At 45.2% G+C, this 57,671-nt stretch carries 49 protein-coding genes, 5 tRNA genes and 1 other RNA gene (1 of these 55 cut by a window edge); 37 read left to right on the top strand and 18 right to left on the bottom strand.

The features are described from left to right. Positions 1 to 5 precede the first annotated feature (5 nt). From ATG66_RS15145 to ATG66_RS15130, 3 genes are all read left to right on the top strand, one after another. Complete coding sequence (locus tag ATG66_RS15145) at positions 6 to 536, top strand: elongation factor P hydroxylase (protein WP_098416111.1); 531 nt, start codon at positions 6 to 8, stop codon at positions 534 to 536. A gap of 14 nt (positions 537 to 550) precedes the next feature. Continuing rightward, entirely contained in the window at positions 551 to 814 is a 264-nt protein-coding gene (locus ATG66_RS15140) for a YfcL family protein (protein ID WP_098416110.1), read from the top strand. A 143-nt stretch (positions 815 to 957) separates the two neighbouring features. Then, the gene (locus tag ATG66_RS15130; RefSeq protein WP_098416109.1) at positions 958 to 1,482 is read left to right on the top strand and encodes an NADPH-dependent FMN reductase; all 525 of its coding nucleotides are present in this window, start codon (positions 958 to 960) and stop codon (positions 1,480 to 1,482) included. A gap of 69 nt (positions 1,483 to 1,551) precedes the next feature. Here the strand turns inward: ATG66_RS15130 and mnmC are convergent, their stop codons facing one another. Further along, the gene (mnmC, locus tag ATG66_RS15125) at positions 1,552 to 3,570 is read right to left on the bottom strand and encodes a bifunctional tRNA (5-methylaminomethyl-2-thiouridine)(34)-methyltransferase MnmD/FAD-dependent 5-carboxymethylaminomethyl-2-thiouridine(34) oxidoreductase MnmC (RefSeq protein WP_098416108.1); all 2,019 of its coding nucleotides are present in this window, start codon (positions 3,568 to 3,570) and stop codon (positions 1,552 to 1,554) included. Between the two features lie 127 nt (positions 3,571 to 3,697). Between mnmC and fabB the strand changes: the two genes are divergently transcribed. From fabB to purF, 10 genes are all read left to right on the top strand, one after another. Then, entirely contained in the window at positions 3,698 to 4,909 is a 1,212-nt protein-coding gene (fabB, locus tag ATG66_RS15120; RefSeq protein WP_098416107.1) for a beta-ketoacyl-ACP synthase I, read from the top strand. Between the two features lie 308 nt (positions 4,910 to 5,217). Next, positions 5,218 to 6,351, top strand: coding sequence for a 4-phosphoerythronate dehydrogenase (locus ATG66_RS15110; RefSeq protein WP_098416429.1), 1,134 nt, complete (start codon positions 5,218 to 5,220; stop codon positions 6,349 to 6,351). Further along, complete coding sequence (locus ATG66_RS15105) at positions 6,348 to 7,361, top strand: aspartate-semialdehyde dehydrogenase (protein WP_098416106.1); 1,014 nt, start codon at positions 6,348 to 6,350, stop codon at positions 7,359 to 7,361. Before ATG66_RS15110 ends, ATG66_RS15105 begins: the two co-directional genes overlap by 4 nt. 199 nt (positions 7,362 to 7,560) lie before the next feature. Then, positions 7,561 to 11,328 (top strand): FimV/HubP family polar landmark protein, encoded by a 3,768-nt coding sequence (locus ATG66_RS15100; RefSeq protein ID WP_098416105.1) that lies wholly within the window; start codon positions 7,561 to 7,563, stop codon positions 11,326 to 11,328. An 89-nt stretch (positions 11,329 to 11,417) separates the two neighbouring features. Further along, the gene (truA, locus tag ATG66_RS15095) at positions 11,418 to 12,212 is read left to right on the top strand and encodes a tRNA pseudouridine(38-40) synthase TruA (protein WP_098416104.1); all 795 of its coding nucleotides are present in this window, start codon (positions 11,418 to 11,420) and stop codon (positions 12,210 to 12,212) included. A gap of 183 nt (positions 12,213 to 12,395) precedes the next feature. Beyond that, positions 12,396 to 13,322, top strand: a complete 927-nt coding sequence (gene accD, locus ATG66_RS15090) for an acetyl-CoA carboxylase, carboxyltransferase subunit beta (RefSeq protein ID WP_098416103.1) — start codon at positions 12,396 to 12,398, stop codon at positions 13,320 to 13,322. Positions 13,323 to 13,366: 44 nt separating this feature from the next. After that, positions 13,367 to 14,629, top strand: a complete 1,263-nt coding sequence (gene folC, locus ATG66_RS15085) for a bifunctional tetrahydrofolate synthase/dihydrofolate synthase (RefSeq protein WP_098416102.1) — start codon at positions 13,367 to 13,369, stop codon at positions 14,627 to 14,629. Positions 14,630 to 14,643: 14 nt separating this feature from the next. Beyond that, complete coding sequence (locus tag ATG66_RS15080; RefSeq protein ID WP_098416101.1) at positions 14,644 to 15,237, top strand: SPOR domain-containing protein; 594 nt, start codon at positions 14,644 to 14,646, stop codon at positions 15,235 to 15,237. Between the two features lie 61 nt (positions 15,238 to 15,298). After that, positions 15,299 to 15,790 (top strand): CvpA family protein, encoded by a 492-nt coding sequence (locus ATG66_RS15075; RefSeq protein WP_098416100.1) that lies wholly within the window; start codon positions 15,299 to 15,301, stop codon positions 15,788 to 15,790. A gap of 36 nt (positions 15,791 to 15,826) precedes the next feature. Further along, positions 15,827 to 17,341 carry an amidophosphoribosyltransferase gene (gene purF, locus ATG66_RS15070; RefSeq protein ID WP_098416099.1) on the top strand — a complete coding sequence of 505 codons (1,515 nt, stop codon included), beginning with the start codon at positions 15,827 to 15,829 and terminating at the stop codon, positions 17,339 to 17,341. A gap of 91 nt (positions 17,342 to 17,432) precedes the next feature. Here the strand turns inward: purF and ATG66_RS21115 are convergent, their stop codons facing one another. Beyond that, positions 17,433 to 17,615, bottom strand: a complete 183-nt coding sequence (locus ATG66_RS21115) for a hypothetical protein (protein ID WP_098416428.1) — start codon at positions 17,613 to 17,615, stop codon at positions 17,433 to 17,435. Between the two features lie 879 nt (positions 17,616 to 18,494). Here ATG66_RS21115 and tig point away from each other — a divergent pair. The 7 genes from tig (at position 18,495) to ATG66_RS15030 (ending at position 27,490) form a co-directional block, all read left to right on the top strand. Next, entirely contained in the window at positions 18,495 to 19,802 is a 1,308-nt protein-coding gene (tig, locus tag ATG66_RS15060) for a trigger factor (RefSeq protein ID WP_098416098.1), read from the top strand. A gap of 105 nt (positions 19,803 to 19,907) precedes the next feature. Next, the gene (gene clpP / locus ATG66_RS15055) at positions 19,908 to 20,534 is read left to right on the top strand and encodes an ATP-dependent Clp endopeptidase proteolytic subunit ClpP (RefSeq protein WP_098416097.1); all 627 of its coding nucleotides are present in this window, start codon (positions 19,908 to 19,910) and stop codon (positions 20,532 to 20,534) included. A gap of 70 nt (positions 20,535 to 20,604) precedes the next feature. Then, positions 20,605 to 21,885 carry an ATP-dependent protease ATP-binding subunit ClpX gene (gene clpX, locus ATG66_RS15050; RefSeq protein WP_098416096.1) on the top strand — a complete coding sequence of 427 codons (1,281 nt, stop codon included), beginning with the start codon at positions 20,605 to 20,607 and terminating at the stop codon, positions 21,883 to 21,885. A gap of 128 nt (positions 21,886 to 22,013) precedes the next feature. Next, entirely contained in the window at positions 22,014 to 24,365 is a 2,352-nt protein-coding gene (gene lon / locus ATG66_RS15045; RefSeq protein WP_098416095.1) for an endopeptidase La, read from the top strand. Positions 24,366 to 24,555: 190 nt separating this feature from the next. Continuing rightward, positions 24,556 to 24,828, top strand: a complete 273-nt coding sequence (locus ATG66_RS15040; RefSeq protein ID WP_098416427.1) for an HU family DNA-binding protein — start codon at positions 24,556 to 24,558, stop codon at positions 24,826 to 24,828. A 201-nt stretch (positions 24,829 to 25,029) separates the two neighbouring features. Beyond that, positions 25,030 to 26,889, top strand: a complete 1,860-nt coding sequence (ppiD, locus tag ATG66_RS15035) for a peptidylprolyl isomerase (RefSeq protein ID WP_098416094.1) — start codon at positions 25,030 to 25,032, stop codon at positions 26,887 to 26,889. Between the two features lie 316 nt (positions 26,890 to 27,205). Further along, the gene (locus ATG66_RS15030) at positions 27,206 to 27,490 is read left to right on the top strand and encodes a ComEA family DNA-binding protein (RefSeq protein WP_179885714.1); all 285 of its coding nucleotides are present in this window, start codon (positions 27,206 to 27,208) and stop codon (positions 27,488 to 27,490) included. A gap of 102 nt (positions 27,491 to 27,592) precedes the next feature. Here the strand turns inward: ATG66_RS15030 and rrtA are convergent, their stop codons facing one another. Next, entirely contained in the window at positions 27,593 to 28,144 is a 552-nt protein-coding gene (rrtA, locus tag ATG66_RS15025) for a rhombosortase (RefSeq protein WP_098416092.1), read from the bottom strand. Between the two features lie 3 nt (positions 28,145 to 28,147). Here rrtA and ATG66_RS15020 point away from each other — a divergent pair, with 3 nt between their 5' ends. Beyond that, entirely contained in the window at positions 28,148 to 28,762 is a 615-nt protein-coding gene (locus tag ATG66_RS15020; protein ID WP_098416091.1) for a tRNA-uridine aminocarboxypropyltransferase, read from the top strand. 11 nt (positions 28,763 to 28,773) lie between these two features. Here ATG66_RS15020 and ATG66_RS15015 read toward each other — a convergent pair whose 3' ends face one another. The 3 genes from ATG66_RS15015 to ATG66_RS15005 form a co-directional block, all read right to left on the bottom strand. Continuing rightward, entirely contained in the window at positions 28,774 to 30,096 is a 1,323-nt protein-coding gene (locus ATG66_RS15015; protein WP_098416090.1) for an anti-phage deoxyguanosine triphosphatase, read from the bottom strand. A 15-nt stretch (positions 30,097 to 30,111) separates the two neighbouring features. Next, on the bottom strand, positions 30,112 to 30,696 hold the full coding sequence (gene yfbR / locus ATG66_RS15010) for a 5'-deoxynucleotidase (RefSeq protein WP_098416089.1): 585 nt from the start codon (positions 30,694 to 30,696) through the stop codon (positions 30,112 to 30,114). A 76-nt stretch (positions 30,697 to 30,772) separates the two neighbouring features. Continuing rightward, the gene (locus ATG66_RS15005; RefSeq protein ID WP_098416088.1) at positions 30,773 to 31,987 is read right to left on the bottom strand and encodes a pyridoxal phosphate-dependent aminotransferase; all 1,215 of its coding nucleotides are present in this window, start codon (positions 31,985 to 31,987) and stop codon (positions 30,773 to 30,775) included. Positions 31,988 to 32,204: 217 nt separating this feature from the next. Between ATG66_RS15005 and ATG66_RS15000 the strand changes: the two genes are divergently transcribed. The 7 genes from ATG66_RS15000 (at position 32,205) to ATG66_RS20870 (ending at position 39,702) form a co-directional block, all read left to right on the top strand. After that, a complete protein-coding gene (locus ATG66_RS15000) occupies positions 32,205 to 33,512 on the top strand; it encodes an isochorismate synthase (RefSeq protein ID WP_098416087.1) in 1,308 nt (435 codons plus the stop codon). After that, positions 33,509 to 35,227: a 2-succinyl-5-enolpyruvyl-6-hydroxy-3-cyclohexene-1-carboxylic-acid synthase gene (menD, locus tag ATG66_RS14995; RefSeq protein ID WP_098416086.1), complete on the top strand. Its 1,719-nt coding sequence runs from the start codon at positions 33,509 to 33,511 to the stop codon at positions 35,225 to 35,227. The genes ATG66_RS15000 and menD overlap by 4 nt, the downstream gene beginning before the upstream one ends. After that, the gene (gene menH / locus ATG66_RS14990) at positions 35,214 to 36,041 is read left to right on the top strand and encodes a 2-succinyl-6-hydroxy-2,4-cyclohexadiene-1-carboxylate synthase (protein ID WP_098416085.1); all 828 of its coding nucleotides are present in this window, start codon (positions 35,214 to 35,216) and stop codon (positions 36,039 to 36,041) included. The genes menD and menH overlap by 14 nt, the downstream gene beginning before the upstream one ends. Continuing rightward, positions 36,034 to 36,900 carry a 1,4-dihydroxy-2-naphthoyl-CoA synthase gene (gene menB, locus ATG66_RS14985; RefSeq protein WP_098416084.1) on the top strand — a complete coding sequence of 289 codons (867 nt, stop codon included), beginning with the start codon at positions 36,034 to 36,036 and terminating at the stop codon, positions 36,898 to 36,900. The genes menH and menB overlap by 8 nt, the downstream gene beginning before the upstream one ends. 127 nt (positions 36,901 to 37,027) lie before the next feature. Then, positions 37,028 to 38,017, top strand: coding sequence for an o-succinylbenzoate synthase (menC, locus tag ATG66_RS14980; protein ID WP_098416083.1), 990 nt, complete (start codon positions 37,028 to 37,030; stop codon positions 38,015 to 38,017). After that, positions 38,002 to 39,423: an o-succinylbenzoate--CoA ligase gene (menE, locus tag ATG66_RS14975; protein WP_098416082.1), complete on the top strand. Its 1,422-nt coding sequence runs from the start codon at positions 38,002 to 38,004 to the stop codon at positions 39,421 to 39,423. The genes menC and menE overlap by 16 nt, the downstream gene beginning before the upstream one ends. 117 nt (positions 39,424 to 39,540) lie before the next feature. Continuing rightward, complete coding sequence (locus ATG66_RS20870) at positions 39,541 to 39,702, top strand: hypothetical protein (protein ID WP_179885692.1); 162 nt, start codon at positions 39,541 to 39,543, stop codon at positions 39,700 to 39,702. A gap of 10 nt (positions 39,703 to 39,712) precedes the next feature. Here ATG66_RS20870 and ATG66_RS14970 read toward each other — a convergent pair whose 3' ends face one another. The 3 genes from ATG66_RS14970 to ATG66_RS14960 all read right to left on the bottom strand — a co-directional run bounded on the left by ATG66_RS14970 (position 39,713) and on the right by ATG66_RS14960 (position 43,243). Next, a complete protein-coding gene (locus tag ATG66_RS14970; protein ID WP_098416081.1) occupies positions 39,713 to 40,645 on the bottom strand; it encodes a YeiH family protein in 933 nt (310 codons plus the stop codon). 119 nt (positions 40,646 to 40,764) lie between these two features. Next, a complete protein-coding gene (locus ATG66_RS14965; protein WP_098416080.1) occupies positions 40,765 to 42,639 on the bottom strand; it encodes an MFS transporter in 1,875 nt (624 codons plus the stop codon). A 13-nt stretch (positions 42,640 to 42,652) separates the two neighbouring features. Beyond that, positions 42,653 to 43,243: a TetR/AcrR family transcriptional regulator gene (locus ATG66_RS14960; RefSeq protein ID WP_098416079.1), complete on the bottom strand. Its 591-nt coding sequence runs from the start codon at positions 43,241 to 43,243 to the stop codon at positions 42,653 to 42,655. 253 nt (positions 43,244 to 43,496) lie between these two features. Here ATG66_RS14960 and ATG66_RS14955 point away from each other — a divergent pair, with 253 nt between their 5' ends. Next, complete coding sequence (locus tag ATG66_RS14955; protein WP_098416078.1) at positions 43,497 to 44,369, top strand: Tim44 domain-containing protein; 873 nt, start codon at positions 43,497 to 43,499, stop codon at positions 44,367 to 44,369. Between the two features lie 291 nt (positions 44,370 to 44,660). On the opposite strand, the gene ATG66_RS14950 is transcribed toward ATG66_RS14955, so the two are convergent. From ATG66_RS14950 to ATG66_RS14930, 5 genes are all read right to left on the bottom strand, one after another. Continuing rightward, positions 44,661 to 44,745: transfer RNA gene (locus ATG66_RS14950), tRNA-Tyr, on the bottom strand. Positions 44,746 to 44,825: 80 nt separating this feature from the next. Continuing rightward, positions 44,826 to 44,910: transfer RNA gene (locus ATG66_RS14945), tRNA-Tyr, on the bottom strand. An 80-nt stretch (positions 44,911 to 44,990) separates the two neighbouring features. Beyond that, positions 44,991 to 45,075, bottom strand: a tRNA-Tyr gene (locus ATG66_RS14940). 80 nt (positions 45,076 to 45,155) lie between these two features. Next, a tRNA-Tyr gene (locus ATG66_RS14935) sits at positions 45,156 to 45,240 on the bottom strand. Between the two features lie 80 nt (positions 45,241 to 45,320). Further along, positions 45,321 to 45,405: transfer RNA gene (locus ATG66_RS14930), tRNA-Tyr, on the bottom strand. Between the two features lie 283 nt (positions 45,406 to 45,688). Here ATG66_RS14930 and ATG66_RS14925 point away from each other — a divergent pair. Both ATG66_RS14925 and vmeF read left to right on the top strand, forming a co-directional pair. Continuing rightward, the gene (locus ATG66_RS14925; RefSeq protein ID WP_098416077.1) at positions 45,689 to 46,783 is read left to right on the top strand and encodes an efflux RND transporter periplasmic adaptor subunit; all 1,095 of its coding nucleotides are present in this window, start codon (positions 45,689 to 45,691) and stop codon (positions 46,781 to 46,783) included. Next, positions 46,783 to 49,896, top strand: a complete 3,114-nt coding sequence (gene vmeF / locus ATG66_RS14920) for a multidrug efflux RND transporter permease subunit VmeF (RefSeq protein ID WP_098416076.1) — start codon at positions 46,783 to 46,785, stop codon at positions 49,894 to 49,896. Before ATG66_RS14925 ends, vmeF begins: the two co-directional genes overlap by 1 nt. Before the next feature lie 489 nt (positions 49,897 to 50,385). On the opposite strand, the gene ATG66_RS14915 is transcribed toward vmeF, so the two are convergent. Then, the gene (locus tag ATG66_RS14915) at positions 50,386 to 50,712 is read right to left on the bottom strand and encodes a DUF1244 domain-containing protein (RefSeq protein ID WP_179885699.1); all 327 of its coding nucleotides are present in this window, start codon (positions 50,710 to 50,712) and stop codon (positions 50,386 to 50,388) included. Between the two features lie 483 nt (positions 50,713 to 51,195). Then, positions 51,196 to 52,290 (bottom strand): PLP-dependent cysteine synthase family protein, encoded by a 1,095-nt coding sequence (locus ATG66_RS14910; RefSeq protein ID WP_098416074.1) that lies wholly within the window; start codon positions 52,288 to 52,290, stop codon positions 51,196 to 51,198. A 139-nt stretch (positions 52,291 to 52,429) separates the two neighbouring features. Here ATG66_RS14910 and ATG66_RS14905 point away from each other — a divergent pair, with 139 nt between their 5' ends. Next, positions 52,430 to 52,900 carry an Lrp/AsnC family transcriptional regulator gene (locus ATG66_RS14905; protein WP_098416426.1) on the top strand — a complete coding sequence of 157 codons (471 nt, stop codon included), beginning with the start codon at positions 52,430 to 52,432 and terminating at the stop codon, positions 52,898 to 52,900. Between the two features lie 60 nt (positions 52,901 to 52,960). Here the strand turns inward: ATG66_RS14905 and tesB are convergent, their stop codons facing one another. Continuing rightward, complete coding sequence (gene tesB, locus ATG66_RS14900) at positions 52,961 to 53,821, bottom strand: acyl-CoA thioesterase II (RefSeq protein ID WP_098416073.1); 861 nt, start codon at positions 53,819 to 53,821, stop codon at positions 52,961 to 52,963. A 238-nt stretch (positions 53,822 to 54,059) separates the two neighbouring features. Here tesB and ATG66_RS14895 point away from each other — a divergent pair, with 238 nt between their 5' ends. Next, positions 54,060 to 54,494, top strand: a complete 435-nt coding sequence (locus ATG66_RS14895) for a YbaY family lipoprotein (protein WP_098416072.1) — start codon at positions 54,060 to 54,062, stop codon at positions 54,492 to 54,494. A gap of 31 nt (positions 54,495 to 54,525) precedes the next feature. Here the strand turns inward: ATG66_RS14895 and ATG66_RS14890 are convergent, their stop codons facing one another. Then, positions 54,526 to 54,828 carry a DNA base-flipping protein gene (locus ATG66_RS14890; RefSeq protein WP_098416071.1) on the bottom strand — a complete coding sequence of 101 codons (303 nt, stop codon included), beginning with the start codon at positions 54,826 to 54,828 and terminating at the stop codon, positions 54,526 to 54,528. A gap of 264 nt (positions 54,829 to 55,092) precedes the next feature. Between ATG66_RS14890 and ATG66_RS14885 the strand changes: the two genes are divergently transcribed. The 4 genes from ATG66_RS14885 to ATG66_RS14870 all read left to right on the top strand — a co-directional run. Then, positions 55,093 to 55,836 (top strand): hypothetical protein, encoded by a 744-nt coding sequence (locus ATG66_RS14885; protein WP_098416070.1) that lies wholly within the window; start codon positions 55,093 to 55,095, stop codon positions 55,834 to 55,836. Positions 55,837 to 56,031: 195 nt separating this feature from the next. Continuing rightward, positions 56,032 to 56,128: signal recognition particle sRNA small type (ffs, locus tag ATG66_RS14880), an RNA gene on the top strand. A 163-nt stretch (positions 56,129 to 56,291) separates the two neighbouring features. Further along, a complete protein-coding gene (locus ATG66_RS14875; RefSeq protein ID WP_098416069.1) occupies positions 56,292 to 57,026 on the top strand; it encodes an RNA methyltransferase in 735 nt (244 codons plus the stop codon). A 276-nt stretch (positions 57,027 to 57,302) separates the two neighbouring features. Beyond that, positions 57,303 to 57,671, top strand: partial view of a CBS domain-containing protein gene (locus ATG66_RS14870; protein ID WP_098416068.1) — the 5' portion only. It continues 51 nt past the right edge of the window; 369 of the gene's 420 nt are visible here — the first part of the coding sequence; the start codon lies at positions 57,303 to 57,305; its stop codon lies beyond the right edge, outside the window.

Below are 57,671 nucleotides of genomic sequence, written 5' to 3'. Positions count from 1 at the left end.
CGACAATGACCCACGAATACCAAGACCTGATCACCATTTTCAATCACACCTTTTTAGACCAATTTAATACTAAATTAGAGCGAGGTGGTGACGAGCCCATTTATCTCCCAGCGAATGATGAACATCCTCATCATCGGATTATTTTTGCTCGGGGTTTTTATGCTTCGGCACTGCATGAGATTGCTCATTGGTGTGTCGCCGGTCCAGAACGTCGCTTATTAGAAGATTTTGGCTATTGGTATGAGCCTGATGGGCGCACGGCCGAAGTTCAAGCTGAGTTTGAGAAAGTTGAAGTGCGGCCGCAAGCTTATGAATGGATTCTGGCACAAAGTGCTGGCTTCCCTTTTACTGTCAGTTGTGACAATCTACACGGCGATTTTGAACCAGATAGGCTTGGTTTTATGCAAAAAGTGCATAAAGAAGTGTTGGGTATTTTGGAAGCAGGACTGCCGCCTAGGGTAAAAATGCTCTCGGAAGCATTACGTGCTTTCTACCACACTAAGCCGCTGGAAACGTCTGACTTTATACTTAAGTAACCTCGAGATACACCATGATTATTGAATTTGAAGAAAAACTATTAGAGTTGATTGATGCGCGCATTGAAACGGCATCTGATGATGAATTATTTGCTGGTGGTTATCTACGCGGTCACATTTCTCTGTCTGCGGCCTCTTGTGAAGAAGAAGGCATTAATGATATCGAGGAACTCAAATCTCGTATCACGCACAGTATTGAAGAAGCTCGTACAGAGCTTAGCCCTGCAGATCGCAGTATTGTGAACGATTTATGGCAAGAGCTCCACGCTCAAGCTTGATCCGAACCACAATATCTTCCCTATTCTTAAAGATTGCATTTATTTCGAAAAATTTGACTCTCTCCATAAAATTTTTGTGGTTGTAGCGTAACTGTTCAAGTTTTATTCTGCTTAGTATAAAACCTGAACAAAGGACGACAACCATGAAAATTATCGCATTTGGCGCTTCTACTAGCTCAACTTCAATCAACAAAGTGCTGGCAACTTACGCCGCGAACCAAATCAAAGACGCTGAAGTGGAAGTTTTGGACTTGAATAATTATCAAGTACCGATGTTTAGTGAAGACAAAGAGAAAGAAATTGGTCAAGCAGAAGGAGCCAGCGCTTTTTTGCGTGACCTAGCGAAGGCTGATGCCATTATTGTTTCGTTCGCAGAGCACAATGGCTCTTATACGGCGGCGTACAAGAACTTATTTGATTGGGCGACGCGTATAGACAGTAACGTGTTCCAAAATAAGCCAGCTGTTTACCTTGCAACGTCTCCGGGGCCTGGTGGGGCACAAAGCGTATTAGCTGCAGCAACGGGCGCGGCACAGTTCTTTGGTGCGGAGGTGAAAGCGTCGCTATCGATACCAAGTTTCTATGAAAATTTTGATGTGGAAGCGGGTCAGGTTTTGAATCAGGAAGTCGCAGAGCAAGTGAAGCAAGCGGTGGCAAAATTGGCGTAAAGCCAACCAGATTCAGATTCCCGAACACGGTGCTCAGCCGTGAGCGGGAACCTCGATATTGCGCGTCAATTAAAGTTTCGTAATCGCCTTACCTTTGCGTAACTTGCGTACCCACATCCGACTCGGATGAAGGCCAGTTAACACATCAACAGGCAGTGGTAGAGGATCGCCACATATTTGCGACGCTAACACTTCAGCCAATAGTGGCGCAGAGCTCAAGCCGCGCGAGCCTAATCCTAAAAAACAGAAGAGGTTAGGGTAATGGCGAATCGTCTCTACTTGGTCTTGTTTCTTGCCCTGTAAATGGGCGTATTGTGCCTTGATAGTCTCGAAGCCACTCACGTTACCCACAAAAGGCAAATGGTCGCGGCTGACGCAACGAATGGCTTGGCGAGATAAATTGTTGCTGATATCTACTTCTTTTGTCCATTGCTGGTTTGGTATGCATTGGAGGAGTTTTTTCGCATTATCTTTTTGTGCGCTTGCATCAAACTCATAATCTAAGTGGTTGCGGTCATAGCTTGCACCAATACAAAGGTGTTGGTTGCTCGGGTTAACTGGTGTCATGTAACCGTCGTAACACAGCACGGTTTTTAACTTAGATAGCGTTTCTGTTGCTGGAGCATGGCTTACTTGTCCTTTCACTTTGCCCATGGGTAGATCCGCCGTTTGGCTCAGGGCTTGAAATTCATGACCATTGGCGATGACCACGACAGAATGTTCGAATGTCTGAGCATTCGCCGTCAGAGCCCAGAGTTGGTTGGTATCACTCCATTCTAATGACTCTACGTTATGTTCAAATTGAACACTGAAGAGGTTCGTTTGTTCCAGTTGGGTAATTAAGCCGCCAGTCAGTTCAGCAGGACATAACCAGCCCCCCAGAGGGTAGTGCACCGAAGCCATATCGATGGGTAAACCGATTTTCGCCGTAGTATCTTCAGCAGATAACTTGTGGATTAATTCAGGTGGAAAATTACCATTCAGCATTTTTCCTAACTTCTCTGCGGACTTTTCATCCCACATCAATTGCGTGACACCGCACCAGTCATGGTCGAACTCAATACTTTCTGCTGCTTGCTCTACAAACTGGCGAGCAAATAAAAAGGCGGGGGCAAAGACGCGAGAGACACCAGCATGTGGACCATTTAATAGGGGGTACACTGCGCCTTGTCGGTTGCCCGATGCGCCTTTTGCTGGTTGCGTGTCTTTACAATAAAGCGTCACGTTTTGACCACGACGAACCAGCGTCTTCGCTAATGTCGCGCTCGCAATGCCACCTCCAATGATGGCAATCGAGTCATGGTTTGTTGCTGCTGTTCGATGGAACCAAGGTAAGTGATTGGAGTGCATGTTGCGCTGCTCCATTGAGCCGGCGATCATGTCACGTTTGGTACCAAAGCCTTTGACTTTCTTCATGGTGAAGCCAGCGTCATTCAGGCCGCGACGAACAAAGCCCGCGGCAGTAAATGTCGCGACCGTGCAGTCTTGCTTCGCCAGTTTTGCCATGCCATCAAACAAGTGTTGGTTCCACATTTCTGGATTTTTACTGGGTGCAAAGCCATCAAGGAACCACGCATCGGTCAGGCCGTGCTCTGTGTAAGGTACTTGTGGCATGCAGTCTTTGATGTCACCAAACCAAAGGTCGAGTGTGACGGCGCCATCTTCTAGCACAATGCGGTGGCACTCAGGCACCGCTGCTGGGTAGTACTGTTGCAGCTTTTTCGCATATTCAGCTAATTCTGGCCACGCTTCATGCGCTTTTTTTAAGTCGGCTTTGCTTAGAGGGTATTTTTCAAAGCTAATAAAATGCAGCTCTTTGAGTGGTGCTTCTGGGGAATTATGGCGAAATTCGCGAAACCATTGCCACACAGCTAAAAAGTTCAATCCAGTGCCAAATCCCGTTTCACTAATAACAAAACGTCTTTGTTCGAACGTCTGCCATCTCTCTGGGAGGTGATTTTGTTTTAAGAAAACGTAGCGTGTCTCTTCAAGACCGTTTACGTTAGAGAAGTAAACATCATCAAATTGGTCTGAAACCGGAGTACCAGCTTCGTTCCAACCAAGCTCTGCGTTTTTTATTGAAGTCATAATGGTGCAAATTGTGATTTGGCGCGGTAAGAATGGGGCGATTGTACGAATTTATGGGAAAGCTGACCACTTTTGTTGACTATCTTAGTTATCATCTAGCGGATTTTTGAATTATAGGAATGTCATAATGAAACGAGTCGTAATCACCGGTATGGGTATTGTTTCAAGTATCGGTAACAACGTCGAAGAAGTTCTAGCGTCTCTTAAAGCGGGCAAATCTGGCATCACTGCATCTGAGCAGTTCAAAGAACACGGTCTTCGTTCGCAAGTATGGGGTGATCTGAAAATCAACCCAGCGGAGCACATCGACCGTAAGCAGATGCGCTTTATGGGTGATGCGGCGGCTTATGCATACCTATCAATGGAGCAGGCAATCGCAGACGCTGGCCTAACAGAAGATCAAGTTTCAAACGATCGCACCGGTATCGTTGCTGGTTCTGGTGGTGCTTCTGCATACAACCAAACAGTTGCAACAGACACGATGCGTGCGAAAGGCGTAAAACGCGTGGGCCCTTACATGGTTCCTCGCACGATGTCATCAACGGTTTCGGCTTGTTTAGCTACGCCATTTAAGATTCGTGGTGTGAACTACTCAATGAGCTCCGCTTGTGCAACATCAGCACACTGTATCGGTCACGCGATGGAGCTGATTCAGCTTGGCAAGCAAGACATTGTTTTTGCCGGTGGTGGTGAAGAACTTGATTGGTCTCAGACTATGATGTTTGACGCGATGGGCGCCTTATCAACGAAATACAACGACACACCAGATAAAGCCTCACGTACTTACGATGTCGATCGTGACGGGTTTGTGATCTCTGGCGGCGGCGGCATGCTGGTGATCGAAGAGCTTGAACATGCACTGGCACGTGGCGCGAAAATCTACGGTGAGATCGTCGGTTATGGTGCGACATCAGACGGCTATGACATGGTAGCACCATCAGGTGAAGGCGCGATCCGTTGTATGAAGATGGCGATGCAAGACGTTGATGGTGTGGATTACATTAATACGCACGGTACGTCGACGCCAGTCGGTGACGTAAAAGAGCTTGGCGCTATTCAACAACTATTTGGTGAAAAGAGCCCTGCAATATCTGCGACAAAAGCAATGACAGGTCACGCTCTTGGTGCAGCGGGCGTGCATGAAACTATTTACTCTACGCTAATGCTAGACAAAAACTTCATTGCTCCAAGCATCAACATTGAAAACTTGGACGAAGCAGCTCAAGGCTTAGATATCGTGACAGAAGCTCGCGATGCAGAACTGACGACTGTGATGTCAAACAGTTTTGGCTTTGGCGGCACAAACGCAACTTTGGTTATTAAAAAATACCAAGGTTAACTGAATGTATTGGAGCCTTGACGCAAAGTGATATTGACTCCAATAAAGCAGTTTCCAGAGCTTGATCAGTGACACTGATCGAACAGACGCAGACTCTATCCCATGGAGAGCGGGATAGGATCCTTTTGTTCTGGAACTTTGCCCGGCTATTTTAGCCGGGCTTTTTCTTTTCTAATTTTCCGTTTTGGTTACGCTATTTCTTGAGATTCTCAGGGAAAAGGGCACAATCTCTGTACCCAGACCCCTTATCCCCTCAGACTTTGACGGGATACAAACTCTTAAAAATGGATCTTAAAAACGCTGGCGCTATGAAAATTATTGTTGATGAAAATATGCCGTACGCTGAAGAGCTCTTCGGCCAACTCGGTGAAGTGATTCTAAAACCGGGTCGTACTTTAACCGCGGATGACCTAATGGATGCCGATGCGCTGATGATTCGCTCCGTAACCCAAGTCAATGCAGCGTTACTAAGCAAAGCAAGCAAGCTTAAGTTTGTCGGTACCGCAACGGCAGGCATGGATCATGTTGACCAAGCGCTTTTACAAGCAAAAGATATTTCTTTCACTGCAGCGCCAGGATGTAACAAAGTTGGCGTGGCCGAGTACGTATTTAGTGTGATGATGGTGCTAGCACAACAACAAGGTTTTTCTATTTTTGATAAAACCGTTGGTATCATCGGTGCTGGTCAAGTGGGGAGCTACCTAGAGAAATGTTTGAAAGGTATGGGCATTAAGGTACTCATCAATGACCCATTCAAACAGCAAGAGGGAGACCCTCGCACCTTCACTCCGTTAACAGAGCTGATTGAAAGCTCAGACGTCATTACGCTGCACACGCCAATCACCAGAGATGGTCCATATCCAACTCATCATTTAATTGATGAAACCGTTTTAAACTCGCTTCGTGGTGATCAAATTTTGATTAACGCCGCGCGAGGTCCAATCGTTGATAACGCCGCATTGAAGCAACGCCTGTTGAAAAACGACGGTTTCACCGCAGCGCTGGACGTCTTTGAATTTGAACCAGAGGTTGATATGGAGCTTCTGCCTCTGCTAGCATTCGCCACCCCTCACGTTGCAGGCTATGGCTTGGAAGGGAAAGCTCGCGGTACCACAATGATTTTTAACAGTTACTGTGAGTTCTTAAATAACGAATTACGTGCGCACGCCAGTGATTTGCTGCCAACCGCGCCTGTGCCAACAATGGTATTGGACAGAGCTTGGGATGAAGCAACACTGCATAACATCACGCAGTTAATCTATGATGTGCGTAGAGATGACGCTCTTTTCCGTCGTGAGATCAGTAAGCCAGGCGCTTTTGACCTGATGCGTAAAAACTACTGGGATCGCCGTGAATACAGCGCTGTCACGCTAATGGGTAACCAAAAATGCAATCTTGCCCCATTAGCAGAATTAGGTTTTCAGATTGAGGTAAGTCAATGAGCCAGCAATACAATGTTGCCATTTTTGGTGCGACCGGCGCGGTCGGTGAAACAATTTTAGAAGTGCTTCAAGAACGTAAATTCCCAGTGGATAAAATCCACCTTTTGGCAAGTGAACGCAGTGAAGGCAAGGCTTACCGCTTTAATGGTAAAACTATCCAAGTACAAAACGTAGAAGAGTTTGATTGGTCTCAGGTTCACATTGCATTCTTCTCTGCGGGTGGTGAGCTATCGGCAAAGTGGGCGCCGATAGCGGCAGATGAGGGCGTTATCGTTATCGATAATACGTCACACTTCCGTTACGAGTTCGACATTCCTTTGGTGGTGCCAGAAGTGAATCCAGAAGCGATTGCGGAATTCCGTAACCGCAATATCATCGCAAACCCAAACTGCTCGACTATCCAGATGCTGGTGGCACTAAAGCCAATCCATGATGCAGTAGGGATTGAGCGTATTAACGTATCGACTTATCAATCGGTATCTGGTGCGGGTAAAGCAGGGGTGGATGAACTGGCAGGTCAAACGGCAAAATTGTTGAACGGACTTCCAGCTGATAAGGCGCAGTTCTCTCAACAGATCGCATTTAACTGTATTCCTCAAATCGATCAGATGACAGAAAACGGCTACACCAAAGAAGAAATGAAAATGGTGTGGGAGACGCAGAAGATCTTCAATGATCCAACGATCACCGTGAATCCTACCTGTGTTCGTGTACCAGTATTTTACGGCCACGCAGAAGCGCTGCACATCGAGACTCGTTCACAAATTGACGCACAAGAAGTAACCAGCTTACTTGAGCAAACGGAAGGTATTGAAGTCTTCCCGAGCGATGACTTCCCAACTCAAGTTCGTGATGCGGGTGGTAAAGACCATGTCATGGTTGGTCGAATTCGCAATGATATTAGTCATCATAGTGGTATTAATTTGTGGGTGGTTGCTGATAACGTACGTAAAGGTGCAGCAACAAATGCCGTCCAAATCGCAGAAGTACTGATCCGCGATTACTACTAAGCGAATTCAGCGACTCACTTCAAAGCCTCACACGGTGTGAGGCTTTTTTGTACGAATGGAACAAAATTGTGTGAGATTAGTACGAATATGGCGAGAACCACACAAATTTTATCTTCAAGGCTATAGTTTTGCATCCTATATCCGATATATTTGTCCGATCATTATTTTAAATTATATTTAGCACAAAACTGAGCCTTCTATGCGTCAAAATTATAAGCGTTTGTTAGCAGCCCTTGTGTTGATGAGCGCGACTCAGACATCGTCAGTGGTTCAAGCCGAAGGAATTCGTCTTGTCGGCCCGTCTGGTGAAGTGCAATCATCTCCAAGTTATGCTGAAGAGATTGAGCGAGCATTGCCGACTCCTCCTATCAATACCCAGCCTTCACGTTTCTTTGGCCCAACTGGTGAAAACCAAACGCTATGGTCGATTGCTACAGAATTGCGGCCTTCACGTGGTGCTACCGTTCAACAAACGCTTCTCGCCATTTATCGCATTAACCCTCAAGCGTTTGATAAGCAGAATATTCATGAGCTAATTCCTGGAAGCCGACTTCGTGTCCCTTCATTAGAGCAAGTGCAAAGCGCGACAACAGAACAAGCCGTTGCCATCATGAAGGCGCATGAGGCACGCTTAAAACAACCTAAGCCCGCTAATAAACCAGCGCCAACAGAACGAGTGGCGGAACCAGAAAAACCCCAAATCAAGGTGGTGCCTAAATCTGAGCCTCCTCAAGCAAAAACCGTTGCGTCTGTACAGCCAGATCCTATTCAAAAAACGATACCTGTCATGCCAGTTCCGCCTGTGAACACATCTCCACAGGGCGAAAAGCAGGTCAGCGAACTGAAAGGCAAGCTTCAAGGTTCTCAACATGAATTGGAAGCACTAGAAGAGAAAAACCATCGCTTACGTTTGATGCTGTCGGAGGTACAAAGCGAAGTTGAAACGTTGAAAAATGAGCTTAATGACGAAGCGCGTATTCGAACCGAGGTAGAAAAGCTTCTGGAAGAAGAACGCCAGCGTCTTGCCGAACAGCAACGTATGCAGCCAAGTATGATGGATAAAATGTTGTCCAACGGTTGGTTAGTTGGCTTAGCAGCTCTTATTCCTGGAACATTACTGGCTTTCTTAGTGGTTATGTTATTAGGACGTCGCTCTAAAGAGAAAAGTGAAGAGTCAGCAACTCAGGGTACTCAAGACACCGATCCATTAGCGACACCGATTGCCCTAACGGGAACGGATGAACTTGATGAAGAGTTAACGCTCGATGATGATTTGTTCGCGAATGATGACGCCGAGGAGCTGACTGATCAAGAAGTGACACCAGAGATAGAAGAGGATGTCTTTGCTAACCTTGACGACGAAGAGCTCGACTTTAATCTAGAAGGGGATGATGACCCATTTGCAGGCATCGGTGACGACGGTAACCTTGAAGTAGGTTCGGATGAGTTTGAATCATCGAGCAACGGTATCAAGGTCAATGGAGCAGAGAAAGCACTTGGCTTAGAAGAAATGGAGCGTGCACTTGATGAGGTTGCGCCAGAATTAGCAGTGCTTGATGATGAGACTGATTTTGATCTCTCAGACAATGATAGCACTAATGCTGATTCTCTATCAGAAGATGCCTTTGCTGAGCTACTTGCTACTGATGGGCCGTCAGAAGAGATGTCGCACGACAGTGTTGATCAAGCTCTGCTTGATGATCTGTTTGCCGAGCTTGGTAGTGACGACTTAGATCTCGATATCGATAAACCGGCATTAAAACAGTCAGTATCAGAGGATAATTTTACCGCGGGTGAAGCATCTGATGATGATATTGATAAGTTATTGGCCCAATACGAACCGTCAGTCACTGAATCGTCTGAACCAGAAGAACCAGAGCTTGCCACAAGCGATGATGATATCAGTCTTGGCCAAAACAGCACTGAACTGTTGGATGAGCTTGTTGACTTTGATGAAAATGAAGACGATGAAGAGTTTGACCCACTTAATGAACTAGAAGCGCTCTCTGGTTTCAAAGGTGATGACAGCATCGAAGAGTTGGATGCTGATAGCACGGATCTACTGGATGAATTGCTCGGTGAAGACATTACTCCAGAAATTGAAACAGAAACCACGACCGAGCAGGATCCATTTGATGATCTGATTCGAGAAGATGAAGAACCCGAGCAAGACCCATCAAATGAAGAAGACTTATTAGCGTCACTTGGCTTTGATGGACTTGAACCTGAAGGAAAACCATCTCCGACGACTGAGCCAGAGCAAATTGAACAAGAGCCAGAAGTTGAATCCGGCCTAGACCTTGATGCGCTAGTGAGTGAAAGTCAGCCAGACGAGAAAGAGCAGCAAACGGTTGAAACCGAGCGAGTTGAACCATTAAATAACAATGAGCTCTCAGGAGAGTTAGAACAACACTCTCCAAAGCACGATCCTGTAATGAATGATCTGGATGACGTATTTGAATCAAACAGTGAAGACGTTCAGCCGACAGAACAAGAAAGTGCAGACTTTGCTGCCGAGCTAGATGCATTATTTGACGGCTCGGAAGAGCCAGAAGGGCGACTTGATGAGCCGCAGAGCGACGTGGAAGATGCTCTTCAAGACGATAAGCGCTTCGACGAGGAAGTCGCACCGGAGTCGCCTGTAGATCAAGCAGTAGAACAACAGCCACAAGCTGAAGAGGCGCCAGCATTTACTCCAACGCCAAACATGATGGAGAATGAATTCGGTGTTCCACAAGAAGAAGATTGGTTACTGGACCAAACAGAGCCGGAAACTGATATTCAACACGAGCAAGAAGCTGTGGTTGGCAATGAGCCTCAACGCTCAGAGGTAGAGGCGGTTACCGAAGCGGGATCCGATCTCAACGTCGATGAACTCGATGTGCCTGATCCCCGTAGTGAAGAAGATGCGCAGGCGTCTGTGGCGGACGAATCGGCTTCCGAAACGGTTGACTTAATTGAGCCTCAAAGCGCGGAAACAGAACCGGTTATTGAAGCGGAAGACGAATTCAACTTTGATGAGCTTGAACTGCCAGAGTTCAGCGAAGAAGATGCGCTGGCGTCGATGGCGGATGAGCCTAAATTGTCTGACTCTGAAATGGCAGACATTGAGCCAACCTCTGATGAAGACGAAGATCTTAGCTTTGACGACCACGACCTTCCAGAGTTTAATGAAGAAGACGTCATGGCTTCTTTGACAAATGAAGGTTCGTTGAAGCAAGCAGAGTCGCCAGAAAAAACCAGACCGATAATTCAGGCAGATAACGATCATGATGCCTTATTTGATGTCTTCGCCCAGCAGAATAGTTTTGATGCCGAACCCGAGTCGCATCTCGTCACTCCAAATCAGGAATCGATAAGTGACTTTGACGAATCAGCAATGGCGAACTTGCTTGCAGAAGATGCTCAATCAGAAGTGTTTGATAGCAAGCTCGATAGCGACACTATCGCTAGTGCGGGCATGGATTTTGAGACGATGCTTGATGTCGGTGATGATTGGGATGGTTTCAAACCAGCTTCGAATAGTTCTGCTTCTAGCGAAACAGAAGAAGTACCTGAAGACCAACGTGACGTTTGGAATTCGATGGATGCACTCAGCCAGCCTGAAATCACGAAAGAAGACTGGGCTGAGCAAAATAACTTGGATGACTTTGATCCGAAGAAAACTCAATTCATGACGATTGATGAGCTGATGGCTCAAGTCGACCAAGAAGGCGACGATTTCGAAGAGGAAGACTTAAAACTGGACGTTGGGTTAAATGAGTTTCCTGATGTGATTGGTGATATCGGTGATGTTGATGTTGATACCAACGCAGAAGCCACGGGAAAACTCGACTTAGCAAAAATGTACCTTGAAATGAATGACCCTAAAGGGGCGATTAAGTTGCTAGAAGAGGCGATTGTTTACGGTGAAGATGATATTCGCCGTGAAGCAAAGGGACTCATTGACGCGATTAATGGTCGATAAATCAAAGAGGGTAGCGTTAGCTGCCCTTTTTGTATCTGGAAGGACTTACGTATATACTTCCCGCCCCATTTTAGAGTTCGAAGGTTAAGATGAGAATCGCATTAGGTATCGAATACAACGGTACAAACTACTTTGGTTGGCAGCGCCAAAGGGATGTGGAAAGTGTTCAAGAGGCGCTAGAGAAAGCGTTATCTGTCGTCGCCAATCATCCCGTAGAAGTGCAGTGTGCGGGGCGTACCGACGCAGGAGTCCATGGTACCGGGCAAGTCGTTCACTTCGATACCAACGTAAGTCGAAAAATGGTAGCTTGGACTATGGGTGCAAACGCGAACATGCCAAGCGATATTGCGGTTCGCTGGGCGAAACACGTATCAGATGACTTCCACGCGCGATTCTCAGCGACAGCGCGTCGTTATCGTTACATTATTTTCAATCATGCTCTGCGTCCAGGTATCCTCAACTCAGGGGTTAGCCATTACCATGGTGAGTTAGACGAGAGAACAATGCACGAAGCGGGTCAATACCTGTTGGGTGAAAATGATTTTACTTCATTCCGAGCGGCGCATTGTCAGTCTCGAAGCCCATTTCGTAACTTGATGCATCTAAACGTGACGCGTCATGGAGATTATGTGGTTATCGATATCAAAGCCAATGCGTTCGTGCATCATATGGTACGTAACATCACGGGGAGCTTGATAAAAGTCGGACGTGGTGAAGAAAGTCCAGAGTGGATTGAGTGGTTGTTAGAGGCCAAAGACCGCAAACGGGCTGGTGCGACTGCGAAAGCTGAAGGTTTGTATTTGGTTGACGTGGACTATCCTGAAGAGTTTGGCTTACCAGAAGTTCCGATTGGTCCACTGTTTTTACCAAATAATTTGAACTAAATTCACAAACTTCTTCCAAAATGTCGGTAGTGTTTAGCCTAGAGGCCGTTGTTGACGATATCAAAAATAGGTACAACCAGTTTTTTATCTACAGTAGCGGCAATATATGGTTTAATTCCTCGTTATTATGTCGAATTTATATCTTTCGTAATACAGCGTAAGATTTGAGAGAAAAGGTCTTCCATGAGTTGGCTTGAAAAGATTTTAGAGAAAAGTAACCTTGTAAGTTCACGTAAAGCTTCAATCCCAGAGGGGGTGTGGACTAAATGTACCTCTTGTGAGCAGGTTTTATACCATGCAGAGCTTGAGCGCAACCTAGAAGTTTGCCCTAAGTGTAGCCATCACATGCGCATGAAAGCGCGTCGTCGTTTGGAAACATTCTTAGATGAAGGCAATCATGTTGAACTAGGCACTGAACTTGAGCCACAAGACAAACTGAAGTTTAAAGATTCTAAGCGATACAAAGAGCGTCTCTCAGCAGCACAAAAAAATAGTGGCGAAAAGGATGCGCTTATTGTAATGCAGGGTGAGTTGCTAGGCATGCCACTCGTGACATGTGCGTTTGAATTCTCCTTTATGGGAGGGTCAATGGGCTCTGTCGTCGGTGCTCGTTTCGTTAAAGCAGTCGATGCGGCAATTGAAAACAACTGTGCGCTAGTTTGTTTCTCGGCAAGTGGTGGTGCACGTATGCAAGAGGCATTAATGTCTCTAATGCAAATGGCGAAAACCAGTGCTGCGCTTGAGCGCTTGTCTGAAAAAGGCCTGCCATTTATTTCGGTACTGACGGATCCAACAATGGGTGGCGTATCGGCGAGTTTGGCAATGTTAGGCGATATCAATATTGGTGAACCTAAAGCTCTGATCGGTTTTGCTGGTCGACGTGTGATTGAGCAGACAGTACGTGAAGACCTTCCTGAAGGCTTCCAACGTAGTGAATTCCTCCTAGAGCATGGTGCGATTGATATGATTGTTGATCGCCGCGAGATGCGTCAACGTGTCGGTGGTTTAATCGCTAAGATGACGAACCATAAATCTCCTTTGGTCGTTTCGGTTAACGAATCTCCAAATGAAGAACCATATTCTGTACCAGAAGTGGACGAAAAAGGGTAAAGTAACAACTAACATAAACCAAAGAATTTGATGGTTACAGTTAGATGACCCAAAATCCTATTCCTCAAGCCACATCCTCTTTAGAGGTGTGGCTTGACTATTTAGCAAATATTCATTCTTCAGCAATTGACCTTGGCTTAGACCGCGTCCAAGCGGTGGCAAACAAAGCCAACCTCACCAAACCTGCTCCTATTGTTATCACCGTTGCCGGCACCAATGGTAAGGGCTCAACGTGTGCACTAATGGAAGCGGTTCTGTTAGACGCTGGTTACTCTGTAGGCGTGTATAGTTCTCCCCACCTTATTCGCTATAACGAGCGTATACGCATCAACGGTGTCGATGTACAAGACAGCAAGCACTGTGAAGCATTTGATTACATCGAAAAACAGCGCGCCGATATCAGCTTAAGCTTATTTGAATTTGGCACATTAGCCGCATTGCGTATTTTTCAAGTAGAAAAAGTTGACGTTGTATTGCTCGAAGTGGGCCTTGGTGGTCGCCTAGATGCAACGAACGTCGTTGAGCATGATGTTTCCGTGATCACGAGTTTAGCCATCGATCATGTGGAGTGGTTGGGTGATGATATTAATGTGATTGGTTTCGAAAAAGCGGGGATCTACCGTCCAGGGAAGCCAGCAATTTGTGGTCAATCAATGCCTCCAGCGACCGTAGCTGCACATTCGGATGATATAGGCGCGGAGTTTTTCCAAGTTGGTATTCAATATGATTATCAGTTAACGGAGAACGGGTGGAAGTGGAGTTGCGGGGCATTTGGGTTAGAAGACCTACCTATCCCATCTCTTCCTCTGCCAAACGCGGCGACGGCATTGATGGCGTTGGGTGCATCAGAATTGCAAATCAGTGACATAAACATCGTAAATGGTTTGAATAATGCTCGACTTGTGGGTCGAATGCAGGTGCTGCAGAACGATCCGACGATCGTACTTGATGTTGCACACAACCCGCACTCTGCTGAATACTTGGTCGAGAAAGTGAAGCACCAATATTTGGGTAAGAATATCCATATTGTGGTCGCGATGCTGCATGACAAAGATATTCAAGCAACCATTGAAGCGCTAACTCCAATTGCAACACGCTGGTACCCAGCGTCGCTGACTGGTCCTCGGGCCGCGACAGCTGGTGAGCTGTGCCAATACTTACCTGATGGACAAGCTCAGTTCCAAACACCTGTTGATGCCTTTGAACATGCGAGAGAAAGCTCGAAACAAGAAGACGTCATTTTAGTGGTTGGTTCATTCCATACTGTCGGAGAGGTATTGGAACATTGGCAATCAAAGAATAAATAAGCAAAGGTATTTTGATGGCAAGTAAATTCCAAAGCCGTTTAGTCGGTACCATCATTCTAGTCGCAGTCGGAGTGATTGTTCTCCCAGATGTGCTAGATGGTCAGAAACTGCACTATAAAGAAGAGTTTGCCAGCATACCTATCAAGCCTGAGCTTGATAGTGATGTGGAAAACTTCGAAATATTAGAGCCCGTGGAAGATGATATTGCGTTACCGAATTCCCCTGTTGAAGCCGTAGTGCAAGGGTCAAAAGACACCCAGCACGCTGTTTCTAAGCCAGAGTTAACGGAGCCTTCGCAACCAGAAGCTACTAAACAATCAGAAAAAGTAGAGGTAGCAACGCGCCCCGTTGAAGAAAAAAATCAATACGCAGATTCTGCGTGGATTATTCAGTTGATGGCGCTCAAAAACCACGAAAACGCTGTCGCGCTTGTCGCCGATTTGCAAAAGCGTGGTTACCAAGCTCACATGAAGCAAGAAAACGAGTTTACAAGAGTGATTGTTGGTCCTGATGTGTCAAAAAGTAAACTTGAACGACAGGTCAAGGAATTACAAAAAATCACAGGTTCAAAAGGTCAGTTGCTTAAATTTAAGCCATTAAACCCATAAGAAAACGTTTGCGTCAGCATTTTTTCTGTTAAAATGCGCGCCAACTTAAGATGAAGAAAGCATGAATTGGATAGATTTTATCATTTTAGGTGTGATCGGACTTTCAGCTCTGATCAGTTTAGTTCGCGGTTTTGTTAAAGAAGCCTTGTCTTTGGTTATTTGGTTTGGAGCGTTTTTTATCTCCAGTAATTATTATGCCAAATTAGCGGTGTACTTCACCAACATCGAAGACGACATGTTTCGAAACGGAGCGGCAATAGCGGCCTTATTCGTCGCAACCTTGGTAGTTGGTGCAGTGGTGAATTACGTCATTGGTCAACTGGTACAAAAAACAGGGCTGTCAGGTACTGACCGACTTCTTGGGATGGTATTTGGTGGTTTACGTGGGGTGTTAATCGTTTCTGCGGTGCTGTTTTTTATGGATGCGTTTACGGCATTCCCAAGCTCGGATTGGTGGAATGCATCACAGTTGCTTCCTGAGTTTCAACGTGTGATTGCGCCATTTTTCGAGCATTTACAAGCAACATCGAGTTTTCTGTCTGGCACTATCTAGTAGTGCCAGCTACTGTCGCAAATCGAGGATTAGGACATGTGTGGTATTGTTGGAATTGTGGGCACAACGCCTGTAAACCAGTCTATTTATGACGCGTTAACGGTGTTACAGCATCGTGGCCAAGATGCCGCTGGTATTTGTACCATAGAAAGCAATCGTTTTCGTCTGCGTAAGGCGAATGGTTTAGTTACCGATGTGTTTGAAGCAAGACACATGCAGCGCTTACAAGGGGAGGTCGGGATCGGCCACGTTCGTTACCCAACCGCAGGCAGTTCGAGCTCGTCAGAAGCACAGCCTTTCTACGTAAACTCTCCTTTCGGTATTACTCTTGCCCACAATGGTAATTTAACCAACGCGCATGAAGTTCGGCAAAAGCTGTTCGAGAAAGATCGCCGTCACATCAACACCACTTCAGATTCAGAAGTCCTACTCAACGTCCTTGCTCACGAAATTGATTCGGTAAAAGGAAACGTCACCACAGAAGATGTATTCCGAGCTGTCACCAATGTGCATCGTACCATTCGTGGTGCTTACGCTGTGACAGCAATGATTATCGGCCACGGTATGATCGCTTTTCGCGACCCAAACGGTATTCGTCCATTATGCTTGGGCAAGCGCGAAGTGGATGGTAAAGCTGAATACATGGTAGCGTCTGAATCTGTTGCACTAGATGCAGTTGGTTTTGATTTTGTTCGTGATGTTTCACCTGGTGAAGCTATTTACGCTACCTTCGATGGTGAGTTATTCACGAAACAATGTGCGGACAACCCTAAGCTCAACCCATGTATTTTCGAATTCGTTTATTTTGCTCGCCCTGACTCATTCATTGATAAGATTTCGGTTTATAGCGCACGTGTAGAGATGGGTAAGAAATTGGGCGAACGTATTCGTGAAGATTTCTCAGAGCTTGATATTGATGTGGTCATTCCAATCCCAGAAACATCTTGTGATATCGCACTGCAGATTGCTCAAGCGATCAATAAACCCTATCGCCAAGGCTTCGTGAAAAACCGTTATGTAGGTCGGACATTTATTATGCCGGGTCAGCAACAGCGTAAGAAGTCCGTACGTCGAAAGTTGAATGCGATTCGCTCTGAGTTCAAAGGTAAAAATGTACTGTTGGTTGATGACTCCATCGTCCGTGGTACAACATCAGAACAGATTATCGAGATGGCGCGTGACTCGGGCGCGAACAAAGTATTTATGGTTTCTGCTGCGCCAGAAGTGCGTTTCCCGAATGTGTACGGAATCGACATGCCAAGTGCAACAGAACTGATTGCACATGGCCGAGACAATGACACTATTTGTAAACAGATTGGCGCGGATGCGCTGATTTACCAACGTTTAGAAGATTTGGTTGAAGCGGTTGGTTTTGGTAACCAAGACATTAACCAGTTCGATACATCGGTTTTCAATGGTGAGTACGTGACAGGTGATATCGACCAGAAGTATCTAGACTTTTTAGATGGTATTCGCAACGATGACGCGAAGACACAGCTAGAAATCCAGCAAGATCTTGCAAACCTAGAATTACATAACGAAGGCGCTTAATTTTATCGTGATAAAATGAGAGAGCAGCTCGGTTCGGGTACCTGACGAAGCCCAATGATAGATTCATTGTCAGCAGTCGAGGTGTGATTGTTCACACCTCTTCGTCTATCGGCTTACATTTGGGTTTTCGTGGGTCGGGATATATTCTGCGCTCATACCAAGGCCACTTCTTTTTGTTCTTGCGGCGCTCTTCGCCAAAGCGCCTTTCTTCTTGATAATGACCCTCCACCAATACAGTATTGGTAATGATCGGTATTCTCACTTTCTCATTCATATCCATATGAACCATAAAGAGGCCGTTATTAAAAATTATGATTCAACTTGGATATAACGACAAACCGCTAGCCACGTTTTATTTGTACAGATATTTATCTGTTTGATAGTGATACATTTATCGGCGAAAGTTTTTCAGGTACATTCAGGTTTAGTGGTGTCAGCATCAGATACATAACCGTTCTTGACGGCTGTTACTTTATTGGCTGCATTGTTCGATTCTAGATATCTGCTCGTGATCACAATCTGAGATTAGTGTTTATCGGGCTATAATTGCTCTCAACTCGGAAAAATCTTACGGCTGCCGATGAGGGCACATAAGAAATATAAGTTGAATAATCAGTAGAATACGATCTCTTATGGCATGCTTATATTTCTTAAACCGTTTCTTTGCCGACGTAATGAATGTTAATGATTTGTGGTGAAAATGGGGCTTTAGTTTTCAACTCGGTGGAATAAAACAAGAGCAAGATCTCTTTTTACGGTTTTCAATAAAAAAACCAGCCGATTCTCTTGAAAAAGTCGCTATTGTCCCCATTCTAGATATGCTAGCGCTGTTTGAATCCCATTTTTTAATAAAAAATAGGACAGTATTCGAGAATTTAGCGCAGACAATGCCCACATAGTGGCTACTGGCTCGACAGAGTAGCGACAGCTCGCTAGAATGTCGCGTCTAAAAATTCTGTCCTGAGGCTAATAGGAGGCACCTTTGGTAGTTTCGCCGAAGATATCACTGATTAGTCAGGTGCTGATAAACGGCATCGATGCTCGATTCTAAATTAGGTGTTCGGACAGAACACTACACAAGGATGAAGCGTGTACTCCGCAGAGTACCGCTCATACGCTCGGAAAACCGAGCCACTTTAGAGGTTTATAAATAATGCAAGTTACTGTTGAAACGCTAGAGGGCCTAGAACGCCGTCTAAACATTACTGTTCCAGCTGCAAACATCGAAGACGCTGTAACAGCTGAGCTACGCAATATCGCTAAAAACCGTCGTTTCGATGGTTTCCGTAAGGGTAAAGTGCCTCTAAAAATGGTTGCTAAGATGTACGGCAAAGCAGTACGTCAAGACGTGCTAGGTGAGGTTATGCAACGTCACTTCATCGAAGCGATCGTGAAAGAGAAGGTCAACCCTGCTGGCGCTCCTACTTTTGCTCCTGTAGAAAACAAAGAAGGTGCAGACCTAGTTTTTACTGCAACTTTTGAAGTTTACCCAGAAGTCGAACTAAAAGGCTTAGAAAACATCACTGTTGAAAAGCCAAAAACAGAAGTGAAAGATGCGGACGTAGAAGAGATGATTGACACTCTACGTAAACAACAAGCAAATTGGGTTGAAGTTGACGAAGCTGCTGAAGACGGCAAGCGCGTAAGCATTGACTTTGTTGGTTCTATTGACGGTGAAGAGTTCGAAGGCGGTAAAGCTGAGAACTTCCCACTAGAAATGGGTGCTGGACGTATGATCCCAGGTTTCGAAGACGGTATCGCAGGCAAAACGGCTGGTATGGAATTCGACATCGACGTGACTTTCCCAGAAGACTACCATGCTGAAAACCTAAAAGGTAAAGTAGCTAAGTTCTCAATCAAAGTAAACAAAGTTGAAGCTCGTGAACTACCTGAACTAAACGACGAATTTGTTGCTAAGTTTGGTGTAGCCGAAGGCGGTGTTGAAGCGCTTAAAGCTGAAGTTCGCAAGAACATGGAACGCGAACTGAAGCAAGCGGTTAAAAACCGCATCAAAGAGCAAGCTATCGACGGTCTCGTTGAGCAAAACGACATCAACGTACCAACGGCACTTATTGAGCAAGAAATCCAAGTTCTACGTCAACAAGCGGCTCAACGCTTCGGCGGTAACCCAGAAGCAGCGGCACAGCTTCCACGTGAACTGTTCGAAGAACAAGCTAAGCGTCGCGTAGTAGTTGGTCTTCTACTAGGTGAAGTAATCAAATCTGAGGAGCTTAAAGCGGACGACGAGAAAGTTAAAGCGCTAATCGAAGATATGGCTACTGCATACGAAGACCCATCAGAAGTTGTTGCTTACTATGAGCAAAACGAAGAAATGATGAACAATATGCGCAACGTTGCTCTAGAAGAACAAGCAATTGACGCGATCATCGCTAAAGCACAGGTTTCTGAGAAAGAAGTAGGCTTTAACGAGCTTCTTAATCAGCAACAACCTGCTGCTTAATAAGCAATATCTAGCGTAGGAGGTTGACTTAACGTTAACTATTCTGCTAACAATGGTCCGTATGATAGGCATCATCCGGGCCATTTATTTTAGGGACATAAGAATATGAGCTACCAAGAAAAAAATGCAATGTCGCCAATTATGGACGCGTTAGTGCCAATGGTGGTTGAACAAACTTCCCGAGGCGAACGCTCTTACGACATCTACTCACGTCTGCTTAAAGAACGCGTGATTTTTTTAACGGGTCCAGTGGAAGACCACATGGCAAACCTTGTCGTGGCTCAGCTGCTTTTCCTAGAATCTGAAAATCCAGATAAAGATATTTTCCTATACATCAACTCTCCGGGCGGCAGCGTGACTGCGGGTATGTCTATCTACGACACCATGCAGTTTATTAAGCCAAATGTAAGCACTGTATGTATGGGGCAAGCATGCTCTATGGGTGCCTTCCTGCTAGCAGGTGGTGCGCCAGGTAAGCGTTACGTACTGCCAAACTCACGTGTGATGATCCACCAACCACTGGGTGGTTTCCAGGGTCAAGCTTCTGATATCCAAATCCATGCCCAGGAAATTCTGAGCATTAAACAGAAGTTAAACATGCTGTTAGCAGAACATACAGGCCAACCTCTTGAGGTGATTGAGCGCGACACCGATCGCGACAACTTCATGGCATCAGAGCAGGCTGTGGAATACGGTATTGTGGATGCAGTGTTAAGCCACCGCGGCGAGTAATTAGCCAGCGCATTTTGGCTAAAATTGATATACACTGATTCATGAAGAGTAAAGGCTAAGAGGTTAGCGAATGACAGATAAAAGCAAAGAAAGTAGCAGCGGTAAATTGCTGTACTGCTCTTTCTGCGGCAAGAGTCAGCACGAAGTTCGCAAGCTAATTGCAGGTCCTTCAGTATACATTTGCGACGAGTGTGTCGACTTATGTAACGATATTATTCGCGAAGAAATCAAGGATGTTCTCCCTAAGAAAGAGTCTGAAGCGTTACCAACGCCTAAACAGATCCGTGAACACCTTGACGAATATGTGATAGGGCAAGATTACGCGAAAAAAGTGCTCGCAGTTGCGGTATATAACCACTACAAGCGTTTACGTAATGGTGATACAACGAGTGAAGGTGTGGAGCTTGGTAAAAGTAACATTCTTCTTATTGGTCCAACGGGTAGCGGTAAAACGCTGCTTGCTGAGACATTAGCTCGATTCTTGGATGTGCCATTTACAATGGCAGACGCGACAACACTGACCGAAGCGGGTTATGTGGGTGAAGACGTTGAAAATATCATCCAAAAGCTTCTGCAAAAATGTGATTACGATGTTGCTAAAGCTGAGCGCGGCATTGTATACATTGATGAAATTGACAAAATTTCTCGTAAAGCTGAAAACCCATCGATTACGCGTGACGTGTCGGGAGAAGGTGTTCAGCAAGCGCTATTGAAACTTATCGAAGGTACGGTTGCTTCAGTACCACCTCAAGGTGGTCGTAAGCATCCTCAACAAGAATTCCTCCAAGTGGACACATCTAAGATTTTGTTCATCTGCGGTGGCGCTTTTGCTGGCCTAGATAAAGTGATTGAACAGCGTGTGGCGACAGGTACTGGTATTGGTTTTGGTGCTGAAGTTCGTTCTAAGAATGAATCGAAGACAGTAGGCGAGCTATTTTCTCAGGTTGAGCCTGAGGATCTGGTCAAATACGGCCTAATCCCAGAATTTATTGGTCGTCTACCAGTGACAACAACGTTAACTGAGCTTGATGAAGAAGCGTTAATTCAGATCCTATGTGAGCCGAAGAACGCATTAACTAAGCAATATGCTGCATTGTTTGAACTTGAAAACGCAGAACTAGAATTCCGTGAAGATGCGCTTCGCGCTATTGCGAAAAAAGCAATGGAGCGTAAAACAGGTGCTCGTGGCTTAAGGTCAATTCTTGAAGGTGTGCTTCTTGAAACCATGTACGAATTACCATCTGAAACAGATGTTAGTAAAGTCGTGATTGATGAATCAGTCATTAATGGTGAGTCAGAGCCACTGCTTATTTATAGCAATGCCGATAATCAGGCCGCTGGCGCAGAATAAATATAGCCATAAATAAAAAGGAGGTAAGTAATTACCTCCTTTTTTATTTCTCTTATTGAATCCAAACAATTAGCCCCCATATACTGCCTAAGTAATACGTTAAACGTGAAAGCGGAAGAGAGAATTTTATGAACTTGGAACGTTCCGAGCGTATCGAGATCCCGGTATTACCTCTACGTGACGTAGTGGTCTACCCGCACATGGTTATTCCATTGTTTGTTGGTCGTGAGAAATCGATTAGCTGTCTAGAAACGGCGATGGAAACCAACAAACAAGTTCTGCTTGTGGCACAAAAGCAAGCAGATACTGACGAGCCTACGATTGACGACCTATTTGAAGTGGGTACGGTGGCCACCATTCTCCAGCTTCTGAAGCTCCCTGATGGTACAGTAAAAGTACTGGTTGAAGGTCAGCAACGAGCAAGAATTGATCACTTTAAAGAAAGCGACTTCTTCTTAGCGGAAGCTGAATTCGTTGTGACACCAGAATTGGAAGAGCGTGAGCAAGAAGTGATTGTTCGCAGTGCGATCAATCAATTTGAAGGCTTTATTAAGCTAAACAAAAAGATCCCACCAGAAGTTCTCACATCACTGAATGGCATTGATGAAGCCGCGCGTCTAGCGGATACCATCGCAGCGCACATGCCTCTCAAATTAGTAGATAAACAACAAGTACTTGAAATCATTGAAGTGACTGAGCGTCTGGAATTTCTGATGGGCCAGATGGAATCAGAGATTGATCTTCTACAAGTCGAAAAACGCATTCGTGGTCGCGTTAAAAAACAAATGGAAAAATCTCAGCGAGAGTACTATCTGAATGAGCAAATGAAAGCGATTCAGAAAGAGCTCGGTGAGATGGAAGACGCGCCAGACGAGTTTGAAGCGCTACAAGAAAAAATCGACGCATCGAAAATGCCTCAAGAGGCGCGCGAGAAGACAGAGCAAGAGCTACAAAAGCTCAAGATGATGTCTCCAATGTCTGCCGAGGCAACGGTTGTGCGTAGCTACATTGATTGGATGGTCAGCGTACCATGGGCTAAACGTTCTAAAGTTAAGAAGAATCTTGCGAAAGCAGAAGAAATTCTGAACGAAGATCATTATGGTTTAGACCGTGTCAAAGAACGAATTCTCGAATACTTGGCAGTGCAAAACCGTATCAATAAATTAAAAGGTCCGATCCTTTGTCTGGTTGGTCCTCCTGGCGTGGGTAAAACCTCTTTAGGTCGTTCAATTGCATCGGCGACGGGTCGTAAGTATGTTCGTATGGCTCTGGGTGGTGTACGTGACGAAGCAGAAATTCGCGGTCACCGTCGTACTTATATTGGCTCATTGCCAGGTAAGTTGATTCAGAAAATGTCGAAAGTGGGGGTGAGAAACCCACTGTTCTTGCTGGACGAAATCGATAAAATGTCCTCAGATATGCGTGGCGATCCGGCATCAGCATTACTAGAAGTGTTAGATCCTGAACAGAACAACTCGTTCAACGACCACTATTTAGAAGTGGATTATGACTTGTCCGACGTTATGTTTGTGGCAACTTCTAACTCGATGAACATCCCAGGACCATTGCTAGATCGTATGGAGGTGATCCGTCTATCTGGTTATACAGAAGACGAGAAACTGAACATTGCGAAACGTCACCTTGTTGAAAAACAGGTGAAACGTAACGGTCTGAAACCAAATGAGATCGTTATTGAAGATTCAGCGATTGTTGGCATCATTCGTTACTACACGCGTGAAGCGGGTGTTCGTAACCTAGAGCGTGAGATTTCTAAGATCTGTCGTAAAGCAGTGAAGAATATCTTACTGGATAGCGATCTTAAGTCGGTAACGGTTACGATGGATAATCTGAAAGAGTATTTAGGTGTTCAGCGTTTCGATTACGGCAAAGCAGAAGAAAGTAACCGCATTGGTCAAGTGACAGGTTTAGCTTGGACTGAAGTGGGTGGTGACCTGTTAACGATCGAAACACAGTCTATGCCAGGTAAAGGTAAGCTGACACAAACGGGTTCTCTTGGTGACGTAATGCAGGAGTCTATCCAAGCTGCAATGACGGTGGTTCGCTCTCGTGCAGAAAAACTGGGTATCAACGCTGACTTCTACGAGAAGCGAGATATCCACGTGCATGTGCCTGAAGGCGCGACACCAAAAGATGGTCCAAGTGCTGGTACTGCTATGTGTACAGCATTGGTATCGAGCTTGACGGGTAACCCTGTTAAAGCTGAAGTGGCGATGACCGGTGAGATCACTTTACGTGGTGAAGTTCTACCTATTGGTGGTCTAAAAGAGAAGTTACTTGCGGCACATCGTGGCGGTATTAAGACGGTATTGATCCCAAAAGATAACGAACGTGATTTGGAAGAGATTCCTGATAACGTGATCACTGATCTGGAAGTTATTCCGGTACGTTGGATTGATGAAGTACTGAAAGTTGCACTCGAGCGAGACCCGACGGGCGTTGAGTTTGAAGCTGAAAAATAGTGATATGCAGCAAAAATAAGTAAAAGTTTACGCTGATAAGTCTAAAAAGGCTTGTCAGCGTTTTTTTTGGGCGCTAAGTTAGTTTCGATAGCTGTCAGCCCTTGATGAGTAAGGGGTGAGGCATGTTTTCTTAATTATGGAACGAAAGTCATCAAAAAAATAATCACAGATGACACAAGGGGAAATTACAGTGAATAAAACTCAGTTAGTCGAACAAATTGCAGAAAATGCAGACATTTCTAAAGCGTCAGCGGGTCGTGCTCTAGATGCACTCATCGAAGCAGTAAGTGGCACGCTTCAGTCTGGTGAGCAAGTTGCTCTGGTTGGTTTCGGTACATTCAGTGTTCGTACTCGCGCTGCACGTACTGGTCGTAACCCAAAAACGGGTGAAGAAATCCAAATCGCAGAAGCCAAAGTACCTTCTTTTAAGGCTGGTAAAGCACTAAAAGACGCTTGTAACTAATTAGAGCGTGACTTCGGCAATCGGCTCTTTGCTTAACTTTTTGCTCAAGCAACAAGTTTCGAACAAAAATTTACAAACTTCGAGCCGAACTTTTTTAAATTATGCGCATCATACTGATGCGCATTTCTTTTTCTGTTATTATTGCGCCATTATTTCTATTAGATAGAAGCAGTAGCTTCAGTTGTGGAGAGCAGTTAAATTATGATGGATCGACTACGCGAGGGCGTGAATAGCATCGCGGTCAAAATAATCCTTGGACTTATCATCCTGTCGTTCGTATTTGCAGGTGTAGGTAGTTACATCGTTGGTGGTAACAACAATTCTGCAGCGAAAGTCGGCAATACCGAGATTCCTCGAGGTGAGTTCGAGATGGCTTACCAAAACGAGCGTAATCGCATGCAAACTCAATTGGGTGACTACTTCTCTCAAATGCTAGCTGACCCTGCATACGTTGAATCGTTTCGCAAGTCAGTGCTCGACAGAATGATTAATGATGTTTTGCTTGACCAACAAGCCGAAGCATTAGGTCTGCGAATTAGCGATACTCAAGTGCGCAGTATGATTCTGGAAATGCCTCAATTCCAATCTAACGGTCAATTCGACCAAGATATCTACCAAGCATCTCTGCGTCGTGCAGGCTTCTCTCCAGACACTTTCGCTGAGTATATGCGTCGTGAATTGGTGCGCGAGCAACTGCTTAATGCATTGCAGACAAGTGAGTTTACATTACCAGGTGAAGTACAGGCAGAAGGTAAGTTGTTTACTCAAACTCGTGATATTCGCACTGTCACTATCGACCTTGCTGAGTTTGCAAAAAATATTGAGTTGACTGAAGAAGAAATTCAAGAGTACTACCAAACGAACCCAGATAACTTTACTCGTCCAGAGCAGGTTAAAGTTGCGTATATCGAGCTTTCTGCAGAAGCACTGAAAAAGCAGGTTACAGTATCTGACGAAGACGTTAGAAAGTATTACGACGAGAACCTAGATAAATATTCTTCTGAAGAGCAACGTCGCGTGGCGCATATTCTTGTTGAAGGTGATGACGAAGCGAAAGCACAAGCCGTACTTGACGCACTCAATGCCGGCGCAAATTTTGCGACACTTGCTCAAGAAAAATCTGATGACTTTGGAAGTGCTGAAAACGGCGGTGACCTAGGTTGGATTGAGCGTGATGTGATGGACCCTTCCTTTGAAGATGCAGCATTTGCGCTTAAGAACCCAGGCGATATCTCTGGACTAGTGAAGTCAGATTTTGGTTACCATATTATCAAGCTTGAAGATCTAAAAAATTCTGTGGCTAAGCCGTTTTCTGAAGTATCTGCTGAAATCAAGCAAGAGATGGCCGACCAACAAGCAGTTGACCAGTTCTATGAGTTACAAAACGAACTTGAACGCGTAGCGTTTGAATATCCTGACTCTCTGTACGATGCGTCTCAAGCGGTTAATCAGGAGGTGAAGACGACTGACTTTATCTCTCAAATTGATGCACCGGAAGTGCTTCGTACCCCTGCTGTCATGCAAGCAATCTTAAGCCCTGAAGTGAAAGAGGATGGTCTGAACTCTGAAGCGATTGAAATCGCACCAGAGCACATCATTGTCGTTCGCGTTGAAGATATGCGTGACGAAACCATTCTTCCGCTTGAAAAAGTGAAAGATCAGGTGGTTGCAGAACTATCTCGTGTTAAAGCAGAGCAAGATGCACTGGAACTTGGAACAAAAGTTGTAGCGGCATTGAAAGAAGGCAATACAGAAGTACTGGCTGAAAACAACCTAGCGTTTGGTGAGCAAGAAACTGTGGATCGCCGTGATCCGTTGGCAACAACGGTGTTCGCGATGGCTAAACCAGTTGATGGTAAGCCAGTTTATGGTCAGTCTAAAGATCTTGAAGGCAACATTGTTATCATCGAGCTTGATGCTGTCAGTGCTGAGTTAGATAGCGAACTAGAAGAACAGGTGGCGATGCAAATGCAACGCGCCTCTTCTCAGCAAGACCTCTCTTCTGTACTAGCCGTACTCCGCGCCAATACAGATATTGAGTACTTTATTGTGAGCAACTAAGCACTAATGATGTAATTTGTATGTTAACCAAAACGGGCCGCATAAGCGGCCCGTTTTATTTTTGTCTCTATCAACTTCAATCTTCAACATGCATTGCTTAAATTAATGCGCGTTTAAGTTATATCAGTTGTGGTAAACACTTGGTCTTCTAGATTATTAAAATACCGATAGCGACGTTAAAAATTTTTGGCTGTAGAAGTCATGGCTTATCAAGATTTTTGCCTTGTTCTCAAGTATTTTTCCTACGCTATTTCTGATCAATTATTTACTGTGGCCGAATATTAGCCCACTACCTTTTGGAGATTGTATGTTCAATATGAAATGGATTTTGACGTTGTGCTTATGTGTATTTGCACCATTTAGCTTTGCAGCAGACTCTGTTACTGACAAGTATGAAGGAATTGAAATTACGGTAAATATCAATACCGCTTCGGCAGAAGAGATTGCGACCATGCTGAAAGGCATTGGTGAAAAGAAAGCGCAAAGCATTGTTGAGTATCGTGCTGAGCACGGACCTTTTAAGACCGCCGCTGATTTGACGAGCGTAAAAGGTATCGGTGAAGTGACAGTAAAGAAAAACGAAGACCGTATTTTACTGTAGACGAAGGAATATTTTTGAGCTGGCGTAAGCTGGGATTGAAGCCATTTTTGTCTCATTGTTTCCCGAACCGACTCTCTTACGTGGTTCGGGATTTTATCCAACCTATCCAAATAGACGACGGTGAAAGCTTTTTTCTAGTAGCGCCATTCCGAGTCCACCAACAGCCCCAAATAGATGTGCCTCGATTGCAACACGAGCACCAATCATTTCAACAGTACTGGCAGAAGGGCCATAGAGTTGCTCCCATATAATTTTAGCGATGAGGCCAGCAACTAATAGTGCACTGCTTCTTCTGCTTTCAAATACCTCCCTTAGTGCCCAAAAACCGAATAATCCGTGTAGCACTCCGGATAAGCCTACATATACCGACATATTCGTAAATAAGTTCATAGTGCCAACAAGCGTACAAATTAGCGAGAAGACGATCAGGAAGTTACGGGTACTTGGGCGAAAAATAAAGCTAATCACCCATAACCCAGCCAAATTCATGGCTAAATGTGCAAAGTTGGTATGTGTGAGGTTTCCTGTTACGATTCGCCACCATTCGCCATGACGTATATTGTAAGCGTGCCATTCGGTTAGGCTTGCCATTGGTTCGAATTGAAGTATTAAACAAATAATGCTGATGATGCTCAGCAATGTATAAAGGTTCACTCTATGTCTCGTTATTGTTCTCAATGTGGAAAATCACGCAAAGCTTGTATTTGCCAATGGATTATACCGCTAATAAGCGAGGTGGAACTTATCATTCTTCAGCATGTGAGTGAAGAACATCGTTCACTTGGTACGGCACGGATTCTCAATTTGAGCCTAAACAACTGTACTTGTTTGATTGGTGAAGACTTTTCCAACAATGCGATTTTAAACAAATTGCTTGCCGATGAGTGTTATCAGCATTTTATTCTTTATCCGTCTGATCAATCTCTGTGTCTTTCAGAATTGACGAACAATGTGAGCTCCCAAGCTCAAAAAGTGCGGCTTATTTTGCTGGATGGGACATGGAGAAAAGCTTATAAGATCTGGCAGCTCTCAGCTAACTTACACAGTTTGCCAACGGTAAAGTTACCTCAAGAGCTGCGAGGTCATTACACTATCCGTAAGGCGCCATCACAGAATAGCTTATCAACGGTTGAGGCGGGTTATCATGCCCTTAGCCTGTTAGAGCCGAAAAGGGACTTTACCCCACTGTTGCATGTATTTGAGAAGATGATTGAGTTTCAAATTGCCCAGATGCCTCCGGGCGTATTTGAAAAAAACTACCTGAAAGATTGATTGATTGTTTGTTAAAGCACGATGGAAGAGAACAGTTGACGGTGCAGTTTTTGTGCATGGCCATCGGTCATCGCGGAAATATAATCAGCGATGACTCTCATCTGGTCACTTTCATTATTTACCTCGCACCAAAGATCTCTGGTGTGAATTGGCAGTAAGCGCTCAGGATCTGCCGTTAGTGCCTCAAAAATATCCATAATAATTTGTTGACCTTTGTATTCCACTATCTGGACCTGCGGGACTTGGATCACATACTGACTCACGAAGTGTTTTAGTACGTCGAGTGCTTTGGCCATTGGTGGCTCTAAATACGCGTTCCAAGACAGCAATGGATTACTAAACGGCTCATCCACGACTTTGATTGAAATACTGGTTAGCAGCGCATTGACCATTCCGCCAATCGCATCTTTTCGTTCATGATGCTTACCGCTAAATAGCATTTGACCGATGGAATGAATATGTGCTTCAAACCAAGGGTCGCCACAATCGGCCAATTGGCTCGCTGCTCCTTCTTGCCATTGTTGGCGAGTTACCATACTCAGTACGATCGCGTCTTCTAAATCATGCACACCATAGGCAATATCATCCGCCAGCTCCATGATGGAACAATCGAGTGATTTAAAACGCGTTTTACTGTGCCCAAACTCTGACTCTGGTTTAGACCGCATTTGACTAAGCAGTGCTTTGTCGTTGTTAGAAAGAGGTGCTATTACCCAATCAAACAAGTCTTTATCGCAATCGTAAATGCCTTTGGCTGGGCTCCATTCCTTAGCTTTTAGTTTGCGCTGATGCTCGGCTGGTTTAGGTAATTTGACGGAGCGAGTTTGACTAATGAGGGCTGGGTACTTAATCAAGCCAAGCAGAGTGCGGCGGGATAAGTTCATGCCAAAGTGCTCGGTATAAGGTTCTAATTTGGTGACAATACGAAATGTTTGTGCGTTGCCTTCAAAGCCACCATGCTCACGCATCATATAGTTGAGCGCGACCTCGCCGCCATGGCCATAGGGAGGGTGGCCGATATCGTGGGCTAAACACAAGGAGTCAATCAAGCTGTCCGAAGGCAATAAGTCACGGAATTCGGACTGCTTTTTCTTAAGTTGAGCAACGATACCTGTCCCTAATTGTGCCGCTTCTAGAGAGTGTGTTAAACGGCTGCGGTGGAAATCTTCTAAACTATTTCCGTGTACTTGTGTTTTAGCTTGTAAGCGTCGAAAGGCCGCCGAATGAAGGATTCGTGCTCGATCACGTTGATATGGACTGCGGTGATCGTCACGGCGGATCTTATGTTCATCGTTATGGCGTGCTAACCATTGTGGGGGTAATTCAAACGACACTTGTCTCTCCGTAGGCTAACTGATTTCGTCCAGCGACAGTTCGAAGCTAGGTGCAAAAGTATTGAGAAAGTAATCCATCTCTGGTGTTTTGCGTTCTTGTAAGGTGATTTCAAGACGTTTTTTGGCCAAGGCAAACTCGTGATTACCAGCACTTAACTCTTCTAGGCATTTAAGGTAAGCGCAGAGTGAATCTGCTTGTTTGACGATTTTAGCATCGTCCTCGTGAGCAGAATGAGAAAGCAGATAGGGCGCAAAATCATCTTGAAATTCTTCAGGTAACATAGACAGCAACTTTTGCTCTGCGGCTGCCTCTATCTTCTTATATTCTTTTGAAATTTCCGGGTTGTAGTACTTAACGGGGGTCGGTAAGTCCCCTGTAAGAACTTCACTGGAGTCATGATACATTGCGAGAATGGCTATGCGCTCCGGATTGAGAGCACCACCGAATTTTTTATTTTTGATTAAGGCGAGAGCATGAGCGACAAAAGCAACTTGTAAACTATGTTCTGAAACGTTTTCTGGTGATATAGAGCGCATCAATGGCCAGCGTTGGATCAGCTTCATTCTAGCCAGGTGGGCGAAAAAATGGCTCTCTTTCATGGTTTTCTCCGTTTCTGGTGTAAAAAAGGAACTCACTAGGAGTTCCTCTAAGCATATGAGAGTTGAGCACTAATTACTACTGGCTGTAAGTCGATAAGAAGCGTTCGAAGCGCCCAATAGCGATTTCAAGATCTTCAACATGAGGTAACGTTACGATGCGAAAGTGATCTGGCTTCGGCCAGTTGAAACCTGATCCCTGTACTAACAGTACTTTTTCTTGTTTCAAGAAGTCTAATACCATTTGCTGATCATTGGTTATGTTGTACATCTTGGTATCAATTTTAGGGAATAAGTACATGGCGCCTTTCGGTTTGACACAAGAGACACCAGGAATTTGATTGATTAATTCGTAAGCACGGTTACGTTGCTCTAGCAGGCGGCCGCCAGGTAGAAGCAGCTCATTGATGCTCTGATAGCCTCCTAGCGCAGTTTGAATGGCATGCTGCATCGGTACGTTCGCACAAAGACGCATCGAGGAAAGCAATTCCAAACCATTCACATAGCCTTGGGCAAGGTGTTTGGGCCCAGTTAAAAACATCCACCCACCACGGAAACCGCAAACTCGATAAGCTTTGGATAGGCCGTTAAAGGTCATGACCAAGACATCTTCAGTTAATGTTGCCACAGAGGTATGCGTTGCACCGTCATACAGAACTTTGTCGTAGATCTCATCTGCAAAAATGATTAATTTGTGCTGACGAGCGATTTCAATCACTTCTAGTAAGAAGTCACGGCTGTATACGGCACCGGTTGGGTTATTGGGGTTGATAAGCACAATACCGCGAGTTTTCGGCGTGATTTTCTTTTTGATGTCGTCTAAATCAGGATACCAATCCGCTTGCTCATCACATAGGTAATGGACTGGTTTGCCGCCAGACAATGCCACCGAGGCTGTCCATAACGGATAGTCTGGCGCTGGGATCAGCATTTCATCGCCATTATTTAACAACGCTTGCATTGCCATAACAATAAGTTCAGACGCGCCGTTGCCCACATACACGTCCTCGACATCTAGAGATCGGATACCTTTACGCTGATAGTGTTGAACAACCGCTTTACGAGCAGAGTAAATACCTTTGGAATCACAATAGCCTTGAGACGTCGGCAGATTACGAATCACATCGACTAAAATCTCGTCAGGGGCGTCAAAACCAAAAGGGGCAGGGTTACCAATGTTTAGCTTTAGGATTTTATGCCCTTCTTCCTCCATGCGCTTAGCATGTTTGAGTACAGGACCCCTAATGTCATAGCAGACATTATCGAGTTTTGACGACATCCCGATATTTTGCATTGTACAATTCCTAAAAATTCGTTAATTTATTTATTAAAATACAATAATTTGTTTTTTATTAGAATATATATCTTTAAATTATCGTTGTGCTGGTTGATTTTTGCTCGCTTACTATCACAGGATTTTGCAAAAGATCGCATACGACCTTGATTTGCTTTAGGTCTAAACTTAGAGTAGCCGTCAGTTACCATTTGTCCTCACCTACTACGAGGTTGATTTGTCACAGTTCCATCAAGCCGTAAAGAGAATTATCGAGCGAGTTCAGCAAGCGGAAGGCAATCAAACACGTCTGGTCGAGCCCCTGAGCGAGAAACCTAATTTCTCATTTATCGATTGGCTTGATGCACAACCCCTTTTCCCTAAATTTTACTGGCAGTCCCGCGATACTCGTGAAGAGGTCGTTGCACTAGGGCAATTACACGCCTTTGTTGAGCCAGGCCCGGCTTACACCATTCTAGGTGAAGGGCAACGGGTCTGGGGTGGACGCTCTTTTGATGGCCAGCATGAGAAGAACCGTCGCTGTATGCCTTCTTTCTTCTTTTTGCCTCAAATTGAGTTAATTCGATTGGATCAGCAATGGTCTCTGGCCGTGAATATTTCAGAAGACAAGGCTTGTACCCTAACAGGGTTGAATAAACTCGTTTGTGAGGTTGCGACGTTATCGCCAGTTTCCTCGCATATTCGTTCTATTGTGCATACTCCAAGTAAATCTCAGTGGGACCAGTTAGTGCATAAAGTGCTGACGGGCATTGAGAATGATGATTTTAAAAAGGTGGTATTGGCGCGTCGTTCCACGGTGCAACTTGACAATACTTTGAGTGCGGCGCAACTGCTTAAAGCAAGCTATTTGAATAACCATCATAGCTTCCACTTTATGTTAAGCCTAGACAGCAAGCACAGTTTTATGGGCTCAACGCCCGAGCGTTTATATTCTCGGATAGGGCATGAACTTCACACGGAAGCGTTGGCAGGCACGATCGGCCGAGGTGACAACGCCACTCAAGATATGCAGTTGGCGAATTGGTTATCCCAAGATCAAAAGAACCTCAACGAAAACCAATATGTGGTTGATGACATTATCGAACGCTTGTCACCTCACTCCGAAACTATTGAAGTAGAGACGGAGCCAAGGCTAGTTAGGCTACGAAAAGTGCAGCATCTTAAACGAAATATCCACGCCAACCTAAAGGCGGGGGTCAACGGTGTTCAGTTACTGTCGGCGCTTCAGCCGACGGCGGCGGTTGCTGGCTTACCTCGACAAGAATCCATGCAGTTTATTCTTGATAATGAGCCCTTTGCGCGCGGCTGGTATGCGGGGTCAATTGGTTACATCAGCCATGAACGAGCAGAGTTTTGTGTCGCGATCAGAAGCGCGTTTGTGCTCGGTGACCAAGTACAACTGTTTGCGGGGGCTGGTATTGTGCCGGGATCCGTTGCTGAACATGAGTGGGCAGAACTTGATAAGAAAATGTCGACGTTGCTTACGCTGATTTCTGATCATCCGCCGTTGGGAGTCGCATCATGAATCATGACCAAGCGGTGCTCAATCGAATTTGGTCAGCAACCCTATTGATTGAGCTTCAGCGATTTGGCGTTAAGCATGTTTGTATCGCCCCGGGTTCGCGTTCTACCCCTCTCACTCTTGAGGCAGCAGACCAGCCGAACTTTTCCATCCATACTCATTTTGATGAGCGTGGTCTCGGCTTTATGGCTCTTGGCTTAGCGAAAGCCACTCAGGAGCCGGTGGCAATTATCGTTACCTCTGGTACGGCAGTGGCGAACTTATTACCAGCCGTTGCGGAGGCTAGGCTTACTGGTGAAAAGCTGGTGCTGCTCACTGCGGACCGTCCGGTGGAGCTCGTTGGCTGTGGCGCAAACCAAGCGATTAACCAGTTGGGTATTTTTTCGCATCATGTCTCGGCAAGCTTGAATTTACCAAGCCCAACTTTAACAACATCGCTTAATTGGTTGCTGACCTCTGTTGACGACGCCATGTTTACTCAGCAACTGCAAGGCAGTGCTGTTCATATTAACTGTGCATTTCCAGAGCCTTTGTATTCCAACGGCGCAAAAGCGGATTATCAAACCTACTTAGACTCGGTAGCCGGATGGCGAAAAGGAAGTGGCACTTATACCCAGCGTTTTAGCCACTTGTCACAGGCGCACATCCCGTCTTGTGCGGATAAAAAAGGCTTGGTTGTGATTGGCAGCTTACCGCTTGAACAAGCGAAGTCGGCGCAGGCATTTGCACAAAAGATGGGATGGCCGATACTGGCAGACTCGCAAAGTGGTCTCGGTTCGGATTGGGCGCATTACGATGTATGGCTTCAACTTCCCGAGTTCGTAAACGAGCTTGAGTCTTGTGAACTTATTATCCAATTTGGTAGCCGAATCATCTCCAAACGTTTGAACCAGTGGATTGATAAACAAGTTTCGCAAAATCAACAAAATAAAGACGTTCAATACTGGTATATCTCGCCGCGTATGGACCGTAATAACCAAAATCATCTGGCGCAAATGCACTGGGTTGAGCCTCCTCAAGCTTGGGTTTCTCGCGTTAGTTTTGAGAAGTCAATATTCGCTGGTTGGGCTGATCGGTTAGCGAATGAAGTCAAGCGAGTTCATCAACGTATCGAAGAAGCCTTCCTATCTGATTCAGCTTCTGTCATTGACGAAATTGCGTTGGCAGCAGACATCAATGAGCGCACTAAAAACGCTGATGTCTTTTTGGGTAACAGTTTGTTTGTTCGACTTGTCGATATGTACGGCAAACTTGATGATATAGAAGTGTTCACTAATCGAGGCGCGTCAGGAATTGACGGTTTGTTTGCTACCGCATCAGGCGTACAACGAGCAAGAGGTAACCCGTTACTGATGTATATCGGTGACACATCAGCACTGTATGATCTCAATTCACTGGCGCTGTTTTCTCACAATAAACTGCCGACGGTGCTTGTGGTCACAAACAATGATGGTGGCGCAATTTTCGATATGTTACCGGTGCCTCAGGAGCATCGCACTGCGTACTACCAAATGCCCCACGGTTATCAGTTTGAACATGCAGCCAAACAGTTTGGTTTAAAGTATGAGAAGCCAACTACGTTAGAAATGTATCAAGCAATGGTTGCCGAGCATCTGTCGAGCGACCAAGGCACACTGCTGGTGGAAGTCCAAACCCCACCAAGCCAAGCCGCAGGGTTGATAAAGGCATTTAATAAGAGCCTGCATGCTTCACTCTGAGCGTTTCTCTCCAACTGAAAAACACCAAAGTGGTGATCTTCCCACTCTGGTGTTTTTGCATGGCCTTTTAGGAAATGGTGCTGATTGGCAAGCTTGTTTGGATGAGCTGACTCAGTTTGAACGAGTCGTTATAGACCTTCCTGGTCATGGTCGCAGTCAGTTTACAAAGTGCAACGATCTCGATGATTGCTGCAAACTTCTTAATTCCACACTATCTTTATTATTTCCCTCACAACAACCACTTATTTTGATTGGTTACTCGATGGGCGGCCGTATTGCGATGCATGGTATTGCCAATCAATGCTTCCCAGATCTCAATATTGCAGGCGTAATTGTTGAAGGGGGAAACTTCGGGCTTCAAACTGAGTCAGAGAAACAGGTGAGATTGGAGAATGATGCTCACTGGGCAAAGCGTTTCAAAACTGAACCACTTGAACGTGTTTTGAACGATTGGTATCAGCAAGCAGTGTTTTCTTCACTAAACCATGAGCAAAGACAAACATTAATTGCGAAGCGAAGTGATAATCTTGGCTCGGCGGTCGCGGGCATGCTGATGGCAACATCGTTAGCCAAGCAGGCGTATTTGTTGCCCACACTGAAAAAGCAGAACATACCGATGTATTACTTGTGTGGTGCGAAAGACCAAAAATTTAGCCAACTGGCACAACGTAGCGGGTTGGCGTATCGACAAGTTGAAGGCGCAGGGCATAACGTCCATCAAGAGCAGCCCCAACAATTTGCGATGCATATTAAGCAAATAATTCAATCTCACTTTGGTGAGAGTAACGAGAACAATGGGAATCACCATGGCTAAAACAGTAGGCATTTCTGAAGAAGAACTTTACGCTCCGGTTCAATGGAAAGATTGCAGCGAGAAATACGACGATATTCACTACCATAAGTCTGAAGATGGTATAGCGAAAATCACCATTGCACGTCCTCAAGTGCGTAACGCGTTTCGCCCTCAAACCGTGAAAGAGATGATTGATGCGTTGGCAGATGCACGCTACGACTCTAATGTGGGCGTGATTATTTTGACTGGCCTAGGTGAGGATGCATTCTGTTCTGGCGGCGACCAGAAGATCCGTGGTGATTACGGCGGTTACCAAGACGACCAAGGCACGCATCACCTGAATGTATTGGATTTCCAACGTGACATCCGAACTTGTCCAAAACCTGTGATCGCATCAGTCGCCGGCTGGGCGGTTGGCGGCGGACACGTATTGCACATGATGTGTGACCTGACGATTGCTGCGGACAATGCGCAGTTTGGTCAAACTGGCCCTAAAGTGGGTTCTTTCGACGGTGGTTGGGGCGCATCATACATGGCTCGTATCGTCGGTCAGAAAAAAGCACGTGAAATCTGGTTCCTATGTCGTTTCTATAATGCTCAAGAAGCGGTAGACATGGGCTTGGTCAACACGGTTGTACCACTAGCGGATCTAGAGAAAGAAACCGTGCGTTGGTGTCGTGAAGTTCTGCAACACAGCCCAATGGCACTACGCTGTTTGAAAGCGGCATTGAATGCAGACTGTGATGGTCAAGCGGGGCTACAAGAACTTGCAGGCAACGCAACAATGATGTTCTACATGACCGATGAAGGCCAAGAAGGCCGTAATGCTTTTAACGAGAAACGTCGCCCAGACTTCGATAAGTTCCCTCGTAACCCATAATCCGTATAAAAAGAGGAGTGTTTTAGCTCCTCTGTTCCATTTTTCCTGAGCGCCTCGCCCTCTGGGAGGCTGATGAGGTTCCTTGTCAGAACGCTCAAAATATACGGCATTACATAGGACTCGAATTATGCGTGAAGCGAAAATTTATCGTTATAGCTTGCCCATGGATAGTGGTGTCATCCTGCGAGACAATAAGCTAACTGAACGTGTTGGTTATGTTGTTGCGCTTTCAGAAGGTGACAAAATCGGGCTTGGAGAAGTCGCTCCTCTTCCTGGTTTTAGTTTAGAGAGCCCCGAAGATGCTGGTATTCAGCTACAAGAACAAGCGGAGCGTTGGGTTGCAGGGTTGGATGTGGATTACGCCAACATGTACCCATCGGTCGCGTTTGGTTTATCGATGGCACAGTTAGAGTTAGCTGGTGGTTTACCCCAACAAGGTAAGTATCAAACAGCGCCACTATGCACTGGCGACCCAGACGAGCTCATTCCAAAGTTGAACGAAATGGAAGGTGAGAAAGTCGCGAAAGTGAAAGTCGGGCTTTATGAACCAATTCGTGACGGCATGCTTGTGAATCTGTTCCTTGAATCGATTCCTCAATTAACGCTTCGACTTGATGCGAACCGCGCTTGGACACCAGAAAAAGCGCAGCAGTTTGCGAAATACATTACCCCGTCGTTGCGTCAGCGGATTACTTTCTTGGAAGAACCGTGTCGTTCGCCCGGGGATAGCCTTTCTTTTGCGATTAACACTGGCATTGCGATTGCTTGGGATGAAACGCTGCAAGACGCGGTTCGCCGTGAAGATTTCTGTCTAGAGGACCTGACCGGTGTGAAAACGATCATTATTAAGCCGACACTCATTGGGTCGGTGGATTTCTGTATTACACTGATAGATAAGGCTAAGTCACTGGGGATTAAAGCGGTCATCAGTTCGAGTATTGAGTCCAGTTTAGGTCTCACTCAACTGGCGCGATTGGCCCAATGGCAATTACCTGATGAAGTTCCCGGTTTGGATACTGTTGGTTTGTTCACAGTACAGCTAGAACAGGGTTGGCCAAAATGTGAACTTCCTATTGTTCCTCTAACCCAACAGGAGATCGTGTGGCATTCAGCATAGACAATATTGCGATGGCGCCATGGAACCATTGGGCTCACACGAGCCCTTTTTCTATTGCACTTGAAACATCGTCAGAAACGTTAAATTGGCAACAGCTCGCGTTACGGATTCATCAATATACGCACTACTTGAACCTACAAGGTGTGACTCGTGGTGATGTGGTGACCTTAGTCGGTAAAAACCAAACGGAGACTTTGCTACTTTATCTCGCCTCTCAGCAGCTTGGTGCGATTTCTGCCTTAACCATGCTCCAACCGATAGGCTCATTACAAAATAAACTCACTACGCTCTACAAGCCTGAACAAACGCGATTCATTTGGTTTGCCAAGGATTGTGCGTCGACGTTTACACCCCATGAACTGGAATCCCTGAATGCGACTGTGCTTAGCACATCAGAAGTGTTGAATTTAAACAGCGATCTAATACTTGAAGATGGGTATCATCATGATCGGCTCGCTTCTGTGGTTTTCACCTCGGGCTCGACTGGTTTCCCCAAAGCCGTGGTGCACACGCATCGACAACACTTTGCTTCAGCAGAAGGCTTACTGAGTGAGTTTACTTTCACTCAACAAGACACTTGGCTGCTGTCGCTTCCTCTCTATCATGTTTCTGGTTTGGCGATTGTTTACCGTTGGTTATTTGCGGGTGCAACACTGAAAGTAGGCGACGGGGAATTAGCAGAAGATATCCAAGGTGTTTCTCATGCTTCGCTCGTTGCAGCGCAGCTTAAACGTCTGTTAGGTAACAAGATAGACTTGTCTTTAACTCATGTGTTACTGGGCGGCAGTCACATCGATCACGAGCTAGCACTACGAGCCACAGAAAAGGGGGTTGAGGCATGGTTGGGTTACGGCATGACAGAAGCGGCTTCCACCGTAACGGCAAAGAAAGTTGATGATGTGATTAGTGCCGGGCACTTATTAAAAAACCGTAAGGTCAAGCTGGTGGATCAGCGTATTTTGGTCGGTGGGAAAACGCTCGCGGCAGGGTATTTCTATCAAGGTCAAGTTACCCTGTTGTTGGATGAACAAGGCTGGTTTGATAGTAAAGATTTAGGAGAATGGCAGGGGGATGAATTAAAGATCATCGGTCGTGCCGACAACCAGTTTATTTCCGGCGGTGAGAATATACATTGTGAAGAGGTTGAGGCCGCGCTCAACCAAATGGATAGCATTGTTCAAAGCATAGTGATACCTGTTGAGGATGCTGATTTTGGTCATCGTCCGGTTGCTGTGATTCAATCAGACGGTTTGCTCACCAAGGCTGAATATGAACAGCATCTACAGGCGAGATTAGAAAAATTCAAATGGCCGATTGAGTATCATTTAATGCCACAAGACTTATTGGAAGGTGGAATTAAAGCCTCTCGTAAAGCGGTGAAAAAATGGTTGTTGTCCTTGACGTAGTATTAGTCAATTTCGCTATGTGTTAGTCGGAAAGAGAATTTCGTATCCTTATAACCCTGAATCATAATTGTGCCTCAAGACAGATAGGAAAGAGGCATAAGGTTCAGGATGGTCAAAATGACATTAGTTGTAGCGGTTGTACTGCAAATTTGCATTGCTGTCAGCAGCGAAGGGCTGACTCGTTCCTTGGCTGAACTGACGGCTTTTTTGATTGCGATCGCACTGATGCTTGTACTGAAGAATAACAAACTTAATCAGACACGATCGCAGCAAAACTAACCGAAGACAATTACCTAAAAACTAACCAGCTTAGTGAGGTGGTTGAAATTACTACCCATAAGCTCACGCCAAATAATAATGGCTTCGCTCCCGCCGTTCTCAACGTCGAAGTCGAAATACTGCAGCCAATCAAAAATAAGCACACCACCAGTGCTTGTTTTGCAACAGCGAATATACCGTGGTACACCCCCTCAAACTGCGGGAATAAATCACTGAAAGCGATAGCTGCACAGTACCAGAAAATAAAGTAAGGGATCACTAGCTTACGCGATCCACTGTCGTCATTTCCCCGTGAAAAAATAACAGCACTGAGTAATGCCACAGGAATGATCCATAGCGCTCGTGCCAGTTTTAATGTGGTGGCAGTGGTAAGTGCTTGCTCACCGTAGGCCGATGCCGCTCCAACGACAGAAGAGGTGTCATGTATGGCAATTGCCGCCCATGTGCCAAATGTGTGCTGATCTAGCTCTAAAGCATGACCTATTAGCGGAAAAATAAATAGCGCCAGAGAGTTCAACACAAACACAGTCGCCAGTGCTAACCCTATTTGCTCATCTTTTGCTCTAATTGCAGGCGCGACGGCCGCAATCGCGCTACCACCACAGATGGCTGTACCTGAAGAGATTAAGTAAGCTGTTGTACGCTCTAACTTTATTACTTTGGCGATAACCGAGCCGATAGCTAACGTACCAACTATGGTGACAATAATTAGACCGATACCGTCCGATGTGACGGTAAGTGCTTGTTCGAAATTGATCCCAAAGCCTAAACCAATAATAGAGTAGGAAAGTAATTTCTTAGTCAAAGAGGCGATAGGAAGCTGGGACGGCACAAAACCAAAACTGGTGAGTAAAAAACCGAGAACCAGAGCAATAGGAGAGGATACAAAAGGACTTAAGCAAAAGAGTAACGCGAATCCAAACAGGAGGTATTTTTTATTCAAGGCTTATTATTCGTTGTTGTGAGTAAACCGAGAGTATATCTCATCGTTCATGGTCAATTTGTATTAATGACTTGAACGCACGTTCAGCTATTCTAAACGTGCGTTCATTCTCTTTACCATCAACGCCAATCGCCACGGAGTTGATGAACTTTATTAAACATGACGTTGGCCGTAGCCTCATTCGGTGGTATTGGTTCGCCAGCTTCAATTTCCAATTTAGACCAAAATCGGGTTGGTAAACCTCGGCAAGCTCGTCCCTTCGCTCGGCTGAAATAGCTACCCCATAAGCCTTTCAACGCCATAGGAATCACGGGAACAGGGCTGCGACGAAGAATGATATCGATACCACGCATAAATTCATTCATTTCGCCGTCAGACGTCAATTTTCCTTCTGGGAAAATACAGACGAGATGGCCTTCGTTTAATGCAGTTTCTACATCACTAAATGCACGTCTGATAGAGCTTCGGCTATTCGCTGAAATAGGAATCACTCCCGTTCGACGTAAAAAGCGTCTTAACGGTGGCAGGTTGGCATAATCTTCTTCCATGACAAAGCGAATTAATCGTGGGCACACCGCACTTAGCAGTAAAGCGTCCATATAGCTAACATGATTACATACGATCAACGCGCCGCCTTGCTCTGGCAAATTATGTAGATTTTTGTGCTTCACTCGATAAATGCTGTGAGTGAGCATCCAAACCACAAAGCGCACGACGAAGACTGGGATTTGCAAAAAGAGGTAAGCAGCGACTAAAAAGTTCAGGATGGCCAACAAAGCGAACAGCTGTGGAATGGACATCTTAAGCACACTTAGGCACACAATACCTAATAGCGCACTCCCTACCATCAACAGAGAGTTGAAAATATTAAGCCCAGCGATAACTTGCGCACGTTCTGTTTCTTTTGCTCGGAATTGCATTAAGGCGTAAAGCGGTACGATAAATAGTCCACCTGAAGCGCCGATCATTAATAGATAGAAAAAGAGCGGCCTAAAAGGCTCATAACTAAAGAAGTCAACGAATGTATTAAACTGAGGTAATTCGCTTGGGATTGATGTGGCCATTAAATAACCGAATATCGTAATCCCGAGCGAGCCAATAGGCACAATACCTATCTCGATCCGATGGTTAGAGATCCAGTTGCAAATTAGCGACCCTAGGGCTATCCCAATAGAAAATAATGCAAGTAAGAAAGAAACCGCGCTCTCTGTGCCATTCAGATACACCTTGGTGAAGTTTGGGAACTGAGTCAGGTACGCTGCGCCTAAAAACCAAAACCAGCTGATCGCCATAATACATTGGAATACAATCCGATCAGACTTGGCGATAGACAAGGTGTGCTTAGTTTGTTGATACGGTTGCCAACGGAACTTAAGCTCGGGAGCACTTGCGGCGGCAAAGGGGATAGAACGGCTCGACAAGTAACCCAACACCGCAAATATAACCACACAAAGCGCAGCAAGGTACTTAGCATTGTCGGCAGATGCAATGAGGCCTGCTCCTAGTGTCCCAATCAGAATGGCGATAAAAGTGCCCGCTTCAACGAGGGCATTGCCCGGTACCAACTCTTTGGCGTTTAATTTTTGTGGTAAGAGCGCGTACTTGACAGGGCCAAAGAATGCAGACTGAGTACCCATTAAAAACAGTAGCAGCAACAACACGCCGTAACTTTCAGTAATAAAGCCGATAGCCCCTAAGAGCATGATGGCGATTTCAAATAGCTTTACCTTACGAATAAACCATGACTTCTCGTATTTGTCGGCTAAAACGCCTGCTGACGCAGAAAATAAGAAGAATGGCAGGATGAACAAGCCAGCGGCTAAGTTGATGAACAGGTTACTTGAAATCGGCAACGCGCTAGAACCCGCAAAAGCAACAAACAGCAATAAAACGTTTTTGAAAATGTTATCGTTGAAAGCGCCAAAAAATTGAGTAATAAAATAGGGCAGGAACTTTCGTTGCGTCAGCAAGAACGACGGTCTGTCGGATGACATGAATAACCCTTTATTACCAGTTGGTGAGATAGTTAGACAGCAAGTTACCGATCAATTCTTTGCCATCAACAGGCTCGCTAGAGAAAAACTTATCATCAACACTGAGCAAGGTAATACCATGCACGCCAGACCATAATACGCGGCTTGCTTTCACAACTTCAGATTCTGTTCGATGGGGTGCAATTTCAGCCAGTAATGACTCAAGCATGCCAGTCATACCATCAATCCGTTTCGCATGCCATTCAGGGAGTGGTGCGCCGTTCATATTGTGTTCGAAAACAAGTTGCCAGCGATAAGGGTGTTTTTGAGCAAAATCATGGTAGCAGTATGCGAGTTCAAATAGAGCTTGGTGGCCATCTTTGCTGTTATTTGTGGCTTTTTGAGCCTCTTGCGCTAATTCATCTAAAGTTTGGGCGACAACATGCAGCAGTAATATGTTGTAATTACCAAAAATGTTAACAAGTGTACTCGGCACATAGCCAATCATGTTAGCGATTTTACGCAGGCTCAGCTCGTGGTAAGAGTGCTCATCTAAAAAGTTTTTGACTGTGGTCAGTGTCAAATTTATTAACTCTTCTCTAGTGTGATCGTTTCTGCGTGCCATACTCTCAAACTGGTTTATTGAACATCGTTCAATATGATAGTCAGCTACTTATTAACCGTCAATAACGCAATCAAGTGCAAGCCAACAGACTTGGCAATATTCTGATACATGTCAGCTTCTTTAGGCTATTTTCATCAACTGACATACAGAGTATGATAACCTCACTATCATCTTTGGCGTGCTACTGTTTGAAACCATAATTGTTTCGTATTGATAGGGCACCACCTTAGATATGTTAACTTTAAGGATAACGATGAAACGTTTATTTTCTATTGTTGCTCTATTAATGTTTACTGTCGCTGTAACACCTATCGCAGAAGCGAAAAGGTTTGGTGGTGGTAAGTCTTTTGGTAAGAGTTACAAAACTGCCCCTGCGCCTAAACAACAGCAACAAAACACTAATACGATCGGTAAAGAGAAGACGGCAAAATCTTCAAGCAAAAAAGGCTTGATGGGTGGTCTCCTTGGTGGTCTTTTAGCTGGTGGACTGCTTGCTGCTTTCTTTGGTGGTGCTTTTGAAGGTATCCAGTTTATGGATATCCTAATTATTGGTTTGATTGCCTTCTTCATCTTTAAGTTGATGCGCGGCATGTTAGGTGCAAAGCAAGGCAGCATGAACCAGCACCGTCATCAACCAGCATTTGGTGGTAACACGTCTAAGTTTGAGCAACCTAATATGCAAAACTTTGAACAGCAGCCAAACTCAAATACAGGTGGTTTTACTGGTTTTGGGTCTCAAAGTGATGTACCACACAATTACCCACCAGGTTTTGACCAAGCCGCTTTTGTTAATGGTGCTCGTGAGCACTACCGAATCTTACAAGGCGCCTGGAATCACAATCAGCTAGACACCATTGAAGAGTATGTCTCTCCAAGCTTGTTGGATGATCTTAAAGCAGAGCGAGCGAAGCTAGAAGGTGAGCAGCACACGGATGTCATGTATGTTGATGCTGAAATTGTACGTGCAGATTATGACGCGAATAAAGCACAATTAAGCTTGCAGTTCAGTGGTCGTTACCGTGACGCCGTTGAAGGCGTCGAAGAGAGTATCGAAGATATTTGGCACCTAGAGCGTGATCTTACGGTACCTAACGCGCCTTGGTTGATTGTTGGTATTCAAGGCTAGTCACCTTTAAACCAATTTAGTCTTAAAAAAATCCCGCACCCCCCTGCGGGATTTTTTGTATCTGATGTATAGCGATGGACTTTTATCTTTCCGTCAATCGCTTGATAGTCCAATTAAGAAAGCGAGAGGCATCGTTCTAAACTAACATACAGTTCAGGATTACTGCGTATTACTACATACAATTCATTAGAAGTCGCCTTCAGCATCGCATCTTGGGTTATCTAATCATACGTTGACGTTCACCAGTCCTGAAACGAAAAAAATCCAGCTCAATGAGCTGGATTTTCTATATGGTGGAGGGAGACGGATTCGAACCATCGAAGGCAGTGCCGGCAGATTTACAGTCTGCTCCCTTTGGCCACTCGGGAACCCCTCCAGGGTGTTTTATACTTGAATAGTGTTTTCCCAACACAACTTTCCAAGTTATTTCTCATGATGCGATCACAAGAAGAAATATGGTGGAGGGGGACGGATTCGAACCATCGAAGGCAGTGCCGGCAGATTTACAGTCTGCTCCCTTTGGCCACTCGGGAACCCCTCCAGGGTGTTTTATACTTGAACAGTGTTTTCCCAACACAACTTTCCAAGTTATTTCTCATGATGCGATCACAAGAAGAAATATGGTGGAGGGGGACGGATTCGAACCATCGAAGGCAGTGCCGGCAGATTTACAGTCTGCTCCCTTTGGCCACTCGGGAACCCCTCCAGGGTGTTTTATACTTGAACAGTGTTTTCCCAATACAACTTTCCAAGTTGTTTCTCATGATGCGATCACAAGAAGAAATATGGTGGAGGGGGACGGATTCGAACCATCGAAGGCAGTGCCGGCAGATTTACAGTCTGCTCCCTTTGGCCACTCGGGAACCCCTCCAGGGTGTTTTATACTTGAACAGTGTTTTCCCAACACAACTGTCCAAGTTGTTTCTTATGATGCAATCACAAGAAGAAATATGGTGGAGGGGGACGGATTCGAACCATCGAAGGCAGTGCCGGCAGATTTACAGTCTGCTCCCTTTGGCCACTCGGGAACCCCTCCAGGGTATTTTTATACTTAGTAAGATGTTTTCCCAACTCATCTCCCAAGTGCGGAGCGAATCATAGCAAACTCGCTCAGGCTGTAAAGCGTTTTTCTGGCGTTTTTACGTTGAATGCTGTCTTTTTGGGCAAGGGTGGTAGAAATTCAGCGTTTTGTATGTACTTTAAACAAAACAAAAATACTCTTTTACTTGAATTTACACTACTTGACGTTAGACAACGTATCTATTGGTAAACTGTGAGTAGTTTAATGACATCAGTTTATTCTTTTAGAAGCCAATATCATGAGCATGAAAGCCACTTTATCCTTATCTGTTTTATCGTTTTTTATATTAATGAACTCTCCTGCAGCGTTGGCTGCGATGCGAGGGCCATCAGCGGTCACCGTTGTGACTGAGCAAGTAGAAACACATAACATCAACCAGTCATTGTCGCTTATCGGAAAATTAGAGGCGGCAGAATCTGTGATTGTCGCGTCTGAAGTCGCTGGAAAAGTAAATCAGATCGCCGTAAAAGCGAATCAAAACGTGCAACAGGGACAATTATTAATCCAATTGGACGATGATAAGGCCCAAGCTGCTTTAATCGAAGCGAAAGCATACCTTAAAGATGAACAACGCAAGCTAAAAGAATTCCAGCGTTTGGTACAGCGAAATGCGATAACTCAAACGGAAATCGACGCGCAAAAAGCCAGCGTAGAAATCGCGCAGGCACGCCTTGATGCAGCCAAAGCGAACCTAGCCGATCTTCATATTACAGCCCCTTTCTCGGGGACGGTGGGCTTTATTGATTTTAGCCGCGGAAAAATGGTGAGTGCTGGGACTGAACTTCTGACACTCGATGCCCTTTCCGTGATGCAGTTAGACTTACAAATACCAGAGCGATATTTATCAATGCTTTCTGTTGGCATGGAAGTCGTCGCCAAAACAAGTGCATGGGATAACAAAACGTTTACAGGCAAAGTCACGGGGATTGACACTCGGATCAGTGCTGAAACTCTCAACTTGCGTGTTCGTATTGAGTTTGATAACCCTGAAAATCGTTTAAAACCGGGCATGTTAATGAATGCCTCACTGGCTTTCCCGGCTATTGAAGCGCCGATTATTCCTGTCCAAGCGTTAGAATATTCAGGTACCAAACGCTATGTATATGTCATTGATAGCAACAATAAAGCAGCACGACAAGAGGTTGCTCTTGGTGCTCGTGTTGACAACGAAGTTGTTATTGAATCGGGTGTCGAAGTTGGCGATAAGATTGTTGTTCAAGGTATTGTTAATATGCGTGATGGTGTAGAGGTAAAAGAAATTGTCGTCCCTTCCAAAGCGAAATCAGCCAATCCCACCAACCTTAACCAAGCATCGGCTAAGGATGAAAACTAATGTTACTTTCTGACGTTTCGGTCAAACGCCCAGTCGCAGCGTTGGTGTTGAGCATGCTGTTGTGTGTATTTGGTTTTGTTTCGTTCACCAAGCTTGCGGTACGTGAAATGCCAGATATTGAAAGTCCGGTAGTCTCGATCAGTACCCGTTACGAAGGGGCGTCGGCCACCATCATCGAAAGCCAAATCACCTCCGTATTGGAAGATCAGCTTTCGGGTATCAGTGGCATAGATGAAATCAGTTCTACAACACGCAACAGCAGTTCGCGTATCACGATTACTTTTGAGTTGGGGTATGACCTCAATACCGGGGTAAGCGATGTTCGCGATGCTGTTGCTCGAGCCCAACGTTCATTACCTGATGAAGCGGACGATCCGATAGTTTACAAAAATAACGGGTCAGGTCAGGCTTCGCTATACATTAATCTTAGCTCAGCAGAAATGGATCGAACTCAGCTGACGGAGTATGCGGAACGTGTGTTAATGGACCGCTTCAGCTTGATCTCTGGGGTGAGTTCTATTGATCTGTCTGGTGGTTTGTACAAAGTTATGTACGTTGAGCTTAAGCCTGAATTGATGGCTGGCCGTGCAGTGACCGCTTCGGATATTACGTCCGCCCTTCGCAGCGAAAACCTAGAAAGTCCTGGCGGTGAAGTTCGCAATGACTCGACCGTAATGTCGGTTCGAACTGCTCGTAGTTATAATACGCCAGAAGACTTTCAGTATCTTGTGGTTAAGCGCGCGAGCGATAATACGCCCATTTATTTGAAAGATGTGGCGGATGTGTTTATCGGTGCGGAGAACGAAAACTCGACCTTTAAAAGTGATGGTGTTGTGAATGTTAGTTTGGGGGTGGTCCCTCAGTCTGATGCTAATCCGCTTGAAGTGGCAAAGCGGGTGCGTACCGAAGTGGATCGTATTCAGAAGTTTTTACCAGATGGAACCCGTCTGGCTATCGATTACGATGCCACGGTGTTTATAGAGCGGTCAATCGAAGAAGTATACAACACACTATTTATTACAGGTGGCTTGGTTATCTTGGTGTTATACATCTTTATCGGCCAAGCGCGGGCAACATTGATACCAGCTGTTACGGTTCCGGTTTCACTGATTTCCTCTTTCATTGCCGCTTACTATTTTGGTTTTTCGATCAACTTGATCACTTTGATGGCGCTAATCCTTTCCATCGGTTTAGTTGTGGATGATGCCATCGTTGTGGTAGAAAATATTTTCCATCATATCGAACGTGGTGAGTCCCCCTTGCTGGCCGCATATAAAGGCACACGTGAAGTCGGTTTTGCAGTTATTGCAACGACGTTAGTGTTGGTCATGGTGTTCCTGCCAATCTCCTTTATGGATGGTATGGTTGGCTTGCTCTTTACTGAATTTTCGGTATTGCTAGCAATGTCGGTGATCTTTTCTTCTTTGATTGCTCTGACGCTAACTCCTGTACTAGGGAGCCAGATCCTTAAAGCTAATATAAAGCCAAACCGATTTGATCAAGTTGTTGATCGCCTATTCAGCAGGTTGGAGAGCGGTTACCGAGCCGCGTTGAAAGGCGCACTGAAAGTTCGTTGGGCTGCCCCTCTTGTGATACTGGCTTGCATGGGCGGAAGTTACTTCCTAATGAATCAGGTGCCAGCGCAACTCACCCCACAGGAAGATCGCGGGGTAATTTTTGCCTTTGTGCGTGGTGCTGATGCGACATCCTACAACCGTATGTCAGCAAACATGGATATTGTTGAAGACAGACTCATGCCACTCTTAGGCCAAGGTTATTTGAAGTCTTTCAGTATTCAAACGCCAGCGTTTGGTGGGCAGGCAGGCGACCAAACAGGTTTTGTGATCATGATTCTTGAAGATTGGAATGAACGTGATGTAACGGCTCAACAAGCTTTAAGTAAGGTTCGAGGTGCGTTAGCAGGCATGCCTGACGTGAGAGTCTTTCCGTTTATGCCAGGATTTAAAGGTGGTTCGAGTGAGCCCGTTCAGTTTGTTCTGGGTGGTTCTGATTATGGTGAGTTGTTGGTTTGGGCGGATATGCTCAAGAATAAGGCAGAAGAGTCACCCATGATGGAAGGGACAGAAATTGATTACTCAGAGAAAACGCCAGAGCTATTGGTCACGGTAAATAGACAGCGCGCCGCAGAACTTGGCGTCAGTGTAAAGGACATCTCTGATACGTTGGAAATCATGCTCGGTGGTAAAAGTGAAACCACGTATGTTGAGCGTGGTGAAGAGTACGATGTGTACCTGCGTGGTGACGAAAGCAGCTTCAATAATGCGGCGGATTTGAGCCAAATTTATTTGCGCACCACCAATGGCGGGCTTGTAACATTAGACACAGTGACCAAGATAGAAGAAGTCGCGGCTTCCATTCGTCTCTCTCACTACAATAAGCAGAAATCGATTACAATTTCCGCCAATTTGTCAGAAGGGTATACCTTGGGTGAAGCATTGAACTACCTCGATCAACAAGCGATAGACAATCTACCGAGTGATATCTCGGTGAGCTACTCTGGCGAGTCGAGAGACTTTAAAGAGAACCAAGCCAGTGTTGCTATTGTGTTTGCCTTAGCGTTACTGGTCGCTTACTTAGTTTTGGCGGCTCAGTTTGAAAGTTTCGTTAATCCTTTGGTGGTGATGTTTACTGTTCCAATGGGGGTGTTTGGTGGATTTTTAGGTTTAGTCGTCATGGGCCTAGGGATGAATATTTACAGCCAAATTGGCATGATCATGTTGATTGGTATGGTGACGAAGAACGGTATTTTGATCGTAGAGTTTGCCAACCAATTACGTGACCGCGGCGCTGAGTTTGAAAAAGCGATCATTGATGCTGCTGCACGTCGTTTACGTCCGATCCTGATGACGGCGTTTACCACACTTGCTGGTGCGATCCCGTTGATACTGTCGACAGGGGCGGGGTATGAGAGTCGTATTGCCGTCGGTACGGTTATCTTTTTCGGGATGGGATTTGCAACGTTAGTCACCTTATTCGTCATCCCAGCGATGTACCGCTTGATATCTGCAAAAACACAATCGCCTGGCCATGTCGAAGCAGAACTTAAGAAAGCACTCCGTCACGATACCAAAGGGCGAACCGTTCACCCGTAGCAGAAAACGTAACAGTGACTGGTGTTAATATTGATTGAACCAATAGTATGGATGATGCTCATCGGTCAATTTTTGATACAAGGTCGTGACTGTGCACAATAAGACTTGTTGAGCTAGAGCAAATTTTCTGCTCGATAAAGCTTGCTTATAGGTATACCAGTCATGTTGCACGGAAGCGGAGCCAATTACTCTGATAAAGATAGAACTGGTATGGGTTTGCTGGTACTAGCCAGCTCGACTTTTCTTCTCACGATGTGCTGTTCCTGACATAAGGTCGGCGGGTGTTTGTCGATTGGCTCATTTGTGTTCATTCTGAGTTAAGTAACTTTTGAGTGGCTCAGTCTATTTTGAAAAGACGTCATGAGTGGACGGTTTGTGTGGGTTTGATGTACCAGAGGGGAGAGGATCATATGGGTGCAATTATATCCATAGCACCCTATGTTGAATTCTCCCCACCTAAGCTGTCAGATTATGTATGAGTCCGTACACTTATTGATCTTTTTTCGCTTGGCGAGCTTCGAATGCTGCTAGTTGTTCAGGAGTAGCTTTTTGCTGATGGTTGGTCTTCCATTCAGTATAAGTCATCCCATAAACGCGTTCTCGCGCATCATCTAAGTCCAGATTAATACCTAACTTTTCTGCTTCTGCGGCATACCATTTACTGAAACAGTTGCGGCAGAAGCCTGCCAAGATCATTAGGTCGATATTGGCAACTTCCTTGTGATCATCTAAATGTGCTAATAAGCGACGAAATGCTGCTGCGTCGAGCTTATCTTGTTGATCTTGAGACAATTGCTTGTATTTAAATTGAGCCACAATCTTTTCCTTGTTCAAACTACTTTTTTTCCTGTTACAGTCTACAGGGTGATTTGATGCAATCAAGCAATCAATCGATAGGCCAGTTTCATTCATTCTTTGGTCTATCTATAGTAATGATTTTGAGGATCGCATCCGTGAATCCTATTTCAAATACCTCATCACCGTTTGCATTCTCAATGCTACCACCTTCACCTAACCTTAGACCAAGCGTCTTTAGTTTTTTGGGACTTCAGCGATTCATAGTCAGTCTCGGTCAAGTGAGGATACGAATTATCAGAGTGAGGTGATGATTGGGTGAGGGTAAACACCAGGTTGCTGTATCTGGTCTACCCAATACTAGTGGATCATTACACCTGCGGCAACACCAGAACAATTGGCTACTTTTGAAGCTCGTCAAAAGAAATAATTCAACGAACTGAAGATGAGATACGCAACAGCCCGCTTTATCGCGGGCTGTATTATTAATCGGCTGTATGATGGTTAAATGTTTATAGGGTCGTGGCACGCTGGCTCGACACAGCCTTTCGCTTGAATCACTTCAAGTTGAGCGAGATAAGGCTGAATATCACCGACGTTATCTTTTACCCATGCCAAGTCGTAATACGTATCTAAGTAACGCTCACCTGAATCACACAATAACGTCACGATAGATCCCGTCTCACCACGTTGTTTCATTTCACACGCAATCTGAAGTACGCCGTAAAGATTAGTGCCAGTTGATGCTCCGACTTTACGTCCAATCAACCGAGAGACCCAATGCGCTGTTGCGACGCTTGCTACGTCTGGAATTTTACGCATTTCATCAATTACGCCAGCGATAAAGCTTGGCTCTACGCGTGGCCGGCCAATGCCTTCTATTTTACTACCACAGTTGCCTTTTAAGTTTGCATTGCCTGATTGGAAAGCGTCATAAAAGACGGAATTTTCTGGGTCTACCACACAAAGTTGAGTGTCAAATTTTTGGTAGCGGATAAAGCGGCCGATGGTGGCAGATGTCCCACCAGTGCCAGGGCTCATTACGACCCAGCTTGGGATCGGGTGATCTTCTAATTTCATTTGGTTGAAGATAGAGTTCGCAATGTTGTTATTGCCTCGCCAGTCGGTGGCACGTTCCGCGTAAGTGAACTGGTCCATATAATGACCATTTAGTTCACTGGCCAGACGTCTTGATTCATCGTAAATCTGATCAGAACGCTCCACAAGGTGCGCTTTACCACCATAAAATTCAATTTGTTCGATCTTTTTGCGTGCTGTGGTTTTTGGCATCACCGCGATAAACGGCAGACCAAGTAAACGAGCAAAGTAAGCTTCGGACACCGCCGTGCTACCAGAAGAGGCTTCAATCACGGTGGTTTCTGGACCGATCCAGCCGTTACAAATCGCATACAGAAATAGTGAGCGTGCTAGTCGATGTTTCAGAGAACCAGTAGGGTGGGTGCTTTCATCTTTCAAATAGATATCGATACCGTCGAGAGAGGGTAGGTCTAGTTTAAATAAATGAGTATCAGCAGAGCGTTGAAAGTCTGCTTCGATTTTACGCACGGCATTGTTGATCCAATTGTGGTCAGTACACATAGCCTCTCTCCTTGGGAATCGATAAATAGGAATTAGATAGGGATAATTTACCTATAAAATGAAAGAAAAACTTTGCTATAGTTGCTTTTAATTGACGGTTATGGAGAAAGTTTTTCTCCTTATGTATGGTTTTGTGGAAATGAGTTTAGATAAAATAGATAGGCAGCTACTTTCTTTGCTGCAAAACGACAGTACGTTATCACTGAGTGAGTTAGCAGAGCGAGTCAATCTGACGACGACGCCATGTTGGAAGCGGCTAAAGAAGCTCGAAGATGACGGCTATATTGAAAAGCGTGTGGCATTACTCAGTGCGGAGAAGCTTGATCTGTCTTTTATTGCCTTCGTTCAGCTTAAAACCATCGATCATTCAGAAGATTGGTATCACCACTTTGTTACAACAGTGAGTGATTTTCCTGAGGTGATGGAATTTTATCGGATGGCTGGCGAGTACGATTACATGATGAAGGTATTGGTCAAAGATATGAAGTGTTTCGATGATTTTTATAAGCGTCTAGTCAATAGTGTAAAGGGGCTGTCTAATGTGACGTCGACCTTTGCCATGGAGTCGATCAAGTACACGACAGAGTTACCAATCAATGGAGGTAATTAGCCATAGCTGGATCAGTTTGGGCATAAGAGCGTGACAAAAGCTTCATTATGCCCGTCGAGTTTACTTAGTGTAGCGCATGACTCCTTCTTGGACCGCGGTGGCAACTAAATGGCCTTGTTGATTATAGATTTCGCCGCGTACTAAGCCTCGAGTGTTGCTTGCCGTTGGGCTTTCTATTGCGTACAACAACCATTCGTCCATGTTAAATGGACGATGGAACCAGATGGAATGGTCAATCGTCGCGACTTGGAAATTTGGCGTCATTAAGGATACTTGGTGGGGATGCATCGCGGTGACAAGGAAGCCCCAATCAGACGCGTAGGCCAATAAATATTGATGAATCAGTTGATTCTTTGGCATTTCCCCGTTCGCACGAATCCATAAGTACTGTTTTGGCTCTGCTTTTTTAGGTTTGAGCGGATTGATAACGGTGACGGGGCGCGTCTCTATAGGTTTTTCACCACAGAAAGTCTTACGTAACCGTTCAGGAAGAAACTCTGCAATATGGCTGGCGAGCTCGCTCTCTGAGGCAAAGTTTTCCGGACCAGGAATGTCTGGCATTGTTTTTTGATGCTCGAACCCTGGCTGATCACCATGGTATGACGCTGTGAGGTAGAAAATAGGGCGACCATTTTGGATCGCCTTAACGCGCCGGGTGCTGAAACTGCGGCCATCTCGCAGGTTTTCTACATCGTATATAATCGGTTTTTCCGGATCGCCAGGATATAAAAAATAGCTGTGAAAGGAGTGCACCGTTCGCGTCTCTTCGACGGTGTAACGTGCTGCAGAAAGGGCCTGTCCAATGACTTGGCCACCATAAACTTGAGGTAAACCTAGGTTTTCACTTTGACCACGAAACAAGCCTTCTTCTAGCTTTTCGAGTTGTAGTAGGCTGAGCAATTCTCGTAATGGTTTACTCATTGTGTCTCCTCACCGTTATTTTTCACCCCAAGTTACCTTAACACTCGTACTCTTGTGAAGTACTACAGCGAGAGCTGTTGAGTGACTTAAAAGTAGTACCGTTCCAATTATGAAACAAAATCCATTGTTTGATAAATTTAACTCAGTCAAACTATTGTCAAATAAGCACACGGGAAGCAGACAGTTTTATATTCCGGCCTTATACTTATCTCGGTTGAACATTCTCATTGAGGAATATATGAAAAAAACACTACTACTTGTTTCATCTTTACTTTTTGGTGCAGTGTTGGTGGGGTGCCAATCTTCTCAAACAACAAATATGGCCTCTGCTGAATCGTCAATGAAGACCATTACAGGTACCGTGGCCTACCGTGAACGCATTGCTTTGCCACCAAACGCTGTAGTTACCGTTTCGTTAGAAGATGTGTCTCTGGCCGATGCACCGGCTAAGGTTCTTGCAAAGCAAACGTTCGAAACACAGGGCAAGCAAGTTCCTTTTTCGTTTGAATTGAACTACGACAGCAACGAAATTAAACCTAACCATCGCTATAGTGTTCGTGCACGTATTGAAGTAGATAGTAAACTGCGTTTTATCAGTGATACGCACAACGCGGTCATCACTGATCAAGCACAAACCCACCAGTTGGACATTCGTTTAGTGGGGACGCGTTAATCTCTATTTAATCGCGAACAAAAATGGCAGTCTAAGGCTGCCATTTGTATGTTTTGAGCGATACTATACCGCTCTCGGACACTACTATACCTTCCGCTTCTAACTGCTCTTTTTGTTTGTCTAAGTCTCGACCTTTGAGTGAGATGCTTCCTCGGCTGTTGATGACTCTAAACCATGGCAATTTGCTGTCCTCTGGCAGGTTTCCGAGCGCTTTGCCGACCTGCCTTGCGTAACCAGGGTAGCCAGCCATCGTAGCTATTTCGCCGTAGGTCGATATTTTCCCTTTTGGAATTTGGTGAATCACAGTAAAGATTTGTGCCAAGAATTGGTCCATACTCAAAGTGTCTGTTGTGAATTGCCAAGGAATGGTAATCCACCTGACTTGTATTTTACTAACAGTTCTTGTCTTGAATCGTACCTGCTGCTGACTTTGATAATAATTTCATCTTTTTATTTTTAGTAGTACATTGATGTCAATGGATTTTAAATAATGTAAAACCAACACAAGCTAAGCTTGAATCTAGACCCAATTAACGACTTTCAGAGTCCCAGTTTTTGTCGTTGAGTTACCAAGTAGGTGGGTGAGCCAGGAGGCGCTATGATTTTATCGACACTTCAATTTTTCATTACGATTTTACTCGTTGTGGTGTGTGCACGCGCGATGAGTTTGAGCGAAGGGGATATCCCGGTTCTTGCTCTAATGATCCCTGCATTATGGATGTTGCCACAAGGTGGATTTGCCGGTTTGGTGCTGCTGGGAGCGATGATGGCTTTTGGTGCTACGCTCTCAATGCAACCCATCGCTTTATCAGTGGGTATGCTGATTCTCTTCCCACTCTTAATGGTGGTCTTTTCTCGAAGGAGCTCTCTAGGCGTGTTGCTGACCACTGGCTTAATTGTTGTCACTTTACAAGTTGGCCTCATGGTGACCCAGCAAGGGGGCAAGCTTGATGGGTCTGCATGGATTACCGTCGTTCAAACGATCCTAGTTCTGGTTATGTGGTGGTCAATAACACACTGGACCCCCTCTAATAAGCACAGTTGGTGGCCGATGTTATTACTAGTTCCATTATGGATTGCTGACTTACCTTATGCTGTGCTTGTCGCGCTCTGTTTGACTGGTATGCTGTCATCCATCGAGGCACTGGTTAAACACGAGCATTCAATCCGCTGGAGTAAGTTACTCTGTTGGACACTACCAACCGTCGGTTTTGCGGCTTTAGTTGTGAGTCCAACGTCGGAGGTACCCAATCCAGTTTTTGTTGTCTGGCTCTGCTTGTTGGGAACCGCATGGATGACAGACTACATCTTGCGTAGCAATGATGAACAAGCCGAATTATGAACCAACTATCGTGTATCCTCCTCATTTCTCATTGAGAGCTTATGTTATTCAATCTTAAAATGGTGAATTGATCGAGTTTTGTCCAAACGATAATCAAATGGTGAAATTCAAGAGTTTTACTCTTGCATTATGAAGGCTGATACTGAATAATCGCCCCATCGATTGAGGCAAGTCCTCTCGAAAAGAATTATGGGGCTCTGGTCCTCTCGCAACAATAACTCGTGAACTCGGTCAGGTCCGGAAGGAAGCAGCCGCAGCGGGCGACTTGTGTGCCGGGATGTGGCTGGGGTCCCACCCATAGAAAGCCCTGCGTTGATCGCAGGGCTTTTTCGTTTCTGCTGCCTCTTTTGGCTTTGTCTGCTTTAATCTATAATCACGTTCACTTTGTATCCAAACGTCGTGAAGACTGCTTGTGTAACATTCGTCAAATAATCATTGTCACCCAGGATATTGTAATGATTTCAAAAAACCAATTAAAACTGCTTCGTGCTTTGGGTCAAAAGAAACAGCGTAAGGCACATGGCTTATTCCTTGTTCAGGGTGAAAAGAATGTGTTGGAGTTAGCGAGCAGTCCGCTGAGAGTCAAACACATTTTTGCTACGTCGGAGTTTTTACAACACAACTCTCAAAAGCTGAGTGGTTTCGATTGTATTCAAGCGTCTTTAGACGAGCTAACGAAAGCGAGCACTCTAGTAAGCAATAACGCGGCAATAGCGGTCGTTGAGATTCCCAATGTCAAAGAGCCACCAACCCAAGGGTTGATGATCGCGCTTGATGGTGTTTCTGACCCAGGCAATTTAGGCACGATCATCCGCGTTGCAGATTGGTATGGGGTCGAACACATTGTTGCGAGTACAGATTGTGCTGACCCATATAACCCTAAAACCATCAGTGCCACCATGGGAAGTTTTGGCCGCGTACAAGTGAGCCAAGTGGATTTGCCCAGTTACTTACAGCAAGCTCAGTTGCCTGTGTATGGCGCGTTTTTGGAAGGGGAGAGTGTACATAACACTGAATTCTCAGCAGAAGGTATCCTGTTAATGGGCAGCGAATCCCACGGCGTGCGCGAAGACGCCGCGAAATTTGTAACGAATAAGATTACTATTCCAGCATTCGGTGGTGCGGAATCACTAAACGTGGCGATGGCCACAGGCATTATTCTAGATAATATGCGCCGCCAGCACACTTAGATTAATCCAGCGAGTTGAATAACAAAAAAGCCAGTCGTGTTGACTGGCTTTTTTGTATTTTGCACTTACCTAATGAATGTTTCTGCTTTTATTTTACTGACTTTGAAGGGGACAAATAGGCAACTAGTTCTTTTGTCACCATTTAATAAATGATTTTGGATAGAGATCAATAGGCTGCATCTATGAATAAAATTACTCATTTCCATTTAGTAAATTCAGAAAATTAGACGACACTTACCTAAAGGCCGCAATAAAAATGCCGCTAAGGAGATAAGAATGCATTCATTAAAAGTAAAAGATTACATGACGTTACAAGCGGTGACCTTTACTAAAAATATGTCACTCACGGCTGCTTTGAACAAGGTAATGCAAAGTGTAACACTAGGTGGTCCCGTCATTGATGAGAACAAAAAGGTTGTTGGATTCTTATCAGAGCAAGATTTGTTAGATAAGTTGGTGAAAGCGAGTTATTACTGCCAAGACACGCATACAGTAGAGGAATGTATGCATGATGATGTTTTGTCGGTGTCGCCAGAAATGTCGATTATTGAGTTGGCGGATATGATGAAAGTCGGTAAGCCTAAAATGTACCCAGTTGTGGATGACAAAGGGAAGCTGGTTGGGGTCATCACTAGGCGAGATGTA

It is taken from the genome of Vibrio sp. ES.051, assembly GCF_002563795.1.
Classification (GTDB): domain Bacteria; phylum Pseudomonadota; class Gammaproteobacteria; order Enterobacterales; family Vibrionaceae; genus Vibrio.
The sequence above is the reverse complement of the archived record's forward strand: the minus strand, read 5'-3'. Positions and strand labels throughout refer to the sequence as shown.

What these genes read in the sequence shown, in the direction of transcription:
- ATG66_RS15145 (WP_098416111.1), top strand. Translation starts at nt 6, where the DNA reads ATGACCCACGAATACCAAGACCTGATCACCATTTTCAATCACACCTTT.
- ATG66_RS15140 (WP_098416110.1), top strand. Translation starts at nt 551, where the DNA reads ATGATTATTGAATTTGAAGAAAAACTATTAGAGTTGATTGATGCGCGC.
- ATG66_RS15130 (WP_098416109.1), top strand. Translation starts at nt 958, where the DNA reads ATGAAAATTATCGCATTTGGCGCTTCTACTAGCTCAACTTCAATCAAC.
- mnmC (WP_098416108.1), bottom strand. Translation starts at nt 3,570, where the DNA reads ATGACTTCAATAAAAAACGCAGAGCTTGGTTGGAACGAAGCTGGTACT.
- fabB (WP_098416107.1), top strand. Translation starts at nt 3,698, where the DNA reads ATGAAACGAGTCGTAATCACCGGTATGGGTATTGTTTCAAGTATCGGT.
- ATG66_RS15110 (WP_098416429.1), top strand. Translation starts at nt 5,218, where the DNA reads ATGAAAATTATTGTTGATGAAAATATGCCGTACGCTGAAGAGCTCTTC.
- ATG66_RS15105 (WP_098416106.1), top strand. Translation starts at nt 6,348, where the DNA reads ATGAGCCAGCAATACAATGTTGCCATTTTTGGTGCGACCGGCGCGGTC.
- ATG66_RS15100 (WP_098416105.1), top strand. Translation starts at nt 7,561, where the DNA reads ATGCGTCAAAATTATAAGCGTTTGTTAGCAGCCCTTGTGTTGATGAGC.
- truA (WP_098416104.1), top strand. Translation starts at nt 11,418, where the DNA reads ATGAGAATCGCATTAGGTATCGAATACAACGGTACAAACTACTTTGGT.
- accD (WP_098416103.1), top strand. Translation starts at nt 12,396, where the DNA reads ATGAGTTGGCTTGAAAAGATTTTAGAGAAAAGTAACCTTGTAAGTTCA.
- folC (WP_098416102.1), top strand. Translation starts at nt 13,367, where the DNA reads ATGACCCAAAATCCTATTCCTCAAGCCACATCCTCTTTAGAGGTGTGG.
- ATG66_RS15080 (WP_098416101.1), top strand. Translation starts at nt 14,644, where the DNA reads ATGGCAAGTAAATTCCAAAGCCGTTTAGTCGGTACCATCATTCTAGTC.
- ATG66_RS15075 (WP_098416100.1), top strand. Translation starts at nt 15,299, where the DNA reads ATGAATTGGATAGATTTTATCATTTTAGGTGTGATCGGACTTTCAGCT.
- purF (WP_098416099.1), top strand. Translation starts at nt 15,827, where the DNA reads ATGTGTGGTATTGTTGGAATTGTGGGCACAACGCCTGTAAACCAGTCT.
- ATG66_RS21115 (WP_098416428.1), bottom strand. Translation starts at nt 17,615, where the DNA reads ATGAATGAGAAAGTGAGAATACCGATCATTACCAATACTGTATTGGTG.
- tig (WP_098416098.1), top strand. Translation starts at nt 18,495, where the DNA reads ATGCAAGTTACTGTTGAAACGCTAGAGGGCCTAGAACGCCGTCTAAAC.
- clpP (WP_098416097.1), top strand. Translation starts at nt 19,908, where the DNA reads ATGAGCTACCAAGAAAAAAATGCAATGTCGCCAATTATGGACGCGTTA.
- clpX (WP_098416096.1), top strand. Translation starts at nt 20,605, where the DNA reads ATGACAGATAAAAGCAAAGAAAGTAGCAGCGGTAAATTGCTGTACTGC.
- lon (WP_098416095.1), top strand. Translation starts at nt 22,014, where the DNA reads ATGAACTTGGAACGTTCCGAGCGTATCGAGATCCCGGTATTACCTCTA.
- ppiD (WP_098416094.1), top strand. Translation starts at nt 25,030, where the DNA reads ATGATGGATCGACTACGCGAGGGCGTGAATAGCATCGCGGTCAAAATA.
- ATG66_RS15030 (WP_179885714.1), top strand. Translation starts at nt 27,206, where the DNA reads ATGAAATGGATTTTGACGTTGTGCTTATGTGTATTTGCACCATTTAGC.
- ATG66_RS15020 (WP_098416091.1), top strand. Translation starts at nt 28,148, where the DNA reads ATGTCTCGTTATTGTTCTCAATGTGGAAAATCACGCAAAGCTTGTATT.
- yfbR (WP_098416089.1), bottom strand. Translation starts at nt 30,696, where the DNA reads ATGAAAGAGAGCCATTTTTTCGCCCACCTGGCTAGAATGAAGCTGATC.
- ATG66_RS15005 (WP_098416088.1), bottom strand. Translation starts at nt 31,987, where the DNA reads ATGCAAAATATCGGGATGTCGTCAAAACTCGATAATGTCTGCTATGAC.
- menD (WP_098416086.1), top strand. Translation starts at nt 33,509, where the DNA reads ATGAATCATGACCAAGCGGTGCTCAATCGAATTTGGTCAGCAACCCTA.
- menH (WP_098416085.1), top strand. Translation starts at nt 35,214, where the DNA reads ATGCTTCACTCTGAGCGTTTCTCTCCAACTGAAAAACACCAAAGTGGT.
- menB (WP_098416084.1), top strand. Translation starts at nt 36,034, where the DNA reads ATGGCTAAAACAGTAGGCATTTCTGAAGAAGAACTTTACGCTCCGGTT.
- menC (WP_098416083.1), top strand. Translation starts at nt 37,028, where the DNA reads ATGCGTGAAGCGAAAATTTATCGTTATAGCTTGCCCATGGATAGTGGT.
- ATG66_RS20870 (WP_179885692.1), top strand. Translation starts at nt 39,541, where the DNA reads ATGACATTAGTTGTAGCGGTTGTACTGCAAATTTGCATTGCTGTCAGC.
- ATG66_RS14965 (WP_098416080.1), bottom strand. Translation starts at nt 42,639, where the DNA reads ATGTCATCCGACAGACCGTCGTTCTTGCTGACGCAACGAAAGTTCCTG.
- ATG66_RS14960 (WP_098416079.1), bottom strand. Translation starts at nt 43,243, where the DNA reads ATGGCACGCAGAAACGATCACACTAGAGAAGAGTTAATAAATTTGACA.
- ATG66_RS14955 (WP_098416078.1), top strand. Translation starts at nt 43,497, where the DNA reads ATGAAACGTTTATTTTCTATTGTTGCTCTATTAATGTTTACTGTCGCT.
- ATG66_RS14925 (WP_098416077.1), top strand. Translation starts at nt 45,689, where the DNA reads ATGAGCATGAAAGCCACTTTATCCTTATCTGTTTTATCGTTTTTTATA.
- vmeF (WP_098416076.1), top strand. Translation starts at nt 46,783, where the DNA reads ATGTTACTTTCTGACGTTTCGGTCAAACGCCCAGTCGCAGCGTTGGTG.
- ATG66_RS14910 (WP_098416074.1), bottom strand. Translation starts at nt 52,290, where the DNA reads ATGTGTACTGACCACAATTGGATCAACAATGCCGTGCGTAAAATCGAA.
- ATG66_RS14905 (WP_098416426.1), top strand. Translation starts at nt 52,430, where the DNA reads ATGAGTTTAGATAAAATAGATAGGCAGCTACTTTCTTTGCTGCAAAAC.
- tesB (WP_098416073.1), bottom strand. Translation starts at nt 53,821, where the DNA reads ATGAGTAAACCATTACGAGAATTGCTCAGCCTACTACAACTCGAAAAG.
- ATG66_RS14895 (WP_098416072.1), top strand. Translation starts at nt 54,060, where the DNA reads ATGAAAAAAACACTACTACTTGTTTCATCTTTACTTTTTGGTGCAGTG.
- ATG66_RS14890 (WP_098416071.1), bottom strand. Translation starts at nt 54,828, where the DNA reads ATGGACCAATTCTTGGCACAAATCTTTACTGTGATTCACCAAATTCCA.
- ATG66_RS14885 (WP_098416070.1), top strand. Translation starts at nt 55,093, where the DNA reads ATGATTTTATCGACACTTCAATTTTTCATTACGATTTTACTCGTTGTG.
- ATG66_RS14875 (WP_098416069.1), top strand. Translation starts at nt 56,292, where the DNA reads ATGATTTCAAAAAACCAATTAAAACTGCTTCGTGCTTTGGGTCAAAAG.